This window comes from Vicinamibacterales bacterium (assembly GCA_036504215.1).
GTDB lineage: Bacteria > Acidobacteriota > Vicinamibacteria > Vicinamibacterales > Fen-181 > FEN-299.
In genome coordinates this window covers 57,672-101,992 of the sequence record DASXVO010000037.1, presented here as the reverse complement: position 1 = coordinate 101,992, position 44,321 = coordinate 57,672, and the positions used below count along the sequence as shown (strand labels likewise).

At 67.2% G+C, this 44,321-nt stretch carries 41 protein-coding genes (1 of these 41 only partly in view); 22 read left to right on the top strand and 19 right to left on the bottom strand.

Features of this window, described 5'->3' with window-relative positions:
- From VGK32_10770 to VGK32_10745, 6 genes are all read left to right on the top strand, one after another.
- Positions 1 to 410: lipoyl synthase (locus tag VGK32_10770; GenBank protein ID HEY3382242.1), on the top strand; the 410-nt coding region annotated here is incomplete at its 5' end.
- The gene (gene pdhA / locus VGK32_10765) at positions 392 to 1,420 is read left to right on the top strand and encodes a pyruvate dehydrogenase (acetyl-transferring) E1 component subunit alpha (GenBank protein ID HEY3382241.1); all 1,029 of its coding nucleotides are present in this window, start codon (positions 392 to 394) and stop codon (positions 1,418 to 1,420) included. The genes VGK32_10770 and pdhA, both read left to right, overlap by 19 nt.
- Before the next feature lie 17 nt (positions 1,421 to 1,437).
- Positions 1,438 to 2,418, top strand: coding sequence for a pyruvate dehydrogenase complex E1 component subunit beta (locus tag VGK32_10760; protein ID HEY3382240.1), 981 nt, complete (start codon positions 1,438 to 1,440; stop codon positions 2,416 to 2,418).
- Positions 2,419 to 2,458: 40 nt separating this feature from the next.
- On the top strand, positions 2,459 to 3,715 hold the full coding sequence (locus tag VGK32_10755; protein HEY3382239.1) for a dihydrolipoamide acetyltransferase family protein: 1,257 nt from the start codon (positions 2,459 to 2,461) through the stop codon (positions 3,713 to 3,715).
- Entirely contained in the window at positions 3,712 to 3,840 is a 129-nt protein-coding gene (locus VGK32_10750) for a hypothetical protein (protein HEY3382238.1), read from the top strand. Before VGK32_10755 ends, VGK32_10750 begins: the two co-directional genes overlap by 4 nt.
- Before the next feature lie 172 nt (positions 3,841 to 4,012).
- On the top strand, positions 4,013 to 5,269 hold the full coding sequence (locus VGK32_10745; GenBank protein HEY3382237.1) for a serine hydrolase domain-containing protein: 1,257 nt from the start codon (positions 4,013 to 4,015) through the stop codon (positions 5,267 to 5,269).
- Here the strand turns inward: VGK32_10745 and VGK32_10740 are convergent.
- Positions 5,187 to 6,014, bottom strand: coding sequence for a glycerophosphodiester phosphodiesterase (locus VGK32_10740; GenBank protein ID HEY3382236.1), 828 nt, complete (start codon positions 6,012 to 6,014; stop codon positions 5,187 to 5,189). The genes VGK32_10745 and VGK32_10740 overlap by 83 nt on opposite strands.
- An 81-nt stretch (positions 6,015 to 6,095) precedes the next feature.
- On the opposite strand from VGK32_10740, the gene VGK32_10735 reads away from it, so the two are divergent.
- Positions 6,096 to 7,613 carry a sigma 54-interacting transcriptional regulator gene (locus VGK32_10735; GenBank protein HEY3382235.1) on the top strand — a complete coding sequence of 506 codons (1,518 nt, stop codon included), beginning with the start codon at positions 6,096 to 6,098 and terminating at the stop codon, positions 7,611 to 7,613.
- 82 nt (positions 7,614 to 7,695) lie between these two features.
- A complete protein-coding gene (locus VGK32_10730) occupies positions 7,696 to 9,003 on the top strand; it encodes a VWA domain-containing protein (protein HEY3382234.1) in 1,308 nt (435 codons plus the stop codon).
- A 4-nt stretch (positions 9,004 to 9,007) separates the two neighbouring features.
- Here the strand turns inward: VGK32_10730 and VGK32_10725 are convergent, their stop codons facing one another.
- Together VGK32_10725 and VGK32_10720 are read right to left on the bottom strand one after the other, a co-directional pair.
- The gene (locus tag VGK32_10725; GenBank protein HEY3382233.1) at positions 9,008 to 9,808 is read right to left on the bottom strand and encodes a methyltransferase; all 801 of its coding nucleotides are present in this window, start codon (positions 9,806 to 9,808) and stop codon (positions 9,008 to 9,010) included.
- A 14-nt stretch (positions 9,809 to 9,822) separates the two neighbouring features.
- Positions 9,823 to 10,806, bottom strand: a complete 984-nt coding sequence (locus tag VGK32_10720; protein ID HEY3382232.1) for a YpdA family putative bacillithiol disulfide reductase — start codon at positions 10,804 to 10,806, stop codon at positions 9,823 to 9,825.
- 54 nt (positions 10,807 to 10,860) lie between these two features.
- Here VGK32_10720 and VGK32_10715 point away from each other — a divergent pair, with 54 nt between their 5' ends.
- From VGK32_10715 to VGK32_10690, 6 genes are all read left to right on the top strand, one after another.
- Complete coding sequence (locus VGK32_10715; protein ID HEY3382231.1) at positions 10,861 to 13,089, top strand: S9 family peptidase; 2,229 nt, start codon at positions 10,861 to 10,863, stop codon at positions 13,087 to 13,089.
- 14 nt (positions 13,090 to 13,103) lie between these two features.
- Complete coding sequence (locus VGK32_10710; protein HEY3382230.1) at positions 13,104 to 14,435, top strand: cytochrome ubiquinol oxidase subunit I; 1,332 nt, start codon at positions 13,104 to 13,106, stop codon at positions 14,433 to 14,435.
- A 3-nt stretch (positions 14,436 to 14,438) separates the two neighbouring features.
- On the top strand, positions 14,439 to 15,464 hold the full coding sequence (gene cydB, locus VGK32_10705; GenBank protein HEY3382229.1) for a cytochrome d ubiquinol oxidase subunit II: 1,026 nt from the start codon (positions 14,439 to 14,441) through the stop codon (positions 15,462 to 15,464).
- A gap of 103 nt (positions 15,465 to 15,567) precedes the next feature.
- Positions 15,568 to 16,743, top strand: coding sequence for an aminotransferase class V-fold PLP-dependent enzyme (locus tag VGK32_10700; protein HEY3382228.1), 1,176 nt, complete (start codon positions 15,568 to 15,570; stop codon positions 16,741 to 16,743).
- Between the two features lie 19 nt (positions 16,744 to 16,762).
- Positions 16,763 to 17,080: a TusE/DsrC/DsvC family sulfur relay protein gene (locus VGK32_10695; GenBank protein HEY3382227.1), complete on the top strand. Its 318-nt coding sequence runs from the start codon at positions 16,763 to 16,765 to the stop codon at positions 17,078 to 17,080.
- Between the two features lie 32 nt (positions 17,081 to 17,112).
- On the top strand, positions 17,113 to 18,513 hold the full coding sequence (locus VGK32_10690; protein HEY3382226.1) for an aminotransferase class V-fold PLP-dependent enzyme: 1,401 nt from the start codon (positions 17,113 to 17,115) through the stop codon (positions 18,511 to 18,513).
- A gap of 1 nt (position 18,514) precedes the next feature.
- On the opposite strand, the gene VGK32_10685 is transcribed toward VGK32_10690, so the two are convergent.
- The 5 genes from VGK32_10685 to VGK32_10665 are packed head-to-tail and all read right to left on the bottom strand — an operon-like array spanning position 18,515 to position 25,195.
- Positions 18,515 to 18,721, bottom strand: coding sequence for a DUF2892 domain-containing protein (locus VGK32_10685; protein HEY3382225.1), 207 nt, complete (start codon positions 18,719 to 18,721; stop codon positions 18,515 to 18,517).
- Positions 18,718 to 19,479, bottom strand: a complete 762-nt coding sequence (locus VGK32_10680) for a universal stress protein (protein HEY3382224.1) — start codon at positions 19,477 to 19,479, stop codon at positions 18,718 to 18,720. The genes VGK32_10685 and VGK32_10680 overlap by 4 nt, the downstream gene beginning before the upstream one ends.
- A 6-nt stretch (positions 19,480 to 19,485) precedes the next feature.
- Positions 19,486 to 22,686: an efflux RND transporter permease subunit gene (locus tag VGK32_10675; protein ID HEY3382223.1), complete on the bottom strand. Its 3,201-nt coding sequence runs from the start codon at positions 22,684 to 22,686 to the stop codon at positions 19,486 to 19,488.
- A complete protein-coding gene (locus tag VGK32_10670; protein ID HEY3382222.1) occupies positions 22,683 to 23,849 on the bottom strand; it encodes an efflux RND transporter periplasmic adaptor subunit in 1,167 nt (388 codons plus the stop codon). Before VGK32_10670 ends, VGK32_10675 begins: the two co-directional genes overlap by 4 nt.
- Positions 23,850 to 23,851: 2 nt before the next feature.
- The gene (locus VGK32_10665; GenBank protein ID HEY3382221.1) at positions 23,852 to 25,195 is read right to left on the bottom strand and encodes a TolC family protein; all 1,344 of its coding nucleotides are present in this window, start codon (positions 25,193 to 25,195) and stop codon (positions 23,852 to 23,854) included.
- A gap of 149 nt (positions 25,196 to 25,344) precedes the next feature.
- Here VGK32_10665 and VGK32_10660 point away from each other — a divergent pair, with 149 nt between their 5' ends.
- The 5 genes from VGK32_10660 (at position 25,345) to VGK32_10640 (ending at position 30,241) form a co-directional block, all read left to right on the top strand.
- Positions 25,345 to 26,619: an outer membrane protein transport protein gene (locus VGK32_10660; protein ID HEY3382220.1), complete on the top strand. Its 1,275-nt coding sequence runs from the start codon at positions 25,345 to 25,347 to the stop codon at positions 26,617 to 26,619.
- Positions 26,620 to 26,694: 75 nt separating this feature from the next.
- Positions 26,695 to 27,039, top strand: coding sequence for a thioredoxin family protein (locus VGK32_10655; protein ID HEY3382219.1), 345 nt, complete (start codon positions 26,695 to 26,697; stop codon positions 27,037 to 27,039).
- 38 nt (positions 27,040 to 27,077) lie between these two features.
- The gene (locus VGK32_10650) at positions 27,078 to 27,524 is read left to right on the top strand and encodes a CGGC domain-containing protein (GenBank protein HEY3382218.1); all 447 of its coding nucleotides are present in this window, start codon (positions 27,078 to 27,080) and stop codon (positions 27,522 to 27,524) included.
- A gap of 186 nt (positions 27,525 to 27,710) precedes the next feature.
- The gene (locus tag VGK32_10645; GenBank protein HEY3382217.1) at positions 27,711 to 28,643 is read left to right on the top strand and encodes a hypothetical protein; all 933 of its coding nucleotides are present in this window, start codon (positions 27,711 to 27,713) and stop codon (positions 28,641 to 28,643) included.
- Complete coding sequence (locus VGK32_10640; protein HEY3382216.1) at positions 28,640 to 30,241, top strand: (Fe-S)-binding protein; 1,602 nt, start codon at positions 28,640 to 28,642, stop codon at positions 30,239 to 30,241. The genes VGK32_10645 and VGK32_10640 overlap by 4 nt, the downstream gene beginning before the upstream one ends.
- A 761-nt stretch (positions 30,242 to 31,002) precedes the next feature.
- On the opposite strand, the gene VGK32_10635 is transcribed toward VGK32_10640, so the two are convergent.
- On the bottom strand, positions 31,003 to 31,863 hold the full coding sequence (locus VGK32_10635) for a PIG-L family deacetylase (GenBank protein HEY3382215.1): 861 nt from the start codon (positions 31,861 to 31,863) through the stop codon (positions 31,003 to 31,005).
- Positions 31,864 to 32,152: 289 nt separating this feature from the next.
- Between VGK32_10635 and VGK32_10630 the strand changes: the two genes are divergently transcribed.
- The gene (locus VGK32_10630) at positions 32,153 to 34,252 is read left to right on the top strand and encodes a radical SAM protein (GenBank protein ID HEY3382214.1); all 2,100 of its coding nucleotides are present in this window, start codon (positions 32,153 to 32,155) and stop codon (positions 34,250 to 34,252) included.
- Between the two features lie 104 nt (positions 34,253 to 34,356).
- Here the strand turns inward: VGK32_10630 and VGK32_10625 are convergent, their stop codons facing one another.
- The 3 genes from VGK32_10625 to VGK32_10615 all read right to left on the bottom strand — a co-directional run bounded on the left by VGK32_10625 (position 34,357) and on the right by VGK32_10615 (position 36,746).
- Positions 34,357 to 35,082: a hypothetical protein gene (locus tag VGK32_10625; protein ID HEY3382213.1), complete on the bottom strand. Its 726-nt coding sequence runs from the start codon at positions 35,080 to 35,082 to the stop codon at positions 34,357 to 34,359.
- Positions 35,083 to 35,202: 120 nt separating this feature from the next.
- The gene (gene folE, locus VGK32_10620; GenBank protein HEY3382212.1) at positions 35,203 to 35,802 is read right to left on the bottom strand and encodes a GTP cyclohydrolase I FolE; all 600 of its coding nucleotides are present in this window, start codon (positions 35,800 to 35,802) and stop codon (positions 35,203 to 35,205) included.
- 95 nt (positions 35,803 to 35,897) lie between these two features.
- Positions 35,898 to 36,746 carry a 3-hydroxybutyryl-CoA dehydrogenase gene (locus VGK32_10615; protein ID HEY3382211.1) on the bottom strand — a complete coding sequence of 283 codons (849 nt, stop codon included), beginning with the start codon at positions 36,744 to 36,746 and terminating at the stop codon, positions 35,898 to 35,900.
- Between the two features lie 429 nt (positions 36,747 to 37,175).
- Here VGK32_10615 and VGK32_10610 point away from each other — a divergent pair, with 429 nt between their 5' ends.
- Positions 37,176 to 37,571, top strand: a complete 396-nt coding sequence (locus VGK32_10610) for a response regulator (protein HEY3382210.1) — start codon at positions 37,176 to 37,178, stop codon at positions 37,569 to 37,571.
- Between the two features lie 42 nt (positions 37,572 to 37,613).
- A complete protein-coding gene (locus tag VGK32_10605) occupies positions 37,614 to 37,973 on the top strand; it encodes a hypothetical protein (GenBank protein HEY3382209.1) in 360 nt (119 codons plus the stop codon).
- 24 nt (positions 37,974 to 37,997) lie between these two features.
- Here VGK32_10605 and VGK32_10600 read toward each other — a convergent pair whose 3' ends face one another.
- The 7 genes from VGK32_10600 to VGK32_10570 all read right to left on the bottom strand — a co-directional run.
- Positions 37,998 to 39,380 (bottom strand): M28 family metallopeptidase, encoded by a 1,383-nt coding sequence (locus VGK32_10600; protein ID HEY3382208.1) that lies wholly within the window; start codon positions 39,378 to 39,380, stop codon positions 37,998 to 38,000.
- A gap of 125 nt (positions 39,381 to 39,505) precedes the next feature.
- Complete coding sequence (locus tag VGK32_10595) at positions 39,506 to 39,907, bottom strand: gamma-glutamylcyclotransferase family protein (protein ID HEY3382207.1); 402 nt, start codon at positions 39,905 to 39,907, stop codon at positions 39,506 to 39,508.
- Entirely contained in the window at positions 39,900 to 40,472 is a 573-nt protein-coding gene (locus VGK32_10590) for a GNAT family N-acetyltransferase (protein HEY3382206.1), read from the bottom strand. The genes VGK32_10595 and VGK32_10590 overlap by 8 nt, the downstream gene beginning before the upstream one ends.
- Before the next feature lie 237 nt (positions 40,473 to 40,709).
- Positions 40,710 to 41,747 (bottom strand): hypothetical protein, encoded by a 1,038-nt coding sequence (locus VGK32_10585; protein HEY3382205.1) that lies wholly within the window; start codon positions 41,745 to 41,747, stop codon positions 40,710 to 40,712.
- Positions 41,748 to 41,850: 103 nt separating this feature from the next.
- The gene (locus VGK32_10580) at positions 41,851 to 42,729 is read right to left on the bottom strand and encodes an ABC transporter permease (protein HEY3382204.1); all 879 of its coding nucleotides are present in this window, start codon (positions 42,727 to 42,729) and stop codon (positions 41,851 to 41,853) included.
- A 1-nt stretch (position 42,730) separates the two neighbouring features.
- Positions 42,731 to 43,669, bottom strand: a complete 939-nt coding sequence (locus VGK32_10575; protein ID HEY3382203.1) for an ABC transporter ATP-binding protein — start codon at positions 43,667 to 43,669, stop codon at positions 42,731 to 42,733.
- A protein-coding gene (locus VGK32_10570) for an ABC transporter permease subunit (protein ID HEY3382202.1) crosses the window boundary here: on the bottom strand, positions 43,666 to 44,321 show its 3' portion. Its footprint extends 184 nt past the window's final position; the window shows 656 of its 840 coding nt (coding positions 185-840); its start codon lies off the right edge, out of view; the stop codon is at positions 43,666 to 43,668. The genes VGK32_10575 and VGK32_10570 overlap by 4 nt, the downstream gene beginning before the upstream one ends.

Below are 44,321 nucleotides of genomic sequence, written 5' to 3'. Positions count from 1 at the left end.
ACCACAATACGGAAACCGTGCCGCGGCTTTACCGCACGGCGCGGCCGGGCGGCCGGTATCCCCGCACGCTCGAGCTGCTTGACCGCGCGCGGAAGTACGCGCCCACCATCCCGACGAAGTCCGGCCTGATGGTCGGGATCGGCGAGGAGTGGGACGAAGTCATCGCGACGCTCGCCGACCTCCGGTCGGTCGGCTGCGGCATCCTGACCATCGGGCAGTATCTCAGCCCCTCGGCGGCGCACCTCCCGGTCGCCCGCTACTACCATCCCGAGGAATTCGAGATGCTGCGCACGACGGCCCTGAGCCTGGGCTTCGGCCACGTGGAGGCCGGCCCTCTCGTCCGGTCCTCCTACCACGCGCACGAGCAGGCAGACGCCTACGACGAGTCCACATGGCCAACGAACGCTTGATGGAACGACCCGCCACGCTGGCGAAAGACGTCCAGATCGATCTTCTCGCGAAGATGCTGCTGGGCCGGCGGTTCGAAGAACGGTGCGCCGAGATGTACTCCCTGCAGAAGATCGGGGGGTTCTGTCACCTGGCGATCGGGCAGGAAGCGGTGTCGGTGGGCGCCATCTCCACGCTGCAGCCCGAGGACTACATCTTCTGTTCCTATCGCGATCACGTCCACGCGATCATGAAGGGCTGCGACCCCGGCCGAGTGATGGCGGAGCTGTTCGGCCGTGACACCGGCCTGTCGCGCGGCAAGGGCGGGTCGATGCACCTGTTCGACGCCGGACATGGGATGCTCGGCGGCCACGCGATCGTCGGCGGCCACATCCCGCTCGCGACGGGCGTGGCGTTCGCGATGAAGTACCAGGCGCGGCCGCAGGTCGTGCTGTGCTTCTTCGGCGAGGCCGCGGTGAACATCGGCGCGTTCCACGAGTCGCTCAACATGGCCGCGCTCTGGAAGCTCCCCTGTGTCTACATCGTCGAGAACAACCGGTACGGGATGGGGACCGCGATCGAGCGGGCCTCGGCGATCTACGACGTGGCGCAGCGGGCGTGCGCGTACGACATGGCGAGCGAGACGGTGGACGGGATGGACGTGCTCGCCGTACGGGAGGCGATCGGCCGGGCCGGCGACCTCGCGCGCCGCGAGAGCATGCCGACGCTCATCGAGGCGCGATGCTACCGGTTCATGGGCCACTCGATGTCCGACCCGGTCCACGGGCACTACCGGACCAAGGAAGAGGTCGAGGAGCAGAAGCTCAAGGATCCGATCAAGCGGTACTTCGAGAAGCTGGCGGCCGACGGGCTGATCGATCGGCAGGGATTCGAGCAGCTCGACGCCGCGGCGCGCAGAATCGTGGACGCGGCGGTGGAGTTCGCGGAGCACAGCCCCGAACCGCCGGCGGGCGCGCTCTACGAGGACGTCTACAGCCAGCCGTACGGCTCGTATACGCGAAGCCACCAGTAGGGACGCGAGTCGAGACTATGCCTCTGATCACGTACCGTGACGCGTTGACCCAGGCGCTGCGCGAGGAGATGCAGCGCGACCCGAACGTCTTCCTCATGGGCGAGGAGGTCGGGGTCTACCAGGGCGCCTACAAGGTCAGCCGCGGCCTGCTCCAGGAATTCGGCGAACGCCGCGTGATCGACACGCCGATCACCGAAGAGGGCTTTGCCGGCGTCGGCGTCGGTTCCGCGATGGTCGGCCTGCGCCCCATCATCGAGATGATGACGTGGAACTTCTCGATGCTGGCGATGGATCAGATCATCAACAGCGCCGCGAAGATGCTCTACATGTCGGGCGGCCAGTTCAAGATCCCGATGGTCGTGCGCGGCCCTGGCGGTGCGGCGCACCAGCTGGCCGCACAGCACTCCCAGTCGCTCGAAGGCTGGTTCGCGCACGTGCCGGGGCTCAAGGTTGTCGCGCCCTCCACGCCGTACGACGCGAAGGGCCTCCTCAAGTCCGCGATTCGAGACGATGACCCGGTGATCTTCTTCGAAGGGGAGACGCTGTACGGTTCGAAGGGCGAGGTGCCCGAGGGCGAGTACACCGTGCCGCTCGGCGTGGCCGATGTGAAGCGCGCGGGCACGGACGTGACGATCATCGCGTGGTCGAAGATGGTGAGCATCGCGCTGAAGGCGGCCGAGGCGCTCGCCGCGGAAGGGATCGCGTGCGAGGTCATCGACCCGCGCACGCTGCGGCCGCTCGACGAGGAGCCGCTGGTCGCGTCGGTCCAGAAGACGAACCGCTGCGTCATCGTCGAAGAAGGCTGGGAATACAGCGGCATCGGCGCGCAGCTGGCGTACGTGATTCACCGCGATGCCTTCGGCGATCTCGACGCGCCGGTCACGCGGGTGACGGGGGCGGACGTCCCGATGCCGTACGCCAAGAACCTGGAGCACATGGCGATGCCCTCCCCTGCGCGCGTCGTGCAGGCGGTGAAGGAAGTGCTGTACATCGAGTAAGCAGGATTCGGGATTCAGGACTCGGGATTCAGGAGCGCCTATGGCTTCGCGCGTGGTGATGCCCAAGCTGAGCGACACGATGGAGGAGGGCACGATCCTCCGGTGGATCAAGCAGGAAGGCGACAAGGTCGAGACGGGGCAGACGCTCGCCGAGGTCGAGACCGACAAGGCGACGGTGGAGATGGAGGCGTACACGAACGGTGTCCTCCGCAAGGTGATCGCGCAGGCTGGCGCGACGATCAAGGTGGGCGCGATCATCGCGGTCATCGGTGCTCCCGACGAGGACATCTCGGCACTGATCGAACCCGTCGCGCCGACGAGGGAGGCACCGCCCCCGCCGCCAGCTGCGTCGCCGCGCCCCGCCGGCGTCGCCCCGACCCGGCCGGTGACGCTGCCCGCGACCGCGCTTCGTGCAGCGCCTCCGGCTGCCGCGCGCGATGCCGGTCCGGGACGATCCTTGCGCGCGTCGCCGCTCGCGCTCCGGATGGCCGCCGAGGCCGGCATCGACCTCGCGAGCCTCCAGGGAACGGGCCCGCAGGGTCGCGTCATCAAGCGCGACATCGAGGCGGCGCTCGCCCAGGCGTCGGGCGCCGAGCCGGCGCTGCCGGGCGGCCAGCCGGCCGTCGAGGTCAGGGAAATCGAGCTCTCGTCGATGCGCCGCACCATCGCCAGGCGCCTCGTCCAGAGCAAGGCCCCGGTGCCCCACTTCTACCTCACCGTGGACGTGGCGATGGACCGCCTCTGGGAGGCCTACCGCGCGCTTCGAGACGAGAACTACCCGATCTCGCTCAACGACGTGATCATCAAGGCCGCCGCCTCCGCGCTCAAGCGCCACCCGGAGATGAACGCGTCGTTCGCCGGCGACCACGTGAAGCAGTACGGCCGCGTGCACATCGGCGTTGCCGTGGCGCTCGAGGATGGCCTGATCACGCCGGTCATCAGGGATGCCGACTCCAAGTCGATCGACGAGATTGCCGCCGAGGCGCGGACGCTCGCCGACCGGGCGCGTAACCGACGGCTGCAGCCCCACGAGTACACTGGCGCCACCTTCTCGATCTCGAATCTCGGGATGATGGGCATCGAGGAATTCTCCGCGATCATCAACCCGCCCGAAGCCGGCATCCTCGCGGTCGGCGCCGTACGTGAGGCGCCGGTGGTCGAGAACGGCCAGGTGAGGGTGGGCCGGCGGATGAAGCTGACGCTCTCGGTCGACCACCGCGTGGCGGACGGTGCGCAGGGGGCGCGGTTCCTCGCCACACTGCGGCGGATGCTGGAGAATCCGCTGCTCGTCGGATGACGTCTGTCGAGGCCATCTCCGCGTCTCGCCATCCGAGCCGGCAGAACACCAACACCGGCCGGCTCACGCCGGACATGTTCGACGAGGTGTTCGCCAAGGTACCGACGCTGCTCCTCGAGCCCTGAGCCGGGGAGCGAACTGCCGGTTCCCGCCGGCCGATCGCTCGCGAACGGCACGCCGACGGGGGCCAGCCGGCTTTGACGGACGCCGGACGATCCGCCAGACTGTGCGCGTCATCGGTCAGCAGCCGCGGCGTTGTGAGTCGGCTGGGTCGTCCCCGATGACGAAGGGACCGCTGTGACTCGACCAATCACCACGCACCTGGTGGTCGGCGCCGTGATCGGCGCGGCCATGTTGTCCGCGACTCCCCGCGCGCAGGACGCCCCGTCCGCCCGCGCGATCGACGGCCTGCGCACCTTCTACCAGCGAGGACTCGAGGACAACGCCATCGTCGGGAGCGGTCTGCTGGTCATCCACGAGGGCCAGGCCGTGGCCAGCCTGATGAACGGCATGGCCGACGTGGCGCGGCAGCATGCCGTCGATGCGGACACAATCTTCCACTGGGCCTCGATCACCAAGACGTTCACGGCCGTCGCGATCATGCAGTTGCGCGACCGGGGCCGCCTGACGCTCGACGATCCCGTCGTGAAGTACCTGCCCGAACTGCGCCAGGTGCACGATCCATTCGGCGACATCAGCGACATCACGATCAGGCACCTGATGACGCACAGTGCCGGTTTTCGCGGCCCGACATGGCCCTGGGGCGGCGACAAGCCATGGCACCCATTCGAGCCGCGAGGCTGGGCGCAGATCGTCGCGATGCTGCCCTACACCGAGGTCGAGTTCCGTCCCGGCAGCCGCCACTCGTATTCGAACCCGGGCATCATCTTCCTCGGCCGGATCATCGAGGACCTGACGGGCGACGACTACGAGGTCTACATCGACAAGAACATCTTCAAGCCGCTCGGCATGTCGCGGAGCTACTTCGACACGACGCCTTACCACCTCCTCCCCCATCGGAGCGCCAGCTACTACGTGGAGAACGGCAGGGCGCGCCCGGCGCCGTTCGACGCGGACACGGGCATCACCGTCTCCAACGGCGGGCTGAATGCGCCGCTCACCGACATGGCGAAGTACCTCGCCTTCCTGATCGGCGGCGACGCGCAGCGGACCGTTCACGACGGGGTGCTGAAGCGCAGTTCGCTCGAGGAGATGTTCGTGCCGCAACTGCCGGTGAGCACCGAGGGCGGCGACCGCGTCGCCATCGGCCTGAACTTCTTCGTGGAGGATCGTGACGGACTGCGCCTCATCGGCCACAGCGGCAACCAGAACGGGTTCATCGCGCACTTCTACGTCTGCCCGGCGATCCGCGCCGGGTACGTGGTCGCGTTCAACACGACGTCGGTGCCGACAGGCAAGGGCGAGCTCGAGAAGACCCAGGCGTTCGATGCAGCCCTGCGCGGCTACATCCTCAGGCAGGTGTTCCCGACCTTCGCGCGCGTGACTCCAGCCACCCGCGGACCGTCGGCACCGCCACGTCCGGCCGGTCGGTGATCACGGCGTCCACGCCCCAATCGAGCAGTCGGCGCACGTCATCGGCGCCGTCCACGATCCAGACCTGCACGCGGAGGCCAGCACGGTGCGCGGCACCGACCAGCCGGGGTGTGACCACACGGATGCCCTGGCGCGATTCCGGCACTTGCAGTGCGTCGTAGCGGTGTGGCGGCGGGAACCAGCCAAGCCGCGCCCAGATCAGGGCATGGACCACTTCCTGTCGCCCCGCCCCGGTGGCAATCTCCGGTGCCAGGCGACGCGCGGCCCGAAGCACCCCCTGGTGAAACGACCCCAGGCACACGCGGCTGGCGGCGCCCGCTTCGCGGACCACGGCGACCGTCGCCTCGACCATCGCCTGGGTGTCGTCCTTCATTTCAACGACGAGCGGCAGCCCCGGATAGCGGGCCAGCACCGCCCGCAACGTGGGCACCCCGACGCCGCGGCCCCGAAACGGAAAGGTCCCGTCGCCGGGACTGAAGTGGTATCCCGCGTCCACCATCGCCAGTTCCGCCGCCGTCCGCTCCGCCACGGGCCCCCGTCCTCCGCACGTCCTGTCGATCGACGCGTCGTGGCACGAGATGACCTCGCCGTCCCGCGAAAGCCGGACGTCGAGCTCGAGACCATCCACGCCCTCGGCAACGCCGCGGTCGAATGCCGCCAGCGTGTTCTCCGGGGCCAGCCGGCTGCCGCCACGATGACCGAAGACCAGAGGCCGGTCGCGCCGAGCCCATGAATGGCGGTGCACTGGCGGATCATATCAGCCGGCATGCGCGACAGCTCATCAATAGGCGACCACAATGGTCTGATATGCGTGCTATCATCGGACATGGCCAGCCCCCACACGATCGACACGCTCGGCGGACTCCGCGCCGCCGTCGCGAGTGGCGCCGTCCCGCACCGGAACGTCAAAGACGAAATCCGTCAGAATCTGATGCGGAAGCTCCGAGCCGGCGAGACGCTCTTCCCCGGCATCGTTGGCTACGACGAGACCGTCGTCCCGCAACTGGTGAACGCCATCCTGTCCCGTCACAACTTCATCCTCCTCGGCCTGCGGGGCCAGGCGAAGAGCCGCATCCTGCGCGGTGTCGCGACCCTGCTCGACGAGTGGATCCCGGTGGTCCGCGGCTGCGAGATCAACGACGACCCGCTCGCTCCGATCTGCACGTCCTGCCGCGCACGCGTGGCTGATGAAGGCGACGCCCTGCCGGTGGCCTGGCTGGCGCGGGACGCCCGCTACGTGGAGAAACTCGCGACGCCCGACGTGACGATCGCCGACATCGTCGGGGACATCGACCCGATCAAGGCCGCGCGGGGCGGTCTGCACCTCTCGAGCGAGATGACGATGCACTACGGGCTGCTGCCGCGGGCGAACCGGGGCGTGTTCGCCATCAACGAACTGCCCGACCTCGCCGGCAAGATCCAGGTGGGACTCTTCAACATCCTTCAGGAGGGAGACGTCCAAATCAAGGGCTATCCCGTGCGTCTCCCGCTCGACGTCATGATCGTGTTCACGGCGAACCCCGAGGACTACACGGCGCGCGGCAAGATCATCACGCCGCTCAAGGACCGCATCGGATCCGAGATCCGGACCCACTATCCGGTGACGCGGCAACACGCCCTGGCCATCACCGCGCAGGAAGCGTGGCTCGATCGCCACGACGAAGGACTGTGCGTGGAGGTGCCGCCATTCGTACGGGAGGTCGTCGAGGAGATCGCCTTCCAGGCGCGCGCGGACAAGAAGATCGACAAGCGGTCGGGCGTCAGCCAGCGCATGCCGATCACCAGTCTCGAGAACGTCGCGTCGAACGCCGAGCGGCGGGCCCTGACGGCCTCCGAGCGCCTGGCGGTCGCGCGCGTGACCGACATCTACTCCGCGCTGCCGTCGCTGACCGGCAAGTTCGAGTTGGAGTACGAGGGCGAGCTGAAGGGCGCCGAGTCGGTCGCCCGCGAACTGGTGCGCGCGGCCGTGGCGAACGTGTTCACCGGGTACGCGGACGGCATCGACACCGCGGGCGTCGTCGAGTGGTTCGAAGGCGGGGGTTCGATCCAGATCGCCGACACGTCTTCGGCAGGCGAACTCCTCGACCGGGCGAAGGCGGTTCCGGGGCTGATCGAGCTGGCCAGGAAAGCGGGTGTGTCCGCCGGCACCGAGCCGCCGCGCGTGGCCGCGGCCGTGGACTTCGTCCTGGAGGGTCTCTACTCCCTGAAGCGGATCGCCCGCAGCGACGAGCGCGGCTACCACGGGACCGAACAGCACGGACCGCGACGCACGCCCCGGCCGCCCGACTCGATGTACGACGAGGACTCTCCGATTCAGGAACGGAAGAAGAAGTACTACAACTAGGCTCTGGACGCTGGCAGCTGGGCTCTGACCGCTGGACTCGGGATTGACTGAGTGGCACGGGCGTCTCGCCCGTGCGGACCGTATGCGGTACAAATACTCGAAATACGAAGCCGTGGACGGCGAGGATTTGGACCTCGAGGACCTGCTCTCGAGATTGTCCGACCTGCTGCTGTCGAGCGGTTTCGCCGGCGGACCGGCGTCCCCGTGGGCCGATCCGCAGGATTCGATACAGGCGCTCCATGATGCCATTCTCGAGGCGCTGCTCGACGGCGAGGTGTTGTCGCAGGAAGCCCTCGATCGGTTGCTGGACGACTCCGGCAATCCGAACCGGCTGGAACAACTGGTCAAGCAGTTGATCGACCGCCTCGAGCAGGAGGGCTACATCACGAGCAGCCCCGATCTCGAGGCGGCACGACGCGAACGCCAGTCGCGGGGCACGGGAGGTGGCCAGGGTGAACCGTCGCCGCCGATGAAGGTCGAGGTCACCGACAAGGGCATCGACTTCCTCGGGTACCGCGCGCTGCGCGACCTGCTGGGCTCGCTCGGCAAGAGCAGCTTCGGCCGGCACGATACGCGCGATCTCTCGACCGGCATCGAGGCGACCGGCGCCCCAAAGCCGTACGCGTTCGGCGACACGCTCAACCTGGATCCGAGCAGCACCATCCTGAATGCGGTCCGCCGGACGGGCATCGAGCGCATGCCGGCGGCCGGAACCGCCGGGATCCCCGGACCGGGCGACACGCCGAATGGAACGGTCATCGACGTGCAGTACGAAGACCTGATGGTGTCGCAGGGCGAGTACCAGAGTTCGTGCGCGACGGTCCTCATGCTCGACTGCAGCCACAGCATGATCCTGTACGGCGAAGATCGGTTCACGCCGGCCAAGCGTGTCGCGCTGGCGCTGTCCACGCTCATCCGGCAGCAGTATCCCGGCGACTCGCTCCACCTGGTGCTGTTCCACGATTCGGCGGAGGAGATCCCGCTCAAGGAACTCGCACGCGTGCGCGTCGGGCCGTACTACACCAACACCCGCGAAGGGCTGCGCGTGGCGCGCCGCATTCTGGACCGGCAACGGAAGGACATGCGGCAGATCATCATGATCACCGACGGCAAGCCGTCTGCCCTGACTCGCCCGGACGGCCAGGTCTACAAGAACGCCTTCGGTCTCGACCCGTTCATCGTGTCGGAAACGCTGGCGGAGGTGGCCGCCTGCCGACGAAGCGGCGTCATGGTCAATACGTTCATGCTCGCGCACGATCCCGACCTGGCCAGCTTCGTGCGCCAGGTCGCGGGCATCTGCCGCGGAAAGGCGTATTTCACCACGCCACACACGCTCGGGCAGTACGTATTGATGGACTATCTCGACCGGAAGACGCGGACCGTGCACTGACCATTCATCGCGGTTCGGGTCGAGTCGCGGCACGTCCCGGGGCGCCCGTGGCCGTCAACTGCGCGAGCGCCCGCCCGGCCGCCGCCATGCGCGCGGGCTCGCGGACCAGGCGTGACCGCCACAGCAGGTTGTGGGGCGTCACCGTGGCGCCGACAAACTCCACCACCTCCGTCTCGTACCCCGCCGCCTCGAGCCGCCACGTTCGCTCCGCGTCCACCCACGCCTGGATGAAGCGGCGTCGAACCGGCGCATGCCTCGGAATCCCGCCCCGTTCCGCGGCTTCCTCGGCCAGGACTGCCGCCGCCACCCCGCGACTCGTGCAACATGGGACGAGAAGCAGCGCGCGCGCCTCGGCGGCCACCACCCGTTCGATGATCGCGTCGGCCGCCTGGCCGCAGGCATGGAGGGCCACCACGATGGAAGGCCGGTCGGGCCAGTGCGCAGCGTCTTCCACCTCGCCGGCCACGCACGCGACGGCGACGGCCGTGCCGAGGCGCGCGAGCGCGCGACGGCTGGAAGCGACGCGCCGCGGGTCCCGCTCGATCGCGACGACGCGGGCGGCGCGGCCAGCCGCGTCGAACAGCAGCTTTGCCGCCAGCAGTCCGACGTAACTCTTGCCGGCCGCCGCGTCCACGAGCACCAGGGGATCTGCCGACACTCGCTTCGCCATCGCGTCGATCTCGCCGAGGATGGCGGCGACCTCCTTCGCCTTCCGTCGGTCCTCCTGGCGCAGGCTCGCGCCCTCGGCGGCGACGTACAGCCGCTCGAGCCAGGATTCGACCTCCGGGAGGGACGGATCGGGCATGAATGGTACCCGCGCTACGACAGCCGCCGGGCGATCATCGCGACGATCTTCTCACCGTGCAACCGGCCGTTCTCGATGAACACCGGCGCCGTGCCGTGCCCGACGGTGACGCCGCCGGCAAGAAAGAGATTGGGAACCGACGTTTCGAACGTGTCGGCATCGTGGACCGGCGCACACGTGGCCGGGTCGAACTGCACGCCGCATCGCCCGAGGAACTCGCGGTCGGGGTGATAGCCGGTCAGCAGAAACACGGCGTCCGCCGCGATCGTGTCTCTCGCGCCCGCGTGGTCAACGACGACCGCGTCGCGCGAGATCTCCACGACCTCCGTTTCATAGCGGACGGCAATCGATCCTTCGCTGATCCGGTTGAGGATGTCCGGGCGCACCCAGTACTTGATCCCGTCGTCCAGCACCGCGTGCCGGTGCACGAGCGTCACGTGCGCGCCGGCCCGATGCAGTTCGAGCGCCGATTCGGCGGCAGAGTTCGCGCCACCCACCACGACGACACGCTGTCGGTAGAACGGATGCGCCTCGTCGTAGTAGTGCGACACGTGCGGGAGGTCCTCGCCCGGCACCCCGAGCCGATTCGGATGGTCGTAGTAGCCAATCGCCAGCACGACCGCGCGGGCGACGTGACGGTGCTCGACGCCGTGACGCGTCGTCGATCGGACCAGGAACGTGTTGTCCGCGGGCTGCCGCTCGACGCCCTGCACCTCTTCCCCGAGCGTGACGGTGAGTCTCTGCCCATCGACCACCCGCCGGTAGTATCGTAGCGCTTCGAGGCGGGTCGGCTTCTCGAACGGACTGACGAACGGATAGCCGCCGACCTCCAGCAACTCCGGCGTGGTGAAGAACGCCATGTGTGACGGGAAGTGGAAGATCGAGTTGACGAGCACGCCTTTTTCGAGCAGGTCGTACGCGAGGCCGAGGCGTTGGCAGGCGATGGCGGCGGCGAGCCCGGACGGACCGGCGCCGACGATGAGCACGTCGAGAATCATGACCGTTCGATGATACCGCAGCGGCTGATAGGATAGGCAGAACAAGGAGTCGCCATGACTGTCGTCCGCCGCATGGTCCGTCCGCGCGCCGCCGCTCGTCTGACCGCAGGGATCGGCCTGATGTTCGGCCTCGCCTGCCTCTTCGCAAGCCCCTCGCTGCTGGCCGCCCGACGGCCGATTGCCGACACCGATCTCTTCCGCTTCGTGTGGATTGGCGACCCGCAGATCTCACCAGACGGCTCGCAGGTCGTGTTCGTGCGCGTCAGCGTCAACGCGAAGGACAACCGCTACGAAACGGCACTCTGGATCGTGCCGACATCAGGCCAGGAGCCACCCCGCCGATTGACCGCCGGCCCGCGCGACACCTCGCCGCGCTGGGCGCCCGATGGCCGCCGGATTGCGTTCGTGCGCGCGGCCGAAAAGGACGCACGGCCAGGTGTCGGCCAGCTCCACCTCCTCGACCTCAGCGGCGGCGAACCCCGGCCGCTCACGGACCTTCCGCGCGGCTGCAGCGCACCCGAGTGGTCACCGGATGGTCGTCTGCTTGCGTTCACGACGACGACGCTGCCGAAGGATCTCGTGCCGCCGGACAACCGGAAGGAACCGAGGGCCGCGCCGGCCGCCGACGCCGAGCGCCTGCCGGCGCACGAGAGCGACGTCCGCGTCATCACGAAGGCGACGTACCGCTCGAACGGCAGCGGCTACGCGGACCCAGAGCGTCACAGCCACATCTGGACCGTCGTGGCGGCGGCCGCGGGTGCGGGAAGTCCCGCGCCGCATCAGGTGACCGCCGGTCCGTTCGACGAGTCGGCGCCGGCCTGGTCGACCGACGGGACGCGGCTCTTCTTCACCTCGAACCGCGTGCTGGAACCGTACTACGAGGTCGCAGGCGGTGCGCTCTATGCCGTGCCGGTCGCCGGTGGCGAACCTGCGAAGATCGCGAGCGTCACGGGATCGCTCGGTCAGCCGGCGATGTCGCCCGATGGACGCCAGGTTGCGCTCGTCGGAAGTCTCGCGGGGCAACCCGTTCGTTCCTACAACCAGCCCGACCTCTTCGTGGCCGGAGCGGATGGTCGCTCATCGGCGCCCCGGAATCTCACCACCGCCTACGACTTCGACATCGGCGGCGGCATCGGCGGCGACCAGCATCCGCCCAGGGGAGGGGGCTCACCGGGCGTGGAGTGGGCGCCCGACGGCCAATCGATCTTCGCGCTGGCCGCGGAGCAGGGCCGAGCCAATCTCAACCGCGTGGATGTTGCGAGCGGTGCGGTCACACCGGTGACGAAGGGAGACCATGAAGTGGTGTCCTGGTCGCTCTCGCGGAACGGAGCGAAGGCGGTGGTCCTCGTCTCGACGCCGACCGCCATCGGCGATCTCTTCGTCCTCGACGTTCCGCCCGCCGGATCCGCCCCGCCCCCGATGAAGCAGATCACGCGCGTCAACGAACAGCTCTTCTCGCAGCTCGACCTCGCCGAACCCGAAGAGATCTGGTACCCCAGCTTCGACGGCCGCCGGATCAACGGCTGGATCCTCAAGCCGCCCGGCTTCGACCCGTCGAAGAAGTACCCGCTCATCCTCGAAATCCATGGCGGTCCGCACTCGGCGTACGGCTGCACGTTCACGCACGAGTTCTCGTGGATGGCGGCCAAGGGCTACGTCGTCCTCTACACCAACCCGCGCGGCAGTTCCTCGTACGGCCAGGAGTTCGGCAACCTCATCCAGTTCCACTATCCGGGTGACGACTACAAGGACCTGATGGCCGGCGTCGATGCGCTCGTCGGCCGTGGATACGTCGACGAGAAGCGCGTGGGCGTCACGGGCGGCAGCGGCGGCGGTGTCCTCACGAACTGGACGATCACCCAGACGACGCGTTTCGCGGCTGCGGTCTCACAGCGATCGATCGCCGACTGGAGCGGCTTCTGGTTCACCGCCGACTTCACGCTGTTCCAGCCCACATGGTTCCGCGCGGCACCCTGGGAGGACCCGGCCGATTTCGCGGAGCGGTCCGCCATCACGCACATCGCCAAGGTGACGACGCCGCTGATGCTCGTCGAAGGCGAGGCCGACTACCGGACGCCGCCGGCGGCGGGGGGCGAGGTGATGTTCCGAGCCCTCAAGTACCTGAAGAAGCCCGTTGTGATGGTACGCTTTCCCGGCGAGAGCCATGAGCTCTCACGCTCGGGCCAGCCGTGGCACCGTGTCGAACGGCTCCAGCACATCGTGGGTTGGTTCGACAAGTGGTTGATGGGCGCGGCGAGCGACAGGTACGATGTGAAGAACTGAGAGGTCGCCACACCATGAACGACGCGCTGATTGCCGACAGGTGGCAATTCGGCTTCACGATCATGTTCCACTACCTGTTCCCCGTGCTGACGATGGGGCTGGGCGTGCTGATCGCGACGTTGAAGACGCTCCACCTCCGACGGAAGGACGACCGGTACGGTCAGCTGGCGCGATTCTGGGCGCGGATCTTCGCGATCACGTTCGCGATGGGCGTCGTGACCGGCATCCCGATGGAGTTCCAGTTCGGCACGAACTGGGCCCGATTCTCGCATTTCGCGGGTGGCGTCGTCGGCCAGACGCTGTTCATGGAGGGGGTGTTCGCGTTCTTCGCCGAATCGTCGTTCCTCGGGCTGTTCCTGCTCGGCGAGAAGCGGGTGCCGAGCCTCGTGCACTGGTTCTCGGCCGTCATGGTCGCCGCCGGCGCCATCCTCTCCGGGTTCTTCATCGTCGCAACCGATGCCTGGATGCAGCACCCGGTGGGCTACGAGATCGTCGACGGCCGGGCGCAACTGACGAGCCTCTGGGCCCTGCTCACGAACCCATACGCGCTGTCGCAGTATCCGCACGTCATCAGCGGGTCGATGGTCACGGCGTCGATGGTGATGGCGGCCGTCGGCGCCTACTACCTGCTCTCGAGGAAGTACGAGGAGGCAGGACGCGACTGCCTGCGCGTCGGCGTCATCAGCGGGTTGGTGTTCTCGCTGGCCTCGCTGTTCCCGACCGGCGCGATGAACGGCGAGAACGTGACGAGGTATCAGCCGGTCAAGATGGCGGCGATGGAGGGGTTGTTCCGGACGCAGGAGGGTGCGCCGATGGCCATCATCGGCATGCCGGACACCGAGCGCCGCGACCTGATGGATCCGATCCTCGTGCCCCGGATGCTCAGCTATCTTGCCTACGGCGACTTCCGGGCGCGCGTCGTCGGCCTCGACGACTACCCGCGCGACCAGCAGCCGCCGGTCGAACTGGTGTACTACTCGTACCACATCATGCTGGGGCTTGGGACGATCTTCATCGCCGTCATGAGCCTGTCGGCGTTCCTGCTCTGGCGCGGCACGCTCTTCCGGTCCCGGTGGATGCTGTGGGTCCTGATGCTGGCGATGCCGTTTCCCTACATCGCCAATCAGGCCGGATGGATCGTCGCCGAGGTGGGCCGCCAGCCCTGGGTCGTGTGGGGCCTGCAGCGGACCGAGGACGCGACGTCCACGAATGTGACCGGCGGCATGACGTGGTTCACGCTGCTCGGCTTCATGGGGCTCTACGCACTGATCGGCCTGCTGTATCTCTTCGTCGCGGCACGAATCGTCGAGGCCGGGCCGGGAGACGCTGTGAGAAACGGTAGCTAGCCCATGGTCAACACTCTCTGGTTCCTCGTGCTCGCCGGCATGCTGACCACCTACGCCGTGCTGGACGGGTTCGATCTCGGTGTCGGCGTGCTGCACCTGTTGATCGCGCGGACGCCGGAGGATCGCGCCACCGCGATCGGCGCCATCGGCCCGGTGTGGAACGGCAACGAGGTCTGGCTGATTGCGGCCGGCGGCTCGATGGTGGTGGCGTTCCCCCACCTCTATGCCGCAGCCTTCAGCGGGTTCTACCTCGCACTGATGCTGGTGCTGTGGCTGCTGGTGCTGAGGGGCATCGGGATCGAGTTCCGGCACCAGGTGGACAACCTGCTGTGGCGCGAGGCGTGGGACGTGACGTTCTCGCTGTCGAGCGTGCTGCTGGCGGTGCTCTTCGGCGCCGCGGTCGGCAACGTGCTGCGCGGCGTCCCGCTCGATTTCGAGGGGAACTTCCAGGGCTCGTTCGTGTTGTTGCTCAACCCGTTTGCGCTGTTGTGCGGCGTCCTGAGCGTGGTCACGCTCGCGATGCACGGCGCGTCGTACCTGGCGCTCAAGACCACCGGAGCGCTGCAGACGCGGGCCCGGCGGGCGACCGTCGTGCTGTGGGCCGGGACGCTGGCGCTGCTCGTGCTCGTTGCCGCGTCGAGCTTCGTGGTGCAGCCGCAGTTCACGGCCAACTTCTCGCGCTGGCCGTTCCTCGTGCTCGTTCCGCTGCTCGGCCTCGCCGCGGCTGGCGCCATCCCCTTCTTTGCCCGTCGCGAGCGGGACGGCATGACATTCGTCTCGACGGGCGCGCTGATTGTCGGCGTCCTCGGATCGGCAGCCGCCGGCCTCTATCCGCGACTCCTGCCCGCGCTGCCCGGCAGCTCGTCGGCCGCATTGGACATCCACAATTCTGCGTCGGGCCACTACAGCATGAAGGTGGCGCTCGTGATGTACCTCGTCGGCATCGCCATCGTCCTCGGCTACCTGGTCAAGGTGTACTGGGTGTGGCGCGGCAAGGTCACAAGCGAGCACGGGTACCGCCTGCCCTGACCCCGGCCTTGCGCCCCGCAGGCGTGCCAGAAGCGTCCTGGCGGCGCCGCATGTTAAAATGCGGTGCTCTTCTATCCGTCCCTGCCCTCACACTGGAAAGCCCATGAGCCTCATCTACCTGGACAACGCGGCCACGTCGTTCCCGAAACCGGAAGACACCTACGTCTTCATGGACCAGTTCTACCGGACCCATGGCGTCAATCCCGGCCGATCCGGCTTCGACCTCTGCATGGAGACCGGGCAGCTCGTCGACGACACCCGGAAGCTCCTGACGCGCTTCTTCAACGGCACCGAATCCGATCGCCTGGTGTTCGGGTACAACTCGACGGACGGGTTGAATCTCGCGCTGTTCGGCATGCTCGGCCCGGGCGACCACGCGGTCACCACGACGGTCGAGCACAACGCGGTGCTGCGCCCGCTCCACCACCTGGCACGACACGGCGGCGTCGAGGTGGACCACGTGCCGTTCGACTCGAAGGGGTTCGTCGATCCCGACGCCATCGCGCGCTGTTTCAAGGCCAACACGAAGGTCGTGGCCATCAACCACGCGTCCAACGTGATCGGCACGGTCCAGCCGGTGGCGGAAATCGGTCGGCGCTGCAAGGAGCGCGGCATCCGGCTCGTCGTGGACGCCTCGCAGACGGCTGGCAAGATCCCAATCGACGTCCGGGCGATGAACATCGACGTGCTCGCGTTCACCGGACACAAGTCGCTGATGGGGCCGACGGGCATCGGCGGTCTCTACGTGCAGGAAGGCGTGGAGATCCGCCACACTCGCGCGGGCGGCACCGGCGTGCGCTCGGCGCAGCGCGCTCACCTCGACGAGTACCCGTGGCGGCTGGAGTACGGCACCCCGAACGTGCTGGGGATTGCCGGCCTCAAGGCCGGCGTGGAGTGGATCCTGAAGACCGGCCTCGCCGCCATCGAGGCGCACGAGATGCGGCTGCTCCGGCGTCTCGTGGAAGGCATCCGCGAGATCCCCGGCGTGACGATGTACTGCCAGGGCGATCTCACGGACCACATTGCCGTCATGGTGTTCAACGTGGACGGGTTCGAGGCCGGGAACACCGGCACCGTACTCGATGTGGACCACGACATCGCGTGCCGCACGGGCCTGCACTGCGCGCCGATGGTCCACGAGCAACTCGGCACGGACAAGATCCACGGTGCTGTGCGGTTCGGAATTGGCCCCTTCAACGTCGACTCGGACATCGAGGCGGCCATCCGGGGCGTGCGGGACATTGCCGCCGCCCGGAAGCCCGCGCTCGCCAAGAACTAGGAAAGGGAGACTGCTCGACATGCCGACCGTAGTCCTGAATGGAACGCCGTACGCCGTGGACGAGGACGGATTCCTCGATGACCCCACGAGCTGGAACGATGACGTGGCGCGAGACCTGGCCACTTCCGAAGGGATCGACACCCTGACGGAGCGCCACTGGACCCTCGTGCACTACCTGCGGAAGTACTACCTGGAATTCGGCCTGGCCCCGATGATCCGCAAACTCTGCAAGGAGACCGGCCTCAAGCTCAACGAGGTCTACGAGCTCTTCCCCTCCGGACCCGCGAAGGGCGCGTGCAAGGTCGCCGGGCTGCCAAAACCCACCGGGTGCGTGTAGCGCCCCCTCACGAGCCGGGCGGAGAAGCGACGATGTCCACGGGAGGCGAGGTGCGCGAGGATTTCGTGCGGGCGTGGCCCGAGTTCGGGGCGAACGGACCGGTCGAGGCCTTGCGGCGGCGGGACTTCGGCCGGCTGGACGCCAACGGGCACGTCTATCTCGATTACACGGGGGCGGGGCTCTATGCCGCGTCGCAGGTCGATCGGCACATGAACCTGCTCCTCGCCGACGTGATGGGCAACCCCCATTCGGCGAACCCGACCTCGCAGCTCTCGACGGGCCTGGTCGACCGCGCACGTCGGCACGTGCTCTCCTACTTCAATGCGGCGGCGGAGGAATACGGCGTCATCTTCACCGGAAACGCCAGCCACGCGTTGAAACTCATCGGCGAGTCGTATCCGTTCGAACCGGGCAAGCGGTTCGTGCTGACGTTCGACAATCACAACTCGGTCAACGGGATTCGAGAGTTCGCCCGGTCGCGCCATGCCGACTTCCGGTACATCCCGGTCGTTCCGCCCGATCTGCGCATCGTGGCATCGGATGTGGAGGCGGCTCTCGACCCGGGCGGGCAGGCCGCACCAGGTCTGTTCGCCTATCCCGCGCAGTCGAACTTCTCGGGCGTGCAGCACGACCTCGGCTGGATCGAGAAGGCGCAGGCAAGGGGCTGGGACGTGCTCCTCGACGCCGCCGCGTTCGTCCCGACCAATCGGCTGGACCTCGGCCGGTGGCACCCGGACTACGTGGTGCTGTCGTTCTACAAGATGTTCGGCCACCCCACGGGCGTCGGCGCGTTGCTGGCCCGGTGGCCGGCGCTCGCCAAGCTGCGGCGTCCGTGGTTTGCCGGCGGTACGATCACCGTCGCGTCGGTCGGCGCGGATCGGCATCACCTGGCGCCCGGTGAGCCGGCCTTCGAAGATGGAACACTGAACTTCGGGAGCCTGCCCGCGATCGATATCGGCCTCGACTTCATCGAGAGCGTCGGCGTCGATACCATCCACCGCCGGGTGCAGGCCCTCACCGGCTGGCTGATCGATGCGCTGCTCGCGCTGCGCCATTCGACCGGCCGGCCACTCGTCGCCGTCTACGGCCCCGCGAACACGGAGGATCGGGGCGGCACGATCACGCTCAATTTCCGCGACGAGACGGGCCAGTTCATCGATCACCAAGCCATCGAGGCCCGCGCCGCCGATCAGCGGATTTCGATCCGAACCGGCTGCTTCTGCAACCCGGGAGCCGGGGAACTGGCCATGGGGCTCTCGCCGGAAGAGATGTCGAGCTGCTTCATCAGGCTGTCGGACCGCATCACCTACGACGAATTCCGCCGGTGCATCGACGGAAAGAGCACGGGCGCGGTCCGCGTCTCGCTCGGCATTGCCAGCAACTTCGCGGACGTCCGGTCGTTCGTCGAGTTCGCCCGGACGTTCCTGGCGTAGCTCATCGGCCTCCGGGATCGCCGTCCTTCACGCCGGCCCGTCGCAGGATCGCCATCATCGGGCACCAGTTCGTGAAGGCCGACTGGAACAGGTTGGCCCCGACGAACGCGGCAAACCAGAAGAAGTTGGGATGGACGTACATCCCGAGCAGCGTGGTCGCGGTCACGAAGAAACCGGCAATCAGACGGAGGTAGCGATCGACGGTCACGACACACCTCCCTGAACGACCGTAGTGGACGACGACGAAACAGGGTCCGACGGGACGAACAACATCGGCAGCGCGCACGAGCGCAGCCAGTGCTCGGTGTGGTTCAACCGGCTGGCCTGCCCGGTACCGGCTTTCGACACCACCATCAGCGTCGCGTGGCGGCTTTGCGCCAGGTCGGCCTCACACGCCACCACCGTATCGACGACCTGGCCGCCGAACGCCTGCGCCAGGGCCGCGGCCATCCGATTGGCCTCACCCTGCGCTCCCTGGGGAGCGATGACGAGCGGACGGTCGAAGACCTGTTCCGGGGCGAGCCCTCCGAGGTCTGCCCGGACGACAAGGACTGGCGTGCCGGTGTCGTGGACAACCCGCTCGGCGACCGAGCCCATCCACCAGCGGCCTGGACCGTGCCGGCCGTGCGTGCCCATCACGACGAGGTCGGCCTGTCCCGCTGCCTGCACGATCGCCGCGGTCGGCGATCCTTCCGCGATCGCCACCTCGCACTGTCCCACACCGTGTGCCCGTGCGAACTCGAGCACGAACTGCACCGCCTTGGCCCGTGCGGCCTTTCGTTCGCGCTCGATCGTCGCGAGCTGCTCGTGCGTGAAATACGGTGGCGCCTCGATGACCTCGGCATGCAGCACGCGGATCCGCGCCCCGACCCGCGACGCCAGTGCCGAGGCGACCGCCAACGCCCGGGCCGACGCCTCACCGAAATCGACTGGAACGAGCACCGTGGACGGCGGGCACTTCCACATGGCAGCCTACTCTCCGACGGGCGCGGGTGCGGCGGCAGCCTCGACGCCGTGCGCAGCGGCCCGATGGTTGACGAGGTAGTACAGGATCGGCACGGTCAGCGGGGACAGCAGGAGCGACGCGATGCCGCCCGCCATCAGCGAGATGGCCAGCCCCTGGAAGATCGGGTCGAAGAGAATCACCGCCGAGCCGACAATCACGGCCGCCGCCGTCAGCGCGATGGGCCTGAACCTGACCGTGCCGGCGTCGATCACCGCCTGGGCGAGCGGCACGCCTTCGCGCAGCCGCAGTTCGATGAAGTCCACGAGGATGATCGAGTTCCGCACCACGATGCCGGCCCCCGCGATGAACCCGATCGTCGAGGTCGCCGTGAAGAACGCGCCCATCATCGCGTGTGCCGGGAGGATGCCCACGAGCGAGAACGGGATGACGGTCATAATCGTCACCGGCGTGATGAACGACTGGAACCATCCCACCACGAGGATGTAGATCAGCAGCAGCACGGCGGCGAACGCCAACCCGAGGTCCCGGAACACCTCGTAGGTGATGTGCCACTCCCCGTCCCATTTCATCGCGTACCGGCTGGAGTCGAGCGGCTGCCGGGCCGTGTAGATCTCGAACCGGTAGCCCTCGGGCAACCGGAGCCCCGAGAGCACCCGGTTCATCGCGATGATCGCGTAGACCGGACTCTCGGCCGCGCCCGCGACGTCGGCAGTCACGTAGGTCACCGGCCGCAGGTTCTTGTGGTAGATGTTCTGCGATTCGACGGTCTCGGTCGCCCGCGTCAGTTCGCCGATGGCCACAGGCGCCGGACCGCCGAGACGGATCGACCGCAGGGCGCCGACCGACGACCGCAGCTCCCGTGGCAGCCGCAGCACGATCGGCACGTCCTCTCGCGCCTGGTCGTCATGAAGCAGGCCAACCACCCGACCGGCGCCCGCCATCCGGACGACGGACGCGACCGCTCCGGCTGACAGCCCCGCGGCTGCGGCCTTCTCCTGATCGACCTCCAGCCTGTCCTTGGCCTGAGCGTGCTCGACATACCAGTCGACGTCCACCACGCCGGCGGTCGACTCGAAGGTGGACTTCACGCGTTCGGCGATGGCCACACGTCGCGCCTCGTCGGGTCCGTACACCTCGGCGACGAGCGTCTGGAGCACGGGCGGACCCGGAGGCACTTCGGCGACCTGCAGGCGCGCGCCGTACTTCCTGGCGAGCGGCAGGAGCGCCGTGCGGACGCGCTTGGCAATCTCGTGGCTCTGCGCCGACCGCTCCTCTTTTGGCGTGAGGTTCACCTGCAGGTCGGCCTGGTGCGACCCGCGCCGCATGAAGTAGTGGCGAACGAGCCCGTTGAAGTTGTACGGCGACGAGGTGCCGACGTACGACTGGACGTTGGCCACCATCGGCTCGAGGAGCGTTTCCCGTGCGAGCGCCGCCGTCACCTTCGCGGTCTGCTCGAGGGGCGTCCCCTCGGGCATGTTCACGATGACCTGAAACTCGCTCTTGTTGTCGAACGGCAGCATCTTCACCGTCACCAGGCCGAGCGGGACGAGCGCGACCGACGCGAGGAGGAGCATGCCGATTGCCGAGAGGAACGCGAGACGCTCCTTCGGCCGTTCGATCAGCCTCGCCATGACGCGGCGATAGAGTCCCGTCAGGCGGTCCTCGCCGCCATGCGCATGGCCGCCCGGCTTCCGCATCAGCCGTTGCGCGGTCCACGGCGTGACGACGAAGGCGACGATGAGGGAGAAGACCATCGCAGCCGTCGCGCCCACCGGGATGGGGCGCATGTAGGGCCCCATGAGCCCGCCGACGAACGCCATCGGGAGGATGGCGGCGATGACGGTCAGCGTCGCCAGAATGGTCGGATTGCCGACCTCGTCCACGGCGCGAACGGCCACGGCGCTCAGATCGCGGTGCTCGCCGGCCGCCAGTCGGGCGTGCCGCACGATGTTCTCCACGACCACGATGGCATCGTCCACCAGGATGCCGATCGAGAAGATCAACGCGAACAGCGTGATCCGGTTGAGGGTGTAGCCGTAGAGATAGAAGACGAATAGCGTGAGCGCCAGGGTGACCGGCACCGCCACCAGCACCACGGCCGCCTCGCGCCGGCCGAGCGTCAGCCAGATCAGGATCGAGACCGAGAAGACGGCCAGGAACATGTGCCAGAGCAGCTCGTTCGACTTGTGCTCGGCGGTCTGGCCGTAGTCCCGCGTCACCGTGACATTGACGTCGGCCGGCAACAGCGTCCCTCGCAGCCGCGCGATCGTCGCGTCGACCCGCCTGGTGATGTCGATGGCGTTGGTGCCCTTTCGCTTCGAGACGGCAAGCGTGACCGCCGGAAAGGCGCGGCCGTCGCGCCCCTGGAACGTCACGTAGTGTGCCGGTTCCGAGTCCCCGTCGTGGACGGTGGCCAGGTCGCCGACGAACACCGGAACGCCACCCCGCGCACCGACGACGACCCGCTTCACGGCGTCTGCGTTCGTGAGCCACGATCCGGCTTGGAGCAATCGGCTCTGATTGCCGCCGACGAGATCGGAAGCGGGCGGGCGGGCATTCGCGCCCTGGATGGCGCCCGCGACCGACGTCGGGTCGAGGCCATACGACATGAGACGGGCCGGATCCACGTCGACGCTCAGTTGCCGGGTTCGGCCCCCGATGATCTCGACGTTCGACACGTCAGCCACTTCCTTGATGGCGTCGTGCAGCTGGCCGGCGATCTGGCGAAGCGCGTAGTCGTCGTAGCGGGCGCTCCAAAGCGTGAGGCCCATGATCGGCACGTCGTCGATCGACCTGGGCTTCACGAGCGGCGGCGTGGCGCCAGGCGGAATGATGTCGAAGTTCGACGCGAGCTTCTGGTTGAGGCGGACCAGCGCGGCCTCCTCCTGCTCGCCCACCCGGAATCGGACGATGACCATCGCGACACCCGGACTCGACGTGGAGTAGATGTACTCGACGCCCGGCACCTCCCACAGCAGCTTCTCCATCGGCCGGGTGACGCGCTGCTCCACCTCGGCCGGGGACGCACCCGGCATCTGCACGAACACATCGACCATCGGCACGATGATTTGCGGTTCCTCTTCTCGTGGAAGCGCGACAACGGCCAGGAGACCGAGCGCCAGCGAGGCCAGGATGACGAGGGGCGTGAGCTTGGAGTGGATGAATGCGGCGGCAAGCCGTCCCGCGATGCCGTACTGCCGGCTCATCGACGAACCTCCCTCACTGCCGCGCCGTCCACGAGCGTCGGTGGCGGGTTCACGACGATCGTCTCGCCTCCATCGAGGCCGGCCGAGATCTCGACGAGCGTCCCGTCAGCGGCGGCCGCATTCACCATGCGCACCGCCGCCCGACGGCCGGGCGTGACCACGAACACCGAGGCAAGCTGTCCGCGCCGGACAACCGACGACGCCGGCACGACGAGGGCTCGGTGCGCCGGCCCGGCAAACCGGGCGCGTCCGAACATGCCGGAGCGAACGCCGACATCGGCCGGCAGATCGATCTTGACGAGGAACGCGTGCGACCCGGGATCGACGGCCCGGGAGATCTCGGCGACCTTGCCGGTGAACGTCCGAAGCTGGGCGGCGGGCGAGTCGAGAAGGATCTCCACGGGCTTGGTTCGGTCCACGTCGCCGACGCGCGACTCGTCGAGTCGGACCTCGAGGCGGAAGCCGCGCACGTCCTCGATCGTCATCAAGGGCACGCCGGGCGCGGCCATGTTGCCCGGCTCGATCAACTTCTCGGTGACGATCCCGTCGAACGGCGCGGTGATGGCCGCGTACGACAGCCCGACGGCGGCAGCCTGCAATCCCGCGCGGGCGGCCACGGCGCCGGACTCGGCCTGGCGAATCCCGGCGAGCGCGCCTCGAGCCTGGGCCTCGGCACCGCGGAGGCCGCCGACCGCTTGATCCAGCTCGTTCGGCGTCGCGGAGTTCTTGGACCTTAGTTCCGCCACCCGCCGGTGCGTGGCGGTGGCGAGTTCCAGCGCGGCCTCGGCACCGTCGCGTGCCGTGGCCGCAGCCTTCACGGCCTGATCGGCGGCCGCCGCACCGGCTTCGGCACGCGCATGGTTTGCCCTCAGTTCTCGCGCATCCAGGCGGATCACGGTCTGCCCGGCTCTCACGTGGTCCCCAGGCTGAACGAGCACCTCCTGGACGTCCGCCACGAGACGGCTGACGAGCGTCGCCGTCGTACGCGCCCGAACCATCCCGCCCGTCTCGAACGGCTGCGGGACATCGCGCGTCACGGCCACGTCAACCTGCACGTCAATCGGCAGGCCGGCGCCGTCCCTCGGAGTGGTCTCCCGACTGCCACCGCCACACGCCGCCACAGTCATCGCCGCTCCAATGAGCAGCACGAACATTGTTCTCATGGTCATGGCCTCTGCTGACTTCCGCTCGGGAGCTTCCCCACCGCTCGGTCGAATGCGCCCCTGGCAACCATCAGATCGACAATCGCCGAGATCCGAAGCGACTCGGCGTCGAGCAGGGCGTTGGCCGCCCTCAAGATATCGTTGACGCTCGCGAGACCGGCCTCGTACCGGTCGCGGATGATCCGTTGACTCTCACGCGCCTGCAGGACCACGGCGCGCCCGACAGCTTCCCGAGCCGCCGCCGCGTCGAGTTGCGCTCGCGCGGTTCTGACGTCCAGGCGAATCCCGGTCTCGGCGCTCTCACGCTCGGCTCTCGCCCGGCTCGCGGCTTCGGTCGCGGCGCGCAGCCTGGCCACGTCACCCCCGCCCGCGAAGAGGTTGACCCGCGCCTGACCGGCGATCATCCACGACGAGGCGCGGTCGCCGAACGTATGGCCGTTCAGTTCGTAGACCCCCTGCACGAAGACCTGCGGCAGGAACGCCTGGTGGGCGGCCGCTCGCGCCGTCTCGGCCAGCGACACCTGGGCCGTGGCACGCGCGAGGCTCGCGCGATCCCTCAGCGCCGCCCGCTCGCTGTCCTCAATCGGCGGCGCCGCCACAGCTGCCGCAGCCGGCTCGGCGAGGATCAGCGTGCGATCGAGCGGCGCGCCCATCAGCCGGTTCAGGAAGGCCGTCGCCACCTGTTCACCACTGCCCGCCCGGATCTCACGCTCCTGCATCTGCGCGAGATGAACCCGGAGGGACAGCACGTCCGCTTCGGTCACCATGCCGACGTCGCGGCTTCGCTCGGCACGGGCGAGATCCTCTCGGGCGGTCGCCACGGCGGCCAGCGCCGCCGCGCGATTGGCGTTCGCGAGCAGCACGTCGCCGTAGGCCCGCGTCGCGTCCAGCGCCAGGCCGGCTTCCGCGTCGGTGACAGTGGCCTTCGCGAGTTCCGAACCAATCCGCGCGGACCGGATTCCCGCGAGCCGGCTGCTGTCGAACAGCGGCTGATCGACAGAGAACGCGCTGTGGTAGTTCGTCAGGGCGTCCGGATGATTCAGCGCCTCGACCGCGAAGTTCGCCGCCGAGAAGCGCTGCTGGGAGAGCAGCGAGCCGAACACGAAGACCGGGTTGTTGCCCCGCTGCCAGCTTTCGACGAAATCCACGCGCGGCAGGTAGCTCGATCGGGCCTCGCGGACGCGGGCATCGCTCTCGCGCTGCCCGGCGCGCGCCGCACGCAGGTCCGGGTTGTTGGCCAGTGTGCCGCTGATCGCGTCCTGGAGCGACACGCGCTCCTGCGCACGGCTCGAGACGGGCGAGACGAGTGCCGCGACGATGGCGAAGACGACAAATCGAATGGTCATGGCTGGGTTCTAGGATTCATGCGCCGCCGCAAACGTCACGCCAGGCCACTGCTGGGCTTGGCCCTGTCACCACTCACGCGGTTTGTGAATCCAGGTACAAACGTGTGCCACGCCCCTGCGTTACCGGTGCGATTCTCGGAGTCATTGAAATGATGAAATCTCGAATCCTCGCGTTGGTCGTTGCAGTCTCGACCACCCTGCCGGCCTCTGCGCTGGCAACCGACGGCTATTTCGCCCACGGCTACGGAATGAAGGCCAAGGGCATGGGCGGCGCCTCCACCGCCGTGGTGTTCGGCACCATGGGCGGGGCGGTCAATCCCGCGCAGATGGTGCTCTTTGGAAGCGGCTTCGACCTCGGAGCCGACGTGTTCGGTCCGCGCCGGAGCGCCGCTCGAACCGCGAACGCTTACGGCTTGAACGGCACGGCCGACAGTGGCAGCCTGTGGTTTGCAATGCCCGAGTTCGGCTTCAACTGGATGTTCGGCGAGAAGCTCTCGTTCGGGCTCACGCTCTACGGCAACGGCGGGATGAACACCGACTACCCGACGGGCCAGATCGCGGCCAACCGCTGCGGCATGGGCGCGCCGGCCTCCAACCTGCTGTGCGGCCCCGGCCGCCTCGGTGTCAACCTCGAGCAGATGGTCATCGCGCCCACTGTCGCGTTCCGTCTCGGCGCGCACCAGGCGATCGGCATCTCGCCGCTCATCGGCTATCAGCGGTTCAGCGCCAGCGGCGTACAGGCATTCAGTGCCTACTCGAGCGCTCCCGGCAGCCTCTCGGACATGGGAACGGACTCGTCGATCGGTCTCGGCGTCCGCATCGGCTGGATGGCCAACCTGAGCGACGCCGTCTCGGTTGGTGCTGCGTTCGCGCCGAAGATGAAGATGGGCGCATTCGAGAAGTACAAGGGACTGTTCGCGGAACAGGGTGGGTTCGACTTTCCCGCCAACTTCAACGCCGGCGTGGCATTCAAGCCGGCCCCCGGCGCGCTTGTCGCCCTGGACTACCAGCGGATCAACTACAGCGGTGTCGCCTCGGTCGGCAACTCGAGCAAGGCCCAGGCGCCGCTCGGCAGCGCCGGCGGACCGGGCTTCGGTTGGACCGACGTCAACGTGCTCAAGCTGGGGCTCTCATACGATGTGAGACCGACGCTGACGGTTCGGGCGGGCTACAACCACTCGGACAACCCGGTCCAGAGCGCCGACGTCACCTTCAACATCCTCGCGCCCGGCGTGATCCAGAATCACCTGACGCTGGGGCTGAGCCTGCGAGCAGGAAAGACGATGGACGTCAACGTCGCCTACCTGCACGCGTTCGAGAACAGCGTGTCGGGCGCGACCGCCATGCTGCCCGGCGGTGGGACCGACCTGGTGAAGATGTACCAGAATTCATTTGGAGTCTCGATCACCAAGAAGCTCAAGTAGACCACCCCTGACGCTTGGCCGGCAACGGTCCGCCACCTTCCGGTTCGCGTGTGAGTCTCAGGGCCAGGAGGGGTCGTGCTCTCCCACAGGCTCGCCGTGGCCAGCGATCTGGTCACGGCGGACTTGGTTGAGGCGACCGAGTTCCCGCACCTGGCGAACAAGTACCAGGTCCGTGGAGTCCGGCGGACCGTCATCAACGAGACCATCCGTGTCGAAGGCGCGGTCCCCGAGGCGGCGTTGATGTCCGAGCTGATGGCGGCGCTCGTCGCCCGCGTCCACCAATCCGAGGGGCGAGTTCACCCCGTCGGCCCGGTAACCATCGCGGCAGCGGTGGACTGGTTCGGCTCTCACGCGTTCCGGTTGATCGTTCCCGAAGAGGCCCATCTCCACAGCGTGGCGGTTCTGCAGCGGCAGGAGTAGAATCACCGAGCTCGATGCCCCCGCATTCAGGAGAACTCATGAGCGATCCCGTGCGCGTTGGCATCATCATCTGCGAGCGGTACCACACCTGTGCCGGCGGGAAGTGCCTGCGTGCCGTACGCGCGCGTGAAGGCGCCTTTGCGGCGTACCGGGGCCGTGAGGTGGAACTGGTCGGCTACACCAATTGCGGAGGATGCCCTGGCGGCAACATCGAATATGCCCCGGAGGAGATGAAGAAGAACGACGCCGACGTCATCCACCTCGCGACCGGATTCCTCGTCGGTTATCCCCCGTGTCCGCACATCGACTACTTCCGGCGGTTCATCCAGGAGAAGTACGGGATACCGGTGGTCGTCGGCACGCATCCGATCCCGCAAAAGTACTTCCTGGCTCACACCCGCTGTGACACGTGGCGGGGTGCGGAGTGGCAGGAATTACTGGCGCCCACCCTCGCCGACGAAGCGACGCGGTTGGCGTACGACTGACGTACCGCACCATCCGGCCCCGATGGCCCCCCATCGTGGCATCCGGTCAAACCGGTCCGCCAATTCACGCTAGAATGGTGGCTCCGGTTGCTGCCTGGACGGTGGACCTGGCTCGGCCTTTCGCCACTCGCGCTCGTCTGCGGAACTCCCACTCAATCCGGGCGGTCGACCGTTGGAGGCGTTTCCGTGACCACATTGCTATACCTCTCAATCTGCGCGGCCGGCATCACCTTCGTGGCCGCCAGCGCTGCTCGCGCCGTTCGATATGCCAGGAGCCCGCTCCACCTGCGGTGGGAGCTGTACCCGGTTCCACATGAGGAGCCCCAGCGGGTGGCCCACGGCGGTTCCTATTTCGAGGGTAGCGAGTGGTGGACCGCTCCGCGTCATTTCAACCTGGCCGGCGAATTGCGGGTCATGATTCCGGAGATGCTCTTTCTCGAGGCGCTGCGCAAATCGAACCGCGCGCTCTGGTACCGCTCCTTCCCGTTTCACTTCGGTCTCTACCTGCTCGCGGGAAGCGCCGGGCTGCTGCTGTTGGCGGCCTTCGCAGTGGTTCTGGGCGGAGGACTCCCGGGCGGTCCATTCGGGTCCGTGCTGCGGTGGCTCGCGGCCACCACGGGCATCGTCGGTCTGGTGCTCTCGTTCTGCGGCGCGTGCGCGCTGCTCCAGCGCCGGCTCAGCGAGCCGTCCCTGCGGTCCTACACCACCGTCGGTGATATCTTCAACCTCGCCTTCTTCGTCGCCGTGCTGGGGCTCATCGGCGTCGGCTATGCCGTGAGGCCGGACGGGTCTCCTGGCGCACTTGTCATCGCCACAGGGCTGCTGTCCTGGGACTCGACGCTCCACGTTCCGGGCGCGCTGGCCGCGGGCTTGTTCGCCGGCGCCGCCCTCACTGCCTATATCCCGCTCACGCACATGTCGCACTTCGTCGGGAAGTACTTCACCTATCACGCCGTCCGCTGGGACGACACCCCGCTTGCCGCCGACCCTCGCATGACTGCGAAGCTGGCCGAGTACCTGACCTACAGGCCCACCTGGTCGGCAGCACACATCCGCACGAACGAGTCGGGCACATGGGCCGACGTGGTGTCTTCGAATCCAGGGGAGGCGCATCGATGAAGGACGGGCCCGGTTTCTCCGACATGTCACGGCGGTCGTCCGAGCCGCTCCTTCGTCTCGACGACACCCAGTTGTCGCCCCTGCTGATTGACGGGGCGACCGCCCGTCGCGGCGCCGCCAAGCCGCTTCTGCCGCAGGCCCAGGCCAACCAATACCCGCTGGACGACTCGCGAGTGCTGGCCTTGCCGACACCGCAGACGCCCGAGGAAGAGGAGATACTGGTCCGGAGCTTCCTGTCGGGCCTGGAGAAGCTGTTTTCCCGCGAGAACAACTGGACGTTTCTGCAGCCGCTGCTGCTCACCATGGAGCACTGCGCGCGCTGCCAGACCTGCTCTGACGCGTGTCACATCTTCGAGGCCAGCGGTGGCGCCGAAATCTATCGTCCCACCTACCGATCGGAGATCCTCCGGCGGCTGTACTTCGAGCACGTCAAGGGCGGCGGCCTCCTGTCGCGGTGGCAGCACGGCAGCGTCGATCTCAATTGGCCAATGGTGGCCAGACTCGCCGAGCTCGCGTATCGCTGCAACCTGTGCCGCCGGTGCGCGCAGGCGTGCCCGATCGGTGTCGACAACGGCCTGGTGGCGCACGAGATCCGGAAGTTGTTCAGTCAGGAAATGGGCATCGCTCCGAAGGAGTTGCACGCGTCCGGCTCGATGCTCCAGCTCAAGGCTGGTTCGTCCACCGGAATGCCCCCTGCGGTCGTCAAGGACAACGTCCAGTTCATCGACGAGGAGATGGCGGAGAAAGCCGGGCTCCCGGTCGAAACCCCGTGGGACGTCGAGGGAGCCGACATCCTCCTGGTGCACAACGCCGGCGAGATCCTCGCGTGGCCGGAGAATCCCGGCGCTTTCGGCATCATCCTCAACCAGGCTGGCGTGTCGTGGACGATGTCGTCGGACCTGGCCGGTTACGACTCGGTGAACTACGGCCTGTGGTACGACGATGCGCAGTTCGCACGGGTCGCGGTCCGCCACGCCGAGGCGGCGCGGAAGCTGAAGGTCAAGAAGATCGTCATCGGGGAGTGCGGCCACGCACACAAGTCACTGCTCGTGATCGCCGACCGCCTGCTGACCGGCGACTTGAACATTCCGCGTGAGAGCTTCCTGACGGTTCTGCGAGACATCGTGGCCAGCGGCCGGCTCGAACTCGATCCAAGCCGAAACGCCTTTCCCGTCACGCTGCACGACCCCTGCAACATGGTGCGGCTGATGGGAATCGTCGAGCCGCAGCGGGAGATCCTCCGCGCCATCTGCCCGCAGTTTCGCGAGATGCACCCGCACGGCGTCGACAACTACTGTTGCGGAGGCGGAAGCGGCTTCGCGATCATGAGCGGCAATACGTTCCCCGACTGGCGATCGCAGATATCCGGGCGGAAGAAGCTGCAGCAGATTCTCGACGTCTTCTCGGATTGTCTCGACCCCGCCCAGCCGAAGTACGTCTGCGCGCCGTGCAGCAACTGCAAGGGGCAGATCCGCGACCTGCTGGCCTACCACGATGTCTGGAAGGCGAACCGCATCCAGTACGGCGGCCTCGTCGAACTCGTCGTCAACGCCATGGCCGACGTCAAACCCGGATTCATCGAGTGGGAATGGCACTGAGCGTGGCCGCCCCCCGCCGGCGGACCGGCCCGGCGCGGACGGCGACCGGCGGACGCCGGGCGGAGCCGGGCCTTCGAGGCGTCGCGGGGGCGACAGCACGGAAACCAACGCGCAGGCGCCAGAAATCCGGGTGGGGTGACGAAGTGGGGCCCCGCCCTGCCGCCGACAAACCGCTGGAGCGCTGGTTTCCCCGCGCGCGCCGAGCGGCTCGGCGCCGACCGGCGTCTGCCGGGCGCCCTCGCCGCCGGAGCGGCCCGGATCTCGCGCCGCGCGGCGCTGTCCGGGCGAAGCCTCCCGGCGGCGACTCTCGGTCCCCGCCCCACCACGTCGCCGCCGTCCGGCTCGATACCCTTACGCCGGTGGGCGGTCTACGCCGCGCTTGGCGAGACCCGGCCCGCTCCGCCGGCCCTGGCATCGCGCCCGGGGGCAGACAAGCACGCCGACGCGGACCGGTTCGGCGCGGACGGCGACCGGCGGACGCCGGGCGGAGCCGGGCCTTCGAGGCGTCGCGGGGGCGAAAGCACGGAAACCGGCGCGCAAGCGCCAGAGATCCGGGTGGGGTGACGAAGTGGGGCCCCACCCTGCCGCCGACAAACCGCTGGAGCGCTGGTTTCCCCGCGCGCCGAGCGGCTCGGCGCCGACCGGCGTCTGCCGGGCGCCCTTACGCCGGCGGGCGGTCTACGCCGCGCTTGACGAGACCCGGCCCGCTCCGCCGGCCCTGGCCTCGCGCCCGGGGGCACCGCTGCGACTTGGCCCTCCCGTCACGGGCGCACCCGCGAAGATCTCGCCAGGCCCTCCTCCACGCTCCTGCGAAAGCGATCGAGGTGGTCCAGCACCAGCGCGGCCGGATCGAGGGCGTCGTCCAGTGCGAGAGGCGTCAGATCCATCGCATACGTCAGCGCCTCGGCCTGGTCCACGCCGTGCGAAGCCGCGAACGTGGCGTTCGCCCGCCGCCTGCCGAGCACGGCGAGGTCGTAGCGCTTGCCGCCGGCAATCTGGGAATCGAAGACGCCAAGCAGCGCCGCGGCCAGGTTGTCGCGCCCCGACACGTCGAGCACGACCTTGTCCCGGTCGTCCATCCAGTCGAGGTCGCGCCAGACCTCGCAGCCGAGCACGCGCGTCGGCCGCTCGTGCTTCGGCATCCGCCTGATCGCGGCAATGACCCGGAGAACGACGGCGACGTGGGTCTCGTGCTTGTCCGCCAGGTTGTGCGTGTAGACCGTCGCCGGCCGCGACGCATCGATCACGGCCGCGACATCGTCGATGACCGCGCCGTCCGACGGGTCCTTCACCGCTGCGCTCGGGAAGTCGAGAAAGACGTGCGCGCTGAACTCGCCGATGCGGGCGGCCTTCTTCTGCTCCTCGCGCCGGACGGCTTTCATGTCATCATCCGAGAAACGTGCGTAGATCCCGTCGCGCGGGCTGCCGGCGCCGTCGGTGACCGTCACGCCCGTGAAGTGCCGATCGCTCCGCCCGAAGCAGTCGAGGATTCCGCGGAACGCCATGATCTCGATGTCATCCTGATGGGCGGCCACGCAGAGATCCGTCGTCCGCGCGAGCGCGTCAGCTGGCGGCTCCGCACCCGGTGTGAACACTTCGGCTGTCGGCATGCGCAGGTTCATGGGGCCGATCATATGCCACCCCTGCCGTGCTCGGTCGTCTCGGTCTCTGTTTTTGATTTCGGACTGGTTTTGTCGTCATTCCCGCCCATCTGGCCTATTGCCCGCTCGCCCCACGCGTGTGCCAGCCCACCGGATTCTTGGATCCAGGCCGAAAATCAGCAGGTATGATTGCGCAGTTCTAAGGACCCGTAGAGGGCATTGGCGCTTCGCGGCGTTTGGCCGGGTGACGGCGTGTGCGACGACGCACACGAACCGACTCGAACCGCGGAGCAAACCGAGGGAGATTGGCATGCACGCTCCGATCAAATACGTCGAAAAGGGACTCTCGCTGGCCGCCAACGGCGTGTGGAGTGTCCTTCAGGCGGCGTACCGCTTCAAGCAGAACCCGTCGTTCACGCCGCGGTGGTCCGATCAGCCACTGCTGAAGTCGTATGAGAAGACCAAGCCGGTGCTCGGGTGGCCCCGCGAGACCGACTCGCTCTGCCCGATGTGCGTCCGCGAAGCGCGCACGGAAATCATCGACGGCAAGAAGGACGTGTCGATCCTGCTGACCGAGAAGGTGGGCGAGATCAAGGCGACGATCCTCGAGCGTGACGGCAAGATCCTGATGGTGAAGGACTGCCCGCGGCACGGTCACTTCGAGGACGTGATGTCGACCGACCCGGCGTTCTACAAGCACCTCGAGGAGTCGTTCCCTGGCCGCGACATCCGCGCCCACAACGACTCGAAGCTGCACAACCACGGGAGCAGCACGGTGCTGCACGGCCGCGGCGCGGTGCTGACGGTCGATCTGACCAACCGCTGCAACATGATGTGCGACCCCTGCTTCACCGACGCGAACCAGGTGGGGTTCGTCCACGAGCTGGGCTGGGCCGAGATCAAGACGATTCTCGACAACGCCATCACCGTCAAGCCGAAGCGGCAGATGTCCGTGCAGTTCTCGGGCGGCGAGCCGACGCTCTCGCCCTTCTTCCTCGACGCGGTCCGCTACTGCAAGCAGGTCGGCTACAACAGCGTGCAGGCGGCGACCAACGGCATCGAGTTCGCGAAGAGCCCCGAGTTCTGCCACCAGGCGGCCGAGGCTGGCCTGCGCTACGTCTACCTGCAGTTCGACGGCGTCGGCAACGCCCCGAACTCGCACCGGCACGTGGGGAACCTCTTCGACGTCAAGCTCCGCGCGATCGAGAACCTCCATGCGGCGGGCGTGGACATCGTGCTCGTCATCACGCTGATCAACGGCGTGAACAACGAGCAGGTGGGGCGCATCATCGAGTTCGCGCGCGACAACCCGAAGAAGATCTCCTTCCTCTCCTTCCAGCCGGTGTCGTTCACCGGCCGCGACGAGGAGGTGACGCCCGAGCGGCGCGCGGCGCAGCGCTACACGCTGGCCAATCTCGCTCATGACGTGAAGAACCAGACGGGCCTCGGCGAGCCGCTGCGCGACTGGTTCCCCATCTCGCTGATGGGCACGTTCTCCGACTGGGCGGATCTCATCCACGGCCCGGACAACGACTGGGGCTCGCTGTCGTGCGGGTGCCACCCGAACTGCGGCACCGGCATGGCGTTGATGATCGACAAGGAGACGCGCGAGGCGGTTCCGGTGACGGCGTTCCTGAACGCCGACCGTCTGCCGAAGGACATCGCGCTCGTCAACGACGCCGCCCGCAGCCGGTTCATGTCGGTGTTGGGGATGGCGGTGGCGCTGATGCGCAACTACGATCCCTTCATGGCGCCGAAGCACTTCAAGCTGAGCGATCTGTTGAAGAAGTTCGACAAGACGTTCAACGCGACCGGCCGCGACTACGGCCAGGTGACGGGCGAGACGCGCCTGAACGACGTCTCCAAGCGGCGCGCGGACCGCTGGAACTTCCTGTTCATCGCCGGCATGTGGTTCCAGGATCTGTTCAACTACGACTTCCGCCGCACCGAGATGTGCATCATCCCCTACGGCACGCAGGAAGGCGAGATCTCCTTCTGCGCCTACAACACGGGGATTGGCTGGCGCCAGATCATCGAGAAGATGCACATGACGGCCACGGTCACCAAGTGGTACGAGGAGCACGGCCGGCACCACATCTACGCCGGCAACCACCACGTGGAACTCGACAGCGTGCAGCACTCGCTGGCGCTCAATCCCGAAGCGGTGGCGGCGGCCGCGCAGACCGACCTGGACGAGGCCGGTATCGCGAAGACCGCGCGTGACGAGAAGCTCAAGGCCCGCAAGGACAAGGGCACGGAAGTGCAGGATGCGGCCTACCACGCCAAGATGGAGCGTCTGTACCGGGAGCAGATCCTGAAGGAGAAGCCGGCAGAACCGCTCATCCAGATCGCCGGCCTGAAGCGTCCGAAGACCGAGGACGAACAGGCGCAAACGCCGGCGAACGTGTAGACCGGGCGGACGACACACCTCAAACGATCAAGGGCGGATCCGACGAACGGTCGGTTCCGCCCTTGGTGTTTTCAGGCGCCTTCGGGGCGCGTCACGCCGCGTCCCTACTTCTTTGCAGCCGGCTTCTTCTTGGCGGGCGGCTTGGCCGGTCGCTTGACCGGCGGCTTGGCCACCGGCTGGTATTCGACGTTCAGATTGCTGACCACGGCAATCGGTCGCTGGGCAGCCGAGTAGGTCTCCGTCGTGTCGAGCGTCACCGCCGTGAGCTTCTCACCAAGCACGCTCACCTTTGTGACATCCTCGGGAACGTCTACGGTAATCCGCTCGGTCCCAGTGGGCGCGACGGCCTTCACTCCGCCCGGACCGGCCCCGCCCGCGATGCGGTCGAGCAGGTCCTTCGCCGACCGAAACTCGCTCCGCACGACGCCACGGGCAAGAAGCGTCCCGTCCGGCGTGAGCACCCCAATCGTCGCCGTGTAGCTCGTGTAGCCGCGGCCCGCCTTGACCAACTGCTCCGAGTAGGTGTGTCGGTTGTGCAGGTCGAACGACAGGGTCAGGATGCCCTTGTGCGGCGGGAGATTGACGAGCACGCCCTCGGCGGGACTTCGTCCGGCCAGCACATCGCAGAACTGCAGCTTGCTTCCGACGCCGGTCCCGAGCACGTGCGGGCACGTGACGTTGGCCGGCGCCGCAACGGTCCGCGGCATCGACGGTGTCGTCTTGGCAGTGGTCGCCGGTTTCTTCGTGGTCTTCCTCGCGGAGGGCGTTTGGGCGACGGCCCCTGTCGCCGCGAGCACCAGCACCAGCAGGATCGTCGCAGAGCGCGTCATGCGGAAAGTATACGTCAACAGATGAGCGGCCCGGGCGTCGCGAGTGGCATTGGCGTCGCGAGTGGCACGGGCGTCCCGCCCGTGCTCCGGACAGGCGGGACGCCTGTCCCGCTCGGAGCGTCAATCTTCAACGGTCCGAAAATTCGTCGTCGGCAGAGAGGAAGAGGTCCACGGACTCCGCTGGTTGATGAGTTCCAGGAACTCCATGCGGGTCCGCGAACTGTTGCGGAACGCCCCGAGCATCGCGCTCGTGACCGCGAACGACCGCTGCTTCTCGACGCCGCGCATCGCCATGCACAGGTGCGTCGCTTCCATCACCACGGCCACGCCGAGCGGCTTGATCTTCTCTCCAATGGTCTGCGCGATCTGATTCGTCAGCCGCTCCTGCACCTGCAGTCGGCGGCTGAAGACGTCCACGAGCCGCGGGATCTTGCTGAGACCGATCACCTTGTCGCTGGGGATGTAGGCGATGTGGCACTTGCCGAAGAACGGGAGCAGGTGGTGCTCGCAAAGACTGAAGAAGTCGATGTCCTTGACGATCACCATCTCGCTGTAGTCGACCGTGAAGAACGCGTTGTTGAGCACCTTGTCGACATCCGCCTCGTAGCCGCTGGTCAGGAACTTCATCGAGAGTTCGACCCGCCTGGGCGTGTCCACGAGGCCCTCACGGTCTGGATCCTCGCCAAGCTGCTCCAGCATCTGTCGAATGAGATCCTGCATCGTCCTAGTCTACAACAGGCGGCAGCCCACTTCGTCGCCTCGCCGCGGACCTTCGAAGGCTCGGCTCCACCCGCCGTCCGCGTCCCTGGGACCAGTCAGTATTGGTAGAACCCCCGCCCGCCCTTCCGCCCGGTGCGGCCCGCCACCACCATGCGTTTCATCATCGCCGGCGGCGCGAAGCGTGGCTCGCGGAATTCCTCGAACATGATGTTCGCGATGTAGTACGTCGTGTCGATGCCGATGAAGTCGAGCAGCGTGAACGGCCCCATCGGGTGGCCGCACCCGAGCTTCATCGCCGCGTCGATATCCTCGATCGTCCCCAGCCCCTGCTCGTACGCCCGCACGGCGTCCAGCAGATACGGAATCAGCAGGCGGTTGACGATGAAGCCCGGGCGGTCCGGGGCCGCGACGGCCTGCTTGCCGAGCGACTGCACGAACGCCATGGCCTGCTGATACGTGTCGTCGGTCGTGGAGAGCGCCCGGACGACCTCGACGAGTTTCATGAGCGGCACCGGGTTGAAGAAGTGCAGCCCGACGAACCGATCGGGACGGCCGGTCGCGGCGGCCAGTTCCATGACACAGAGCGATGATGTATTCGACGCGATCAGCGTGTGGGCGCCCACGATGCGCTCGATCTCCGCGTAGGCGGCGCGTTTCACGTCGATGTTCTCGACGACAGCCTCGATCACGAGGTCGGCGTCCGCCAGGTCTTCGAGACGGGTCGTGCCCTCCAGACTTGCGAGGGTCCGGTCTCGCGCCTCCGGCGTCACCCGCTCCTTTTCCACCCCGTCAGCCAGGAACTTCCGGATGCGCGCGAGGCCCTTCTCGATCGTCGGCTGATCCACCTCCCTGACGATCGTCCGGTAGCCGGCTCCCGCCGACACCTGTGCGATGCCCGCCCCCATCAGGCCACACCCCAGCACCCCTACCGTGCGAATCGCCATACGCGCTCCTCCGCGATCTTGATTATGGATGGTCGCCCGCTCCATTGTGCCTCAGGCTGGGCGGAATAGCACGCCGCCCCAGTGACTCAATCCCATCCACCTTCTGTATGCCAATGATGGGCGGTTCCTGCCTCCTCGACAGCTGGCGCGGCCCCGCCCCCCGGCGCAGGTCGACGGATTCATGGACACCCATGAGCAGAATCGACACCCCACGCCCACCCGGCTCGAGCACCCGGCCTGACCTGTAAGCTCTTGCAGTACATCCTGTTACTCATCGGGAAATTCCGTGTCCCTGTCAGGAGGCACCGTGTCGGCCGAGCGTGGAGCCGCGCGACGGGCATCGGCGAAAACGCCTGAATTCGGCGCCCCATGGGGTCAGCCAATCATGGCCTTGATCTTGAATACGGGAGTGACAGTGAGGACCGACCGATGATGCTGAACAGGGTCAGCGAGATCGCCAATCCCCGGGCAGGCCGCGCGACTCAGAAGGTCGTGATTGTCAACGGCAGCCAGGAGATGATGGAACTGCTCGAGACCGTTCTCGATGCCGGACACTACGACGTCGTGTTCGTCACCGAGGTCGAGCACGCGTATTCGCAGATCAAGCGGAATCGGCCGAACCTCGTGCTCCTCTGCCTCGGAATCGACGACCCCTTCGGCTTCCAGGTTCTGTCGATGCTCAAGCTGGATGAGGACACCGAGCACATCCCGGTGCTCACCTACACAAATGAGTTCGACGGCGGTCGGTCCGACGACGAGCCGGACGAGGACGACGAGCCGGAGGCAGTGCTGCCGCTGATGCGTCCTGAACTGCCCATGAACTAGCAGACCGCCGCTCCGCGTCCGCCTGTGCTATAGTTCGCCCCCATGACCGGGGAACAATCCGAACGCCGCGCCGAACCCGAACGCATCGAGATCCTCGGAGAACTCCTGGGCGAGGTCATGGTGTACGAGCCGATGGCGATCACCGAGATCAGCCGGGCGGGCGCCCAGATTGAAACGGCCTTTCCACTTTCGATCGATTCGCTGCACGAGTTTCGTCTGGTCCTCGGCGACCTGTCGGTCATCGTCAAGGGACGGATCGCGCACGCCCACGTCTGCGACGTCGAGGGCGGAACGACCATCTATCGGTCCGGCATCGAATTCGTCCAGATGTCCGCGCGGGTGGTGGAGGCGATCGGCGGGTTCATCCAGGCGATTGCCGCCGGCCGCGAGGCGCGGCCGTAGCCGGCGGCGCGACTGCCCGACCGGTCAGCGGCGCGGCGGATTGACGTACACCGCCACCAGGCTCTCGCTGCCGTCGCTCCCCACCGCCGCCACGCCAAAGACGTAGTCGTCGATCGACACGCTGGGCAGCACGAACTCGGTCACGTTGCCGACCGCCAGGACGTGCTGCCAGTTGGGCGTCCACGCCTCGCGCCAGTACACCTTGTAGCCTGCCGCCCCGGGCGAGGCCTTCCATTTCAAGTTGGAGTCGTAGCCGCTCGGCTGGCGCCCGAGCGTCGGCTGGCCGCGGCCGTCCGCGACGACGGGCGCTGGCGGCGCCAGGGCGATCGATGCGGCGGCTGCGGCGTTGATGCGAACGTTGCGGAGGAAGTACGGAACGTTGACGCCCTCGATGGTGTCGGCGGCCGTGTGCTGCCGCTCGAAGTTCTCGAGGGCCTCGGTGATGCGGACGGCGGTGAACCCCTTCTGGTTGAACGCCGTGTGATCACCACCGCGTCCAAATCGATCGTGGCGCGCGACGAGCGTGACCTGCTGGGTCGGCACGTAGCGGGCCGCGGCCGAGGCCACGTACCGCGCGAGCTGGCGCGACGGAGAATCCTCGGGCGCCTCTGAGAAGACGCGAACCCGCGTGGAATCCTGGAGCCCGTCGCCCGCCTGCACGTTGCCCACCATGTCGTTGTTGAGCACACCCTCGATCGCCACCTTCTCGGCGAGCGCTTTCTCCGCGTGCTTCTGTGCACCGATCAGCCCTTGCTCCTCACCAGCCAGGGCGATGAAGACGAGCGTGGCATCGAACTCGATGCCGCTCTCCGCGAAGACGCGCGCCAGTTCCATGACCAGCGCCGTCCCGCTTCCATCGTCGTTCACGCCCGGAGCCGGATTGTCCACGGGCGCCGTATCCGCTGCGGCCGCGGCCGGTGGCGGCGTCCCGGCGGCCTGCGGTGCACCAGCCGGCTGGGGAGACGAGGCCGGCACGGGCCGGCGCGCGAAGCTGTCGTAGTGCGCGCTGACATAGACCCGGCGGGCCGTCTTGCCCGGCAGCACGGCCATCACGTTGCGCAGCTCGATGTCGCGGGTGATGCGCCCGCTCTTCGGCACCTGGAACGAGTCGAAATTCACCTGGAGGCGCGGGCTCGACTTCTTCATCTCGTCGAAGATCCACTGCCGCGCGGCGCCGATGCCAGCCGTGGCGGAGTCGGTGGACGAGAGCGTGTTCCTCGTGCCGAACGACCCCAGCTTCTGGAGCGTCGCGACGAGCCTCTGCTCCGAAATCTGCGACAGCAGCTTCTCGACTCGCGGGTCGCGCTGAACCGACTCGGGCGAGGCCACGGAGAGCGCGGCGGCGCCAAGCACGAAGACTCCGGCGAGGATCGCCCGCCGACAAGCGCATCGGGACATAGTGGTCATGGTGGTCATGGACACTCAGTGTGTGTGTGCGTGTGTGTGGCTTGACGCCGCGCCGGCCGCGCCGACGGGGCGGCGGCATCGGGGACGATACACCGCTCGGGGGGAGCTTGTCGAACTGGAGGGGGCTAGCGAACCTTCAGGTGCTCGAGATAGTCGCCCGAGGCAATCCGCTCGGCGCGTCCGAGGGGCGCGTTGTAGAAATACACCCACACCGTGTCGGTGGTTCCGTCCTCGTAGACGACCGGCACTTCCACGCGATTATAGAGGCTGGTTTCCGGCATCGACGGGCAGTAGCCCTCGATTTCGTCCAGCCCGACGAGCGCGCGATCCAGGTCCTTGGCCGCGTAGACCTCGCCCCACACGGCGCCGTCGGGATCGGGAATCGCAGCGGGATAGATGCCGAGATCGAAGAGCGCCGCCTTGACGTGGCCGCGCCCGACATAGCTCAACAGCGGGTCGATTCCCGCGCGGCGACGGCGATCGAAACCGGTCATCAGCGTGCCGTAGAAGAACACCCGATCAGTCATGCGAACCATCCTTGCCGGCGGATCGGAGCCGGCGTCCTCCGCCCATGCGGCGCGCGCGCTGCCAGTCCTGCGCGAGCACGACGTAGAGCTGCTGGTCGTAGTAGGCGCCGTCCTTGTAGAACGACTCTCGCAGCAGCCCCTCGCATGTCGCGCCGAGCCGTTCGAATGCACGGCGGGAACGGGCGTTGTCGACTGCTATTCGCGCTTCGACACGGTGGAGTGACAGCGTGTCGAACGCAAAATCGAGCAACAGCGACTTGGCCTCGACGTTCACCCCCGTGCCCCAGTGCTGGCGGCCAAGCCACGTCCCGACCTGGGCCGTGCGCATCGGTGGGTCGAGGTGACGAAGCCCGATGATTCCGATCGCGCGGTCGTCTCCCATCCCCGCGATCGTGAACACGTACTCACGATCCTGCGTCCGGTGCTCGCGACATTTCGCGATGAAGTAGAGCGTGTCGTCGGGAGTGACCGGAGGAGTAATCGCCAGGAACCGGGTCACCTCTGGGTCCGACGTGAACGCAAACAACGCGGCCACGTCGTCTTCCCGCGGCTCGCGGAGTACCACACGACTACCCATCAGGACAGGCAACGGGTCCTGCATGACACAGTTGGACAACTCGAAATCTCGGAACGTCGACCGACTTTATGTATGCCCGTGAGTCTAGGGGAGCCGGGCAGGATAGTCAAGCGCAGTACGGACGCCGTACGCGAAAAAAAGGGGCGCATTGAATGCGCCCCTTCCTGTCCAATTCCTGCCCCGTCGCGCCCGCCTTCACCCTGCACGCTGCGGGCCGGCGCCACCCTACTCGGTTCGGTGGTGCCGCTGCATCCCGGCGGCCTTCAGCGCATCGAGCGCTCCGTCCGGGAGTTCGAACGAGACCGCCACCGTCGTGCCGGTGCCTTCGAGCCGGATGGAGTTCAGCATCCCCTTCAACTCCGGCTTGGAATCGGCCTGCAGCCTGCCGAGCGCCATGAACCCGGTGATGACCTGCCGGAGGTTGTTCGCCGCCTCGGGGTCCTTCGCCTCGACGCTCACCGTGCCCGACAAGCCGCCGTTCACGTGGCCGGTGGCGGTGAACCAGGTCACCGCGGGCAATTGGCTCGCGACCTGTTCGGGGAGGTGCGCCTGGGTCTTCAGCATGTCGAATCGTCCCACGGCCCACGCGTTGCCACCCGCCACGCCCTTGATCAGGTCCATCATCTTGTCGTTCGCCCGGACGCTGGACTGACCGTGCTTCAGGTCGATCACCCGGTGAAGCGCGGCCGGCGTGCCCAGGACGACGACCTTCGGCTCGAGGAAGCCGATGGCCATCTCGTGCTCAACGGTCGGATCCGGCAAGTCCATCGTCTCGGCGTCCGCATGCTTCGGACCGGCCGCATGCGTGAAGAGCGTCAAATCCTTGTAACGCTCCTCGACGCCGCCCTTCTCGCGAATCAGGGCCTCGATCCTCGCCTGGTCGAAGTTGCCGTGCGCGAGCACGAACCCGTTCTTCTTGTCCTTCGGCGTGTCGGCTGGCGCACCGGGGAGCATGCACGCCACCACGTAGTCGATGTCCGTCTCGATGTTGATGCCCGTCTCGGCCCGGAACTCGTCCTGCCCCTTCTGGCGGTCGGCCGGTTCCAGCCCCTTCACCTGCTGACGGAACTTCGAGTCCATCAACTGGCGGACGTTGGCATATGCCACCACAGCCGCATCGTTCGGAACGTAGTTGAGTTCCTCCGGGCCTGCCGGCTGGGCAAACCCCGGAATGCCGCCGTAGTAGGCTGCGAGGCCAACCGTCAACCCCACCGTGAGGAACGTCGCTGACCCGAGCATGAAATACCGTGTGCGTTTGGTCATATACCCCCCCGCCTTTGCCTGATTATACGCTCCGGCTTTTGCAAAAGTTCCCGCGGGCTTCCGTCGATCCCATGACCGGACGGTAGGTTTTCTGTTGATCGACCTATTGCTCGAGGATGTACTCGCGCCGCTCAACCGTTCGGGCGGCCAGGGCGAGGAATCCCAGCCAGATGATGCCCAGCCACATCAGCGATTCCAGCGCCGACAGCGAGCCCGTCACGACCGCCTGGAGGAGGCTGAGGGCACTATCCTGCGGCATGGCGTGAGGCACGAGACCCTGGATGTAGTACGCGATCGTGAAACGCTTGAGGTAGCCAGGGATGAGCAAGATGCCCTGCTCCCAACCGAACGCGAACACCAGGCCGGTCACCAGCGGGTACTTGAACTGGGCGCCAACCCACGCAAACAGGGCGCCGTAGGCCGCCAGGCCCAGCCCGAGCAGGCCGAGGTCCTTCACGAGGGCCGGAAACGCCGCCGCCAGCGATCCGCCTCCGGTGGGGACGAGCAGGAAGTACAGCAGCATCACCGACGGCAGGACGACGAGCACCGTCGCGACCAGGTACGCCAGGTATTTGCCGACGAGCACAGCCCCTCGCGAGATTGGACGCGTGAAGAGGTACGTAATCGTCCTGTCCTCGACTTCGTCGGCGATGAGCGCCGTGCCGTAGAACACACCGAGCACCGGGATGATGAACCGCAGATACAGCAGCCAGACGAACAGGCCGAAGATCGACGGCCCGGAAACCACGGCTGTCCCACCCAGGCGCACCGCCCCCCCGATGCCAGCCGACATCAGGATGCGGACGATGATCCCGAGCGCGACCGGCGCGCTGACGACGAGCGCCAGGAAGATGGTGCGGCGCGACCACAGCATCTGCCCGAGGCTGAGGTCGAACACCCGGAACGCCGCGGTGGCGAACGAGGGCGGACGTTCGGCGTGACGCGGCACATCGGCAACGGCGGGTTGGGATTCGGCAGCCACGTTACTTCACCAGATACTGGAAAACGGCCTGCAGGTTGTCATCCGGCGATGTCACCTCGGTGATCTCGCCCGCTTCGCCCGACGCGGCCAGCTCGGTGAGCCGCGCGTAGAACCCATCCGGCGCCGCCGTCTGCACGACCACGGCTCCCTCCTCGAATCTCAGGCTGATCACATCGTCGTGCGCCAGGAACTGCCGCGCGAGACGCCGCGGGTCGGCCGCACGGACGAAGACCGTATGAGGGTGCGTGTCGATCAGATCCCGGATCTGGTGGACGTCACCCTCCGCGAGGATCCGTCCGTTGTTGATCAGGAGGATGTTCGAGGTCATCGCCTCGATCTCGTGCAGGATGTGGCTCGAGACGATGATGCTCTTGCCGGCCCGCGCCCATTCCTTGACCAGGCGGATCGTCTTCCGGCGGCCAATCGGATCCATGCCCGACAGCGGTTCGTCGAGGATGAGCAGGTCCGGATCGTGAACGATCGCCTGGGCCATCTTGACGCGCTGGCGCATGCCCTTGCTGTAGCTGCCGATCTTCTTGCCGGCGGCATCGAGCAGGTCCACCGTCTCGAGCGCCCGGTGGGCGGCCTCGGCGGCCTGCGACTCGCTGTAGCCGTTCAGGCGGACGAGCGCCGTCACCCACTCGAGGCCTGTCATCCGGTCGTAGAACGCATCCTGGTCGGGGCAGAACCCGACGCGGAAGTAGACCGACGGGTTGCCCCACATCGGCTGGCCGAGCACGGTCAGCGAACCTTTGCTGGGCTTGAGCTGGCCGGTCATCAGCTTCATCAACGTGGACTTCCCGGCGCCGTTCGGCCCGAGCAGGCCGGTGATGCCGCTCGGTACCTTGACCGTGACGTCGTTCAGGCCGATGACCTGCCCGTACCATTTCGACAGCGCGGTCGTCTCGACGACCGGGCGCGGTGCGGCGGCCACCGTCATGACACCACCTCCACGCCGCGCACCCGGCGTTCGAGCACCCAGATGGCGACCCCGACGGTGACCAGCAGGACCAGGAGCGAGATGGCGCCAGGCGTCGAGTAGCGCGGCTGCAGACGGAAGATGATGTCGCCCAGTTGATTCAGATTGCCCGGCAGCGACAGCCACGAGAGCTTCGTGCTGCCGGTGATGGCGTAAATCACGCCGAACACGGCGTGGCTGAACCAGAACGCCCCGGCGTAGAGGATGGCCACGTAGCGGCTGCTCTTGCTGAGCGAGGAGAGCGCCAGCATCGTGAACGCGGCCAGCAGAACCTGCAGGAACGCGAACAGGGTGACGGCCGGGAACAGATACAGGTTCTGGCGCAGGAACGAGAAGCTCCCCGTGAAGGCCACCTGGAGGATGAGCAGCAGCAGCGCGGGCACCCACGTCACCAGCAACAGAAATGCGGCGAGGATCACCAGCTTGCCGACGATGTACTCGATTCGCGTCAGCGGCTTCGACAGGTAGATCTGCAGGGCGTTGGCGCGCTTGTCGTTCGCAATCAGCCCGGCCCCCACCCAGACGGTGATCACGAAGACGAAGAAGTCCTGGGTTCCGAGGAAATCGCGGAACCGCTGGGCGGTCATCGACAGCAGGGTGAACTGCGGGAAGT

Excerpts from the sequence above, each read along its gene's own strand:
- VGK32_10750 (HEY3382238.1), top strand. The coding sequence starts at position 3,712 with ATGACGTCTGTCGAGGCCATCTCCGCGTCTCGCCATCCGAGCCGGCAG.
- VGK32_10670 (HEY3382222.1), bottom strand. The coding sequence starts at position 23,849 with ATGAGAACAATGTTCGTGCTGCTCATTGGAGCGGCGATGACTGTGGCG.
- VGK32_10760 (HEY3382240.1), top strand. The coding sequence starts at position 1,438 with ATGCCTCTGATCACGTACCGTGACGCGTTGACCCAGGCGCTGCGCGAG.
- VGK32_10600 (HEY3382208.1), bottom strand. The coding sequence starts at position 39,380 with ATGACCACTATGTCCCGATGCGCTTGTCGGCGGGCGATCCTCGCCGGA.
- VGK32_10635 (HEY3382215.1), bottom strand. The coding sequence starts at position 31,863 with ATGAACCTGCGCATGCCGACAGCCGAAGTGTTCACACCGGGTGCGGAG.
- VGK32_10640 (HEY3382216.1), top strand. The coding sequence starts at position 28,640 with ATGAAGGACGGGCCCGGTTTCTCCGACATGTCACGGCGGTCGTCCGAG.
- VGK32_10660 (HEY3382220.1), top strand. The coding sequence starts at position 25,345 with ATGATGAAATCTCGAATCCTCGCGTTGGTCGTTGCAGTCTCGACCACC.
- cydB (HEY3382229.1), top strand. The coding sequence starts at position 14,439 with ATGGTCAACACTCTCTGGTTCCTCGTGCTCGCCGGCATGCTGACCACC.
- VGK32_10610 (HEY3382210.1), top strand. The coding sequence starts at position 37,176 with ATGATGCTGAACAGGGTCAGCGAGATCGCCAATCCCCGGGCAGGCCGC.
- VGK32_10690 (HEY3382226.1), top strand. The coding sequence starts at position 17,113 with ATGTCCACGGGAGGCGAGGTGCGCGAGGATTTCGTGCGGGCGTGGCCC.
- pdhA (HEY3382241.1), top strand. The coding sequence starts at position 392 with ATGGCCAACGAACGCTTGATGGAACGACCCGCCACGCTGGCGAAAGAC.
- VGK32_10710 (HEY3382230.1), top strand. The coding sequence starts at position 13,104 with ATGAACGACGCGCTGATTGCCGACAGGTGGCAATTCGGCTTCACGATC.
- VGK32_10650 (HEY3382218.1), top strand. The coding sequence starts at position 27,078 with ATGAGCGATCCCGTGCGCGTTGGCATCATCATCTGCGAGCGGTACCAC.
- VGK32_10695 (HEY3382227.1), top strand. The coding sequence starts at position 16,763 with ATGCCGACCGTAGTCCTGAATGGAACGCCGTACGCCGTGGACGAGGAC.
- VGK32_10585 (HEY3382205.1), bottom strand. The coding sequence starts at position 41,747 with ATGACCAAACGCACACGGTATTTCATGCTCGGGTCAGCGACGTTCCTC.
- VGK32_10675 (HEY3382223.1), bottom strand. The coding sequence starts at position 22,686 with ATGAGCCGGCAGTACGGCATCGCGGGACGGCTTGCCGCCGCATTCATC.
- VGK32_10715 (HEY3382231.1), top strand. The coding sequence starts at position 10,861 with ATGACTGTCGTCCGCCGCATGGTCCGTCCGCGCGCCGCCGCTCGTCTG.
- VGK32_10615 (HEY3382211.1), bottom strand. The coding sequence starts at position 36,746 with ATGGCGATTCGCACGGTAGGGGTGCTGGGGTGTGGCCTGATGGGGGCG.
- VGK32_10755 (HEY3382239.1), top strand. The coding sequence starts at position 2,459 with ATGGCTTCGCGCGTGGTGATGCCCAAGCTGAGCGACACGATGGAGGAG.
- VGK32_10665 (HEY3382221.1), bottom strand. The coding sequence starts at position 25,195 with ATGACCATTCGATTTGTCGTCTTCGCCATCGTCGCGGCACTCGTCTCG.
- folE (HEY3382212.1), bottom strand. The coding sequence starts at position 35,802 with ATGCAGGATCTCATTCGACAGATGCTGGAGCAGCTTGGCGAGGATCCA.
- VGK32_10725 (HEY3382233.1), bottom strand. The coding sequence starts at position 9,808 with ATGCCCGATCCGTCCCTCCCGGAGGTCGAATCCTGGCTCGAGCGGCTG.
- VGK32_10630 (HEY3382214.1), top strand. The coding sequence starts at position 32,153 with ATGCACGCTCCGATCAAATACGTCGAAAAGGGACTCTCGCTGGCCGCC.
- VGK32_10575 (HEY3382203.1), bottom strand. The coding sequence starts at position 43,669 with ATGACGGTGGCCGCCGCACCGCGCCCGGTCGTCGAGACGACCGCGCTG.
- VGK32_10735 (HEY3382235.1), top strand. The coding sequence starts at position 6,096 with ATGGCCAGCCCCCACACGATCGACACGCTCGGCGGACTCCGCGCCGCC.
- VGK32_10595 (HEY3382207.1), bottom strand. The coding sequence starts at position 39,907 with ATGACTGATCGGGTGTTCTTCTACGGCACGCTGATGACCGGTTTCGAT.
- VGK32_10605 (HEY3382209.1), top strand. The coding sequence starts at position 37,614 with ATGACCGGGGAACAATCCGAACGCCGCGCCGAACCCGAACGCATCGAG.
- VGK32_10680 (HEY3382224.1), bottom strand. The coding sequence starts at position 19,479 with ATGTGGAAGTGCCCGCCGTCCACGGTGCTCGTTCCAGTCGATTTCGGT.
- VGK32_10720 (HEY3382232.1), bottom strand. The coding sequence starts at position 10,806 with ATGATTCTCGACGTGCTCATCGTCGGCGCCGGTCCGTCCGGGCTCGCC.
- VGK32_10625 (HEY3382213.1), bottom strand. The coding sequence starts at position 35,082 with ATGACGCGCTCTGCGACGATCCTGCTGGTGCTGGTGCTCGCGGCGACA.
- VGK32_10730 (HEY3382234.1), top strand. The coding sequence starts at position 7,696 with ATGCGGTACAAATACTCGAAATACGAAGCCGTGGACGGCGAGGATTTG.
- VGK32_10700 (HEY3382228.1), top strand. The coding sequence starts at position 15,568 with ATGAGCCTCATCTACCTGGACAACGCGGCCACGTCGTTCCCGAAACCG.